The 56,981-nt window shown below is 71.1% G+C and carries 51 protein-coding genes (2 of these 51 cut by a window edge); 12 read left to right on the forward strand and 39 right to left on the reverse strand.

Annotated elements, in window-relative coordinates:
• The 3 genes from AB0J69_RS32440 to AB0J69_RS32450 form a co-directional block, all read right to left on the reverse strand.
• Positions 1–340, reverse strand: partial view of a glycoside hydrolase family 11 protein gene (locus AB0J69_RS32440; RefSeq protein ID WP_364124987.1) — the start only. It extends 653 nt beyond the left edge of the window; 340 of the gene's 993 nt are visible here — the first part of the coding sequence; it begins with the start codon at positions 338–340; its stop codon lies off the left edge, out of view.
• A gap of 183 nt (positions 341–523) precedes the next feature.
• Positions 524–1,345, reverse strand: a complete 822-nt coding sequence (locus AB0J69_RS32445; RefSeq protein WP_364124990.1) for a PIG-L family deacetylase — start codon at positions 1,343–1,345, stop codon at positions 524–526.
• An 11-nt stretch (positions 1,346–1,356) separates the two neighbouring features.
• On the reverse strand, positions 1,357–2,823 hold the full coding sequence (locus AB0J69_RS32450; RefSeq protein ID WP_364124993.1) for a tetratricopeptide repeat protein: 1,467 nt from the start codon (positions 2,821–2,823) through the stop codon (positions 1,357–1,359).
• 105 nt (positions 2,824–2,928) lie between these two features.
• Here AB0J69_RS32450 and AB0J69_RS32455 point away from each other — a divergent pair, with 105 nt between their 5' ends.
• Positions 2,929–3,750 carry a DUF1206 domain-containing protein gene (locus AB0J69_RS32455; RefSeq protein WP_364124996.1) on the forward strand — a complete coding sequence of 274 codons (822 nt, stop codon included), beginning with the start codon at positions 2,929–2,931 and terminating at the stop codon, positions 3,748–3,750.
• A 2-nt stretch (positions 3,751–3,752) separates the two neighbouring features.
• Here the strand turns inward: AB0J69_RS32455 and AB0J69_RS32460 are convergent, their stop codons facing one another.
• The 5 genes from AB0J69_RS32460 to AB0J69_RS32480 all read right to left on the reverse strand — a co-directional run bounded on the left by AB0J69_RS32460 (position 3,753) and on the right by AB0J69_RS32480 (position 9,291).
• The gene (locus tag AB0J69_RS32460) at positions 3,753–4,850 is read right to left on the reverse strand and encodes a glycerophosphodiester phosphodiesterase (RefSeq protein ID WP_364124999.1); all 1,098 of its coding nucleotides are present in this window, start codon (positions 4,848–4,850) and stop codon (positions 3,753–3,755) included.
• A 144-nt stretch (positions 4,851–4,994) separates the two neighbouring features.
• Complete coding sequence (locus AB0J69_RS32465) at positions 4,995–5,969, reverse strand: ABC transporter substrate-binding protein (RefSeq protein ID WP_364125001.1); 975 nt, start codon at positions 5,967–5,969, stop codon at positions 4,995–4,997.
• A gap of 108 nt (positions 5,970–6,077) precedes the next feature.
• A complete protein-coding gene (locus tag AB0J69_RS32470) occupies positions 6,078–7,700 on the reverse strand; it encodes a GMC oxidoreductase (RefSeq protein ID WP_364125004.1) in 1,623 nt (540 codons plus the stop codon).
• Complete coding sequence (locus AB0J69_RS32475) at positions 7,697–8,215, reverse strand: carboxymuconolactone decarboxylase family protein (RefSeq protein WP_364125006.1); 519 nt, start codon at positions 8,213–8,215, stop codon at positions 7,697–7,699. Before AB0J69_RS32475 ends, AB0J69_RS32470 begins: the two co-directional genes overlap by 4 nt.
• Complete coding sequence (locus AB0J69_RS32480; protein ID WP_364125009.1) at positions 8,212–9,291, reverse strand: dihydrodipicolinate reductase; 1,080 nt, start codon at positions 9,289–9,291, stop codon at positions 8,212–8,214. The genes AB0J69_RS32475 and AB0J69_RS32480 overlap by 4 nt, the downstream gene beginning before the upstream one ends.
• A 207-nt stretch (positions 9,292–9,498) precedes the next feature.
• Between AB0J69_RS32480 and AB0J69_RS32485 the strand changes: the two genes are divergently transcribed.
• The gene (locus tag AB0J69_RS32485; RefSeq protein ID WP_364125012.1) at positions 9,499–11,565 is read left to right on the forward strand and encodes an ATPase; all 2,067 of its coding nucleotides are present in this window, start codon (positions 9,499–9,501) and stop codon (positions 11,563–11,565) included.
• A 5-nt stretch (positions 11,566–11,570) separates the two neighbouring features.
• Here the strand turns inward: AB0J69_RS32485 and AB0J69_RS32490 are convergent, their stop codons facing one another.
• From AB0J69_RS32490 to AB0J69_RS32520, 7 genes are all read right to left on the reverse strand, one after another.
• Entirely contained in the window at positions 11,571–12,929 is a 1,359-nt protein-coding gene (locus tag AB0J69_RS32490; RefSeq protein WP_364125015.1) for an amidase, read from the reverse strand.
• Positions 12,930–14,121: 1,192 nt separating this feature from the next.
• Entirely contained in the window at positions 14,122–14,997 is an 876-nt protein-coding gene (locus AB0J69_RS32495; protein WP_364125017.1) for an amino acid ABC transporter permease, read from the reverse strand.
• Positions 14,994–15,662 carry an amino acid ABC transporter permease gene (locus AB0J69_RS32500; protein ID WP_364125020.1) on the reverse strand — a complete coding sequence of 223 codons (669 nt, stop codon included), beginning with the start codon at positions 15,660–15,662 and terminating at the stop codon, positions 14,994–14,996. Before AB0J69_RS32500 ends, AB0J69_RS32495 begins: the two co-directional genes overlap by 4 nt.
• Before the next feature lie 5 nt (positions 15,663–15,667).
• The gene (locus AB0J69_RS32505) at positions 15,668–16,498 is read right to left on the reverse strand and encodes a glutamate ABC transporter substrate-binding protein (protein ID WP_364125022.1); all 831 of its coding nucleotides are present in this window, start codon (positions 16,496–16,498) and stop codon (positions 15,668–15,670) included.
• An 8-nt stretch (positions 16,499–16,506) separates the two neighbouring features.
• The gene (locus AB0J69_RS32510; RefSeq protein ID WP_364125025.1) at positions 16,507–17,250 is read right to left on the reverse strand and encodes an amino acid ABC transporter ATP-binding protein; all 744 of its coding nucleotides are present in this window, start codon (positions 17,248–17,250) and stop codon (positions 16,507–16,509) included.
• A gap of 108 nt (positions 17,251–17,358) precedes the next feature.
• Entirely contained in the window at positions 17,359–18,189 is an 831-nt protein-coding gene (locus tag AB0J69_RS32515) for a glutamate ABC transporter substrate-binding protein (protein WP_364125028.1), read from the reverse strand.
• A gap of 10 nt (positions 18,190–18,199) precedes the next feature.
• Complete coding sequence (locus AB0J69_RS32520; RefSeq protein ID WP_364125031.1) at positions 18,200–18,886, reverse strand: response regulator; 687 nt, start codon at positions 18,884–18,886, stop codon at positions 18,200–18,202.
• Positions 18,887–19,041: 155 nt separating this feature from the next.
• On the opposite strand from AB0J69_RS32520, the gene AB0J69_RS32525 reads away from it, so the two are divergent.
• Positions 19,042–21,888, forward strand: coding sequence for a response regulator (locus AB0J69_RS32525; protein ID WP_364125034.1), 2,847 nt, complete (start codon positions 19,042–19,044; stop codon positions 21,886–21,888).
• Between the two features lie 12 nt (positions 21,889–21,900).
• Here the strand turns inward: AB0J69_RS32525 and AB0J69_RS32530 are convergent, their stop codons facing one another.
• The gene (locus AB0J69_RS32530) at positions 21,901–23,007 is read right to left on the reverse strand and encodes a DUF5685 family protein (RefSeq protein ID WP_364125037.1); all 1,107 of its coding nucleotides are present in this window, start codon (positions 23,005–23,007) and stop codon (positions 21,901–21,903) included.
• A gap of 147 nt (positions 23,008–23,154) precedes the next feature.
• Between AB0J69_RS32530 and AB0J69_RS32535 the strand changes: the two genes are divergently transcribed.
• The 4 genes from AB0J69_RS32535 to AB0J69_RS32550 all read left to right on the forward strand — a co-directional run bounded on the left by AB0J69_RS32535 (position 23,155) and on the right by AB0J69_RS32550 (position 26,705).
• Positions 23,155–24,060 (forward strand): ATP-binding cassette domain-containing protein, encoded by a 906-nt coding sequence (locus tag AB0J69_RS32535; RefSeq protein ID WP_364125040.1) that lies wholly within the window; start codon positions 23,155–23,157, stop codon positions 24,058–24,060.
• Complete coding sequence (locus AB0J69_RS32540; protein ID WP_364125043.1) at positions 24,057–24,848, forward strand: ABC transporter permease; 792 nt, start codon at positions 24,057–24,059, stop codon at positions 24,846–24,848. The genes AB0J69_RS32535 and AB0J69_RS32540 overlap by 4 nt, the downstream gene beginning before the upstream one ends.
• A 73-nt stretch (positions 24,849–24,921) precedes the next feature.
• Positions 24,922–26,070, forward strand: coding sequence for a sensor histidine kinase (locus AB0J69_RS32545; protein ID WP_364125045.1), 1,149 nt, complete (start codon positions 24,922–24,924; stop codon positions 26,068–26,070).
• Positions 26,061–26,705, forward strand: a complete 645-nt coding sequence (locus AB0J69_RS32550; protein WP_364125048.1) for a response regulator transcription factor — start codon at positions 26,061–26,063, stop codon at positions 26,703–26,705. The genes AB0J69_RS32545 and AB0J69_RS32550 overlap by 10 nt, the downstream gene beginning before the upstream one ends.
• 52 nt (positions 26,706–26,757) lie before the next feature.
• Here the strand turns inward: AB0J69_RS32550 and AB0J69_RS32555 are convergent, their stop codons facing one another.
• Positions 26,758–27,459, reverse strand: a complete 702-nt coding sequence (locus AB0J69_RS32555; protein ID WP_364125050.1) for a sulfotransferase family protein — start codon at positions 27,457–27,459, stop codon at positions 26,758–26,760.
• A gap of 153 nt (positions 27,460–27,612) precedes the next feature.
• Here AB0J69_RS32555 and AB0J69_RS32560 point away from each other — a divergent pair, with 153 nt between their 5' ends.
• The gene (locus AB0J69_RS32560) at positions 27,613–28,434 is read left to right on the forward strand and encodes an aldo/keto reductase (protein WP_364125052.1); all 822 of its coding nucleotides are present in this window, start codon (positions 27,613–27,615) and stop codon (positions 28,432–28,434) included.
• 71 nt (positions 28,435–28,505) lie between these two features.
• Here the strand turns inward: AB0J69_RS32560 and AB0J69_RS32565 are convergent, their stop codons facing one another.
• Entirely contained in the window at positions 28,506–29,291 is a 786-nt protein-coding gene (locus tag AB0J69_RS32565; RefSeq protein ID WP_364125054.1) for a maleylpyruvate isomerase family mycothiol-dependent enzyme, read from the reverse strand.
• Between the two features lie 158 nt (positions 29,292–29,449).
• On the opposite strand from AB0J69_RS32565, the gene AB0J69_RS32570 reads away from it, so the two are divergent.
• Together AB0J69_RS32570 and AB0J69_RS32575 are read left to right on the forward strand one after the other, a co-directional pair.
• Positions 29,450–29,602, forward strand: a complete 153-nt coding sequence (locus tag AB0J69_RS32570; protein ID WP_364125057.1) for a hypothetical protein — start codon at positions 29,450–29,452, stop codon at positions 29,600–29,602.
• A gap of 746 nt (positions 29,603–30,348) precedes the next feature.
• Entirely contained in the window at positions 30,349–31,098 is a 750-nt protein-coding gene (locus AB0J69_RS32575) for an SDR family oxidoreductase (protein WP_364125140.1), read from the forward strand.
• 255 nt (positions 31,099–31,353) lie between these two features.
• On the opposite strand, the gene AB0J69_RS32580 is transcribed toward AB0J69_RS32575, so the two are convergent.
• The 5 genes from AB0J69_RS32580 to AB0J69_RS32600 all read right to left on the reverse strand — a co-directional run bounded on the left by AB0J69_RS32580 (position 31,354) and on the right by AB0J69_RS32600 (position 37,553).
• Complete coding sequence (locus AB0J69_RS32580) at positions 31,354–32,181, reverse strand: FadR/GntR family transcriptional regulator (protein ID WP_364125060.1); 828 nt, start codon at positions 32,179–32,181, stop codon at positions 31,354–31,356.
• Positions 32,182–32,259: 78 nt separating this feature from the next.
• Entirely contained in the window at positions 32,260–34,485 is a 2,226-nt protein-coding gene (locus AB0J69_RS32585; protein ID WP_364125062.1) for a hypothetical protein, read from the reverse strand.
• Between the two features lie 30 nt (positions 34,486–34,515).
• Positions 34,516–35,337, reverse strand: a complete 822-nt coding sequence (locus AB0J69_RS32590) for a carbohydrate ABC transporter permease (RefSeq protein WP_364125065.1) — start codon at positions 35,335–35,337, stop codon at positions 34,516–34,518.
• The gene (locus AB0J69_RS32595) at positions 35,334–36,197 is read right to left on the reverse strand and encodes a sugar ABC transporter permease (RefSeq protein WP_364125068.1); all 864 of its coding nucleotides are present in this window, start codon (positions 36,195–36,197) and stop codon (positions 35,334–35,336) included. The genes AB0J69_RS32590 and AB0J69_RS32595 overlap by 4 nt, the downstream gene beginning before the upstream one ends.
• A gap of 6 nt (positions 36,198–36,203) precedes the next feature.
• Entirely contained in the window at positions 36,204–37,553 is a 1,350-nt protein-coding gene (locus AB0J69_RS32600) for an extracellular solute-binding protein (protein ID WP_364125071.1), read from the reverse strand.
• 124 nt (positions 37,554–37,677) lie between these two features.
• Here AB0J69_RS32600 and AB0J69_RS32605 point away from each other — a divergent pair, with 124 nt between their 5' ends.
• Positions 37,678–38,907 carry a mandelate racemase/muconate lactonizing enzyme family protein gene (locus AB0J69_RS32605; protein ID WP_364125073.1) on the forward strand — a complete coding sequence of 410 codons (1,230 nt, stop codon included), beginning with the start codon at positions 37,678–37,680 and terminating at the stop codon, positions 38,905–38,907.
• A 269-nt stretch (positions 38,908–39,176) separates the two neighbouring features.
• The gene (locus AB0J69_RS32610) at positions 39,177–39,602 is read left to right on the forward strand and encodes a nitroreductase/quinone reductase family protein (protein WP_364125076.1); all 426 of its coding nucleotides are present in this window, start codon (positions 39,177–39,179) and stop codon (positions 39,600–39,602) included.
• Between the two features lie 118 nt (positions 39,603–39,720).
• Here the strand turns inward: AB0J69_RS32610 and AB0J69_RS32615 are convergent, their stop codons facing one another.
• The 16 genes from AB0J69_RS32615 to AB0J69_RS32690 all read right to left on the reverse strand — a co-directional run.
• Entirely contained in the window at positions 39,721–39,975 is a 255-nt protein-coding gene (locus AB0J69_RS32615) for a hypothetical protein (protein WP_364125079.1), read from the reverse strand.
• Between the two features lie 72 nt (positions 39,976–40,047).
• Positions 40,048–40,734, reverse strand: a complete 687-nt coding sequence (locus AB0J69_RS32620) for a CGNR zinc finger domain-containing protein (RefSeq protein ID WP_364125082.1) — start codon at positions 40,732–40,734, stop codon at positions 40,048–40,050.
• 63 nt (positions 40,735–40,797) lie between these two features.
• Positions 40,798–42,015 carry an MFS transporter gene (locus AB0J69_RS32625; RefSeq protein WP_364125085.1) on the reverse strand — a complete coding sequence of 406 codons (1,218 nt, stop codon included), beginning with the start codon at positions 42,013–42,015 and terminating at the stop codon, positions 40,798–40,800.
• Positions 42,016–42,257: 242 nt separating this feature from the next.
• Positions 42,258–43,022, reverse strand: a complete 765-nt coding sequence (locus tag AB0J69_RS32630) for an integrase core domain-containing protein (protein WP_364125088.1) — start codon at positions 43,020–43,022, stop codon at positions 42,258–42,260.
• A gap of 564 nt (positions 43,023–43,586) precedes the next feature.
• Positions 43,587–45,299, reverse strand: coding sequence for a VanW family protein (locus AB0J69_RS32635; RefSeq protein ID WP_364125091.1), 1,713 nt, complete (start codon positions 45,297–45,299; stop codon positions 43,587–43,589).
• Positions 45,296–45,505 carry a hypothetical protein gene (locus AB0J69_RS32640; RefSeq protein WP_364125094.1) on the reverse strand — a complete coding sequence of 70 codons (210 nt, stop codon included), beginning with the start codon at positions 45,503–45,505 and terminating at the stop codon, positions 45,296–45,298. Before AB0J69_RS32640 ends, AB0J69_RS32635 begins: the two co-directional genes overlap by 4 nt.
• Before the next feature lie 551 nt (positions 45,506–46,056).
• Positions 46,057–46,986 (reverse strand): NlpC/P60 family protein, encoded by a 930-nt coding sequence (locus AB0J69_RS32645; RefSeq protein ID WP_364125098.1) that lies wholly within the window; start codon positions 46,984–46,986, stop codon positions 46,057–46,059.
• Between the two features lie 336 nt (positions 46,987–47,322).
• Positions 47,323–48,201: a F510_1955 family glycosylhydrolase gene (locus tag AB0J69_RS32650; protein ID WP_364125100.1), complete on the reverse strand. Its 879-nt coding sequence runs from the start codon at positions 48,199–48,201 to the stop codon at positions 47,323–47,325.
• Between the two features lie 15 nt (positions 48,202–48,216).
• Entirely contained in the window at positions 48,217–49,182 is a 966-nt protein-coding gene (locus AB0J69_RS32655) for an FAD-dependent oxidoreductase (protein WP_364125103.1), read from the reverse strand.
• Positions 49,183–49,283: 101 nt separating this feature from the next.
• Complete coding sequence (locus tag AB0J69_RS32660) at positions 49,284–51,578, reverse strand: xanthine dehydrogenase family protein molybdopterin-binding subunit (RefSeq protein ID WP_364125106.1); 2,295 nt, start codon at positions 51,576–51,578, stop codon at positions 49,284–49,286.
• The gene (locus AB0J69_RS32665) at positions 51,575–52,546 is read right to left on the reverse strand and encodes a xanthine dehydrogenase family protein subunit M (RefSeq protein WP_364125109.1); all 972 of its coding nucleotides are present in this window, start codon (positions 52,544–52,546) and stop codon (positions 51,575–51,577) included. The genes AB0J69_RS32660 and AB0J69_RS32665 overlap by 4 nt, the downstream gene beginning before the upstream one ends.
• A complete protein-coding gene (locus tag AB0J69_RS32670) occupies positions 52,543–53,055 on the reverse strand; it encodes a (2Fe-2S)-binding protein (RefSeq protein WP_364125112.1) in 513 nt (170 codons plus the stop codon). Before AB0J69_RS32670 ends, AB0J69_RS32665 begins: the two co-directional genes overlap by 4 nt.
• A 601-nt stretch (positions 53,056–53,656) precedes the next feature.
• The gene (locus AB0J69_RS32675) at positions 53,657–54,412 is read right to left on the reverse strand and encodes a (2Fe-2S)-binding protein (RefSeq protein WP_364125115.1); all 756 of its coding nucleotides are present in this window, start codon (positions 54,410–54,412) and stop codon (positions 53,657–53,659) included.
• A 20-nt stretch (positions 54,413–54,432) separates the two neighbouring features.
• Positions 54,433–56,124 carry an ABC transporter ATP-binding protein gene (locus AB0J69_RS32680; protein WP_364125117.1) on the reverse strand — a complete coding sequence of 564 codons (1,692 nt, stop codon included), beginning with the start codon at positions 56,122–56,124 and terminating at the stop codon, positions 54,433–54,435.
• Entirely contained in the window at positions 56,121–56,972 is an 852-nt protein-coding gene (locus AB0J69_RS32685) for an ABC transporter permease (protein WP_364125120.1), read from the reverse strand. The genes AB0J69_RS32680 and AB0J69_RS32685 overlap by 4 nt, the downstream gene beginning before the upstream one ends.
• Positions 56,969–56,981: the 3' portion of an ABC transporter permease gene (locus tag AB0J69_RS32690; protein ID WP_364125123.1), read on the reverse strand. The gene runs 962 nt beyond the window's last position; only the last 13 of its 975 coding nucleotides appear in the window; the start codon falls outside the window, past its right edge; the stop codon is at positions 56,969–56,971. Before AB0J69_RS32690 ends, AB0J69_RS32685 begins: the two co-directional genes overlap by 4 nt.

Raw genomic sequence — 56,981 nt, forward strand, 5'->3', positions numbered from 1 at the left:
CGTTGCCGGACGGGTTGAAGCTGCCCGAATAGCTCACGGTCCGGCGCCCGCCGGGGTTCCAGCCCTTGCCGGCGACGAAGTTCCCGGTGTTGCGCCATGTGGTGCTGTAGTTGCCGCCGGCCGCCAGGTTCATGGAGACCGTGCCGGAGCTGTCGGTCCAGAACGAATAGAAGTAGCCGTTGTCGGTGCCGGTCTGGTTCGTGGTCACGGTCGTGTCGGCGTTGGCGGTGCCGTGCAGCATCGTCGCGGACAGGACCAGCGCGAGGGCGCAGGCGCCGCCGAAGATCCGTCTGATGCGGCCGCGTCTGCGGCGCCTCGGGTGGTCGGGGGCGTCGTTCATGAGCGGGCTCCCTTCGCCGAAAGTATCGGTATGTTGGCGAAAGTATCGGGCCGCCTCACGGTGCTGTCAACGATCAGTGAAACGCATGCGAGCATGGAAAAGGCATCGGCCCTGCTCGCTGGCGCGAACGGGCCGATGAAAGTTTCGTATGTGTCCCGAAAAAACCCCGGATCGAGGTCGGGTTCAGCGCAGGCCCGCGAACAGGTCCTCCTCGTGGCCGTGCACGGCCACCTTGCTCAGCACCCGCTCGAACGCCTCGTGCGAGAACGCCTGCTGCTGCGCCTCCTCCGGCATGCGCAGCAGGAAGATGTTCTCCCCCTGGCTCTCGTGCGCCTGCAGGGCCTTGAGCTTGCGCTCGACGTAGGGGGTGACGTCGACGATGCTGGTCACCCGCTCGTCGGGGGTGCCGAAGTCGTCGGAGGGCTCGAAGTCGCCGAGCTCGACGCCGTGCTCGCGCATCAACTCGAACATGCGCTTGATGGCGGCCCGGGGGATGGCCGTGTAGTAGAGCTTGTCGGGAATGCCGCTCCGCTCGGTGGCGGCCACCGTGATGCGGTGGGTCTGCACGTGGTCGGGGTGGCCGTATCCGCCGCCGCCCGTCTCGTCGTAGGTCACCACGACCTGCGGGCGGTAGTGCTCCATGAGCGCGGCGAGCCGGGCGGCGGCCGTCTCGACCGGGATGTTGGTGAACGCGTCGGCGTGGGCGTTGGCGTCCCAGCCCTCCATGCCGGAGTCGCGGTAGCCGAGCAGCTCCAGATGGTCGATGCCCAGGTGGGCCACCGACTCGCGCAGCTCCGCCAGCCGCCGCCGGGCCACCGCCGCGTCGTCGTGACCGGGCTCGCCCGGCTTGACGCCGCCCTCGTCGTCGCCCTGCTCGCCGTTGGTGCAGGTGACCAGGACCGTGCGGATGCCCTCCTCGGTGTAGCGGGCGAGGATGCCGCCGGTGCTCAGGCATTCGTCGTCGGGGTGGGCGTGCACGACCATCAAGGTGAGTTGCCGATCCATGGGTGGCAACACTACTCGCCGGCTCCGACAGTCCCGGAGACGTCCTGCCCGGACCGGTGGTCCCGCTCGTATCGGCCGGACCCGCCCGACCCGCCGCGGGCGAGCTCGTCCGCCCGCCGCCGCGCGAGCGCCGCCGCCGCGCCGTCGCCCAGCGCGTCGGCCAGGGACGCCTGCTTGAGCCAGTTGTACGGGCTGCACGGCCGCACGCTGATCCGCTCGCTCACCAGCGTCCTGGCCAGCTCCCGCCGCCCCGCCCGCAGGGCCGCCTCCAGCAGCGTGCGCTGCACGGCGTCGCGCTGCGCGTGGCTGCCGCCGAACTCGTTGACCCGGTGCCGGATAGGATGGAGCAGGTCCACCACGCACCCGTAGTCGCCGCGCCCGAAGGCCACGATCGCCCGGCACACCGGCAGCCCCACCCGGAGCGTCATGTCGTGGTTGGTGACCCCGGGCCGCGGCGCCGCCACGTACGCCTCCCGCCCCGCGATCAGCTTCTCCGCGTCCCCGAACCGCCCGGCCCCCACGTACGACATCACCGCGTGCATGTCGTTGAACGCGTAGAACGGCTCCGCCACGCGCGGCGGCCACGCCTCGGCCAGCGCCCGCCAGCGTCCGGACTGGTCGGAGCCCTCCAGATGGAGCCGCCACAGCAGCGCCGCGGCGTCGAGCAGCTCCATGCTCGACTGCCCGTCCGCCAGCACCGCGTCGTAGATCGCCAGCACCCGCCCCACGTCGCCGCTCTCCAGCGCGTACAGGCAGTAGTGCCACCAGCTGTGGACGTTGAAGAACGTCCCGGTGGACCAGTCGGGCACCCGCGCGTCGAGGTAGCGCAGCCCGTCGCCGAAGCGCCCCTGCATCTCGTACGTGTGCACCACCGCGTGGATGCCCCACACGTCGCGCGGGTTCAGCTCCACCGCCCGCAGCCCGACCTCCTCGGACCGGTCGTAGTGCCCGGCCTCCTCCAGGCCGAAGGCGTACATCCCGAGCATGTGCCCGAAGTGCGGGTCGTCCTCCCGCCAGGAGGTCAGCGCGCCGCCGATCCGGTCGCGCAGCATGCGCGCGTCGCCGGTGAAGAAGTCGATCTGGTGCCCGGCGGCCAGCGCCAGGGCGTCGCGCGGATGCTCCACCGCGATCTCGCCGAGCAGCGCCCCGCAGGCCAGGAAGTCGCCGTCGAGCAGGGCGCCCACGGCGGCCAGGTGCGCGCGCTCGCGGGGGAGCAGCGCGGTCTCGTCGATCCTGCGCCGGAAGGCCCCGAACCGCACCCGCGCCGTGCGCGCGTCCTCGACCTCGGTGGTCAGCAGCCCCAGGTAGGTAGCCAGCACGTTGCCCATCGCGAAGTCGGGCGACTCGGCCAGCGCGGCGTTGGCCTCGGCGTCCACCTCCGCCCGGAAGTGCAGCAACTCGTCGATGGCACGGTCGTAGTGCCGGACGGCCGCGGCGCTCGCCCCCGTCATCGCCAGGCCGTGCTGATCGTGGCTCACCGGTCCAATGTAACCAGCGAACCGGGCCCCGGCACCTGGCCGCCGAGGCGTAGAGAGCCGATTCCAGGGCACTCGGGACTCTTCCGGCAACCTCTTGGAGGAACGGTGAACACTGCGGAACAGGCGGGCCGCGAGGCGAAGGACGCGACGCGGCGGGCGGCCGCCAGCCGGCCGATGACCGTGCTGACCCGGGTGGGCCTGGCCTGCCGCGGGGTGCTGTACGCGCTGATCGGCGTGGTGGCCCTGCAGATCGCCGCCGGCGACGGGTCGAAGGAGGCCGACAAGGCAGGTGCCATCTCCACGCTCGCCGCGCTGCCCTTCGGTGCCGTGCTGTTATGGATCATGACGGCCGGGTTCGCCGCGCTGGCGTTGTGGCAGGCGTCGGAGGCCGTGTTCGGCCACGGCAAGGCTCTCGAAAGGGGCGAGTCGGTCGCCCGGGTGGTGGTCTACGTCCTGGTCTTCTTCACCCTGATCAGCGTGCTGACCACGAGCAAGGCCGCCTCCGACGACCAGAAGTCGCAGGACCTGACGGCCAAGCTGCTCGCCCTGCCGGCCGGGCCGTTCATCGTCGGCGCGATCGGGCTCGGCTTCGTCGTGCTCGGCGCGTACTGGGTGCGCAGGGGCGTCACGAAGGGCTTCAGGGAGGAGCTCGACCGCGGGCGCATGTCCCCCCGGGCCCGCTCCGTGATGGACCGGCTCGGGCTCGGCGGGTACGTCGCCCGGGGAGCGATCGCCGCGCTGGCCGGGATCTTCGTCGTCCAGGCGGCGATCACCTACGATGCGGACAAGGCGGGCGGCATCGACGCGACGCTCAGGCAGTTCGCCGACACGCCCGCCGGGGCCTGGCTGCTGGTGGTGGTGGCGCTGGGGGTGCTGCTGTTCGCCGGTTACTGCTTCGGCGAGTCCCGCTGGCGCCGTACCTTGTAGCCTCAGGCCGAGCGCTCGGCCACCACGGCCCGGCCCATGGCCGGGTCGTCGCAGAACGCGCCGTCGATGCCCAGCTCGACCAGCCTGGACAGCCAGCCCATCACGTTCCCGGTCGCCCGCTGGTAGACGGGGCTGGCCGGGTTGCCCAGCCGGTAGTCGGCGGGGAGCTGGGAGTTCTCGTTGCGTACCGTCCAGACGTGCACGTCGAGCCGCCTGCGGTGGGCGTCCGCGACGAGCGTGGTGGGCTCCAGCGTCCGGCCCGTGGCGGCGTCCACCGGCACGACGCGCCGGGTGTCCACGCCGATCCCGCTCGCGTAGGAGGCGACCTCGCGCAGCCCGTCCGGCTTCACCATGTCGTCGTACGTGCGCGTGCTGCCGGCGGCGATCCAGTCGTAGGGGGCGCCGCCGAACGTGATGAGCTGGATCAGCGGCAGCCGCGTCCTGCCGCGCAGGTCACGCAGGTTCGCCGTCTCGAAGGACTGGATGTACGCCTTGCGCACGCGGTAGCGGTTCAGCACGTCGAGCAGCGGCTCCTCCAGCGACAGGCCGACGGAGTCGAAGTAGGTGGGGTGCTTGGTCTCGGGGTAGACGCCGACGCCGTGCTTGAGTGCGAGCTGCACGACCTCCTCGAACGTCGGGATCTCCGCCAGCCCGTCGAACGCGCTGTTGTCCGGCCGCAGGTCGGGGACGCGCTCCTTGGCGCGCAGCGTCTTCAGCTCGGCCAGCGTGAAGTCCTCGGTGAACCAGCCGGTGACCGGCCGGCCGTCCACGGTCTTGGTGGTGCGCCGGTCGGCGAACTCCGGGTGCGCGGCCACGTCGGTGGTGCCGGAGATCTCGTTCTCGTGCCTGGCCACCAGCACGTGGTCCTTGGTGGAGACGAGGTCGGGCTCGATGTAGTCGGCGCCCATCGCGATGGCGGCCTCGTACGACAGGAGGGTGTGCTCCGGCCGGTGGGCGCTGGCGCCCCGGTGGGCGATCACGATCGGGGCCTGGCCACGGCGCTCGGCCGTGGCGGGAGGGGTCTGGGTCAGCACGACGGCGACCGTACCGCCTGCAAGGGCGGCGGACAGCACGCTCGCGAGTAACCTGCGCATCGTCATGCGCGCACGGTAGACCTCCGACGTGGACCGCGAGTTACGGGTGGGCACACAGTGATGGACGTGCGCGTACGTCCTTTTGCGGCGTCCTTTTGCGGCGTCCTATTCCGGCGTCCTTTTCCGGCCCGGAGGCCGCCCGGCACGGGCTTACCTGGCCGGTCCCGCGATCATGGGGGCGACGTCCACCTTGGTCCTCAAGAACCCCAGGCGCAGCATGAGGTCGGGCACGCGCTGCAGGCGGGTGGCGTCCATGGAGGTCGGGTACGTCCCGAGCGAGATCTCCGCCGCCGTCCTGGCGTCGATCCTCGTGTACATCGGGATGACCTTCCGCACCTCCTCCCGGTCGGCCGCCGCCTCGGCCTGCGCCCTGCCGAGGGCCCGCTGGAAGGCGGCCACCGCGTTCGGGCTGTCCTGGGTGAAGGCCCGGGTGGTGGTCCACCCGGCCACCGGGAAGTCCTTCATGTCGCCGGCCATCGTGTCGAGAACCGTCCTGGCGCCGTCCTGCCGCTGGGCGTAGGTGAGGTACGGCTCGGTCATCCAGGCGGCGTCCACCCGCCCGGCCGCGATCGCCGCGGCCATTTCGGGAAACGGGACCTCCACGAACTCCACCGCCTCCCGCGGCAGGCCGTGATCCGTCAGGGTGTGGACGAGCGCTAGGCCACCGATGTTGTCGACCGCGTTGAGCGCCACGGTCGTGCCCTTGAGGTCGGCGGGCGTGTCTATCGGAGAATCGCCTTTGACCACGATGTTGAAACCGTTCGCACCGGCCTGGTAGCAGTCGGCGATGAACACGTAGTCGCCGGCGCCCTTCTCGGCGGCGGTGAAGACGGTCATGTAGTTGCCCAGGATGACGTCGAGCCCTCCGCCGGCCAGCTCGGTCAGCCCGCCCGCCGTGCCGTGCGCCATGACCTCCGGAGTGACGGTCAGGCCCTCGGCCTTGAAGTAGCCCTTCTCTATGGCGATGTACAGGGGCGCGACGTCGTGGACCGGCAGCACGCCGACGCGCAGCTCGGCCTGCTCCGGCGCGCCCGCCCGGCGCCCCTCCGAGCCCCCGCCGCCGCAGCCCGCCAGGGTCAGGGCGGCGGCGGTGACGATGCCGATGATCCGGCCGGCGTGCCCCATGGCAACTCCTCGGGTCGTCCATGAACGGTGGCCGGGGCAAGGCTAGCGGTGGAGATCGGCGGTGCGGAACGCAAGAGCCGGTACGGGATTCGAAAGACGGTGCGGGATTCAGAAGTCGGTGGCGATGATGCGCTCGATGTTGCGCTCGGCGAGGGCCGTGATGGTGACGAACGGGTTGACCGTCGTGTTGCCGGGGATCAGCGCGCCGTCGATCACGTACAGGCCCGGGTAGGCGGTCAGGCGGCCGTAGTTGTCGGTGGCCCGGTTCAGCACGGCGCCGCCCAGCGGGTGGTAGGTCAGGTGGTCGCCCCAGATCTTGTAGATGCCGAAGAGGTCCGTCCGGTAGATCGTCCCCTCCTTCGCGTTGATCTTGTCGAAGATCGTCTTGGCCATGTCGATCGACGGCTGCTTCCAGGCGGTCTGCCAGTTCAGCTCCACCCGGCCCGCGGCCGCGTTCCAGGAGAACTGCGCGCGGTGCGGGTTGTTCGTGATGGACAGGTAGAACGAGGCGAAGGTCTCGATGCCGGTGGGCAGCGGCGCGACCTCGGCGAACGCGCCACCGGCGGCCCAGTTGTCGATTCCGCAGCACGGGATGGCCGACTGCAGGCTGCCGGTCGGGTCCCACAGGTGGTTGGCGCGGCCGCACATGACGTTGCCGTTGTCACCCCAGCCCTTGCCGACCTCGCCGTTCAGGGCGGGCAGCGCGCCGGTGGCCTTCAGCTTGACCAGGAGCTTGCTGGTGCCGACGCTGCCCGCGGCGAAGAACACCCGGTCGGCGGTGACGGTCTTGGTCGCGGTGACGTCGCCGTTGGTGGCGAGCTGCTCGATGGTCACCGTGTAGCCGCCGCCCGACGCGGGGGTGACCGAGGTGACCCGGTGCAGGGGCGAGACCGTGACCCGGCCGGTGGCCTTCGCCTGCGCCAGGTACGTCTTCTGCAGCGACTTCTTGCCGTGGTTGTTGCCGTAGAGGATCTCGCCGGCCAGCGCCGACCTGGTGACGGTGCCGGCCGCCTCGGCCTTCATGTAGTCCCAGTCGTACACGTCGGGGACGAACACGAACGGGAAGCCGGAGCGCTGGGCGTGCTTGCGGCCGACCCGGGCGTACTGGTAGCAGGCCGTCGTGTCGAACCAGGCCGGGTCGATCGTGCCGACCCCGAGGGCGGCGTTGGCGCGCGGGTAGTAGACGGAGTACATCTCGTCGGCGTTCACCGACGGCAGGACGGCGGCGAAGTTCTCGCGCCTCGGGGTGACCGCCATGCCGCCGTTGACCAGGGAGCCGCCGCCGACGCCGCGGCCCTGGTAGACGGTGATGCCGCCGAATTCCTCCGCGTCCAGGACGCCGGTGTGGCGGGGGATGTCCCGGTCGATCGGGAAGCCGAGGAAGTAGTTGAGCGGTGCCTTGGTCCGCGTACGCAGCCAGTAGGAGCGGTAGTCGGGCTCGCGCGTGTTGCAGAAGATCTTGCCGTCCGAGCCGGGGGTGTCCCAGGCCATGCCCATCTCCACCAGGTGGACGTCCACGCCCGCCTGGGCCAGGCGCAGGGCGGCGACCGAGCCTCCGTACCCGGTGCCGATCACCAGGACGGGGACGCGCGCCCCGGAGGGGATCGCGCGGGCCGCCGGGGCGTGCACGCCGAGGGCGGCGGTCCCGAGGAGGGTGCCGGTTCCGGCGATGAAGCCGCGGCGGGTGAGGCTGCTCATGGGGCGGGCGGCTGGGCGGGGGAGGTCGTTCATCGGGCGGGCCTCGCTTCCGGCTTGCGGGCGGGGGAGGAGCCACTGGGCAGCCGGCACACGGTGTCCAGGCCCAGGACGTGATTGAGCCGGCCGAAGGCCAGCCACGAGCCGATGCACATGCTCAGCTCCACGATCTCGAGCTGGCTGTAGCGGGCGGTCATCCGGCCCCAGAACTCCTCGTCGAGGCCGTGGTGGTCGAGGGCGTACCGCTCGGCGTACTCGGCGGCCAGCCGGGTGCGCTCGTCGAAGGCATCGGTCGTCCGCCACTGGGACACCGACTCGGCGAAGTCGTCCTCGACCTTCTGCCCGTCCCGTTCCGTCCGCCAGTCCAGGCAGAAGGCGCAGCCGTTGATCTGCGCGGTCCGCAGCCGGGCGGCCTCGAACTCGCGCAGCCCGAGCGTCGTGTGGGCGTACACCGACAGGGAGAAGTGGGCGGCGGCGGGGCCGATGCCGGGGACCATCTCGCCCCACACGTACTCGATCGCGTCCTTGCCCTCCGGGATGTCGATCCTCAAGGCCGTCTCCTTCCGAGCCTGCCGGCGATGGGGCGCAGCGGTACGTCGAGCGCGTCGTAGAGTCCCGGTTCGGCGGCCACGAGCCAGTCGATGGCGCCCACCAGGCGGCCCACGGCGGTCGCGTTGCCGCCGGCGGACCGGTTGCCGTCCTCGTCGGCGGCCTCGACCGTGACCTCGATCCGCGGCCGGCCCTCGATGATGACCCGGTGGGCCCCCACGCCGTCCGGGGCGAGCGGCCAGTCGGGGGCGCAAGACGCGTGGATGCGAGTGACGTGCTCGATCACGATGCGCGGCTCGCCCCCGACGATGCCCTGCACCTCGAACCGCACCGCGCCCTGCGTGCCGGCCAGGAACTCGCCCATGGACGCGGTGGTGACCGTGGCGTCGAGCGGGCGCCGCTCCACCGCCTCGCGGACCTCGTCGAGCTCGGCGCCGAGGGCCCGGGCCATCAGGCGCACCTGGCCGCCCCACACCATGGACGGCACCGTCGGCGCGATCATCGGCGGCTCGTAGTCCATCGGCTGGCCCATGCCGACCAGGTAGCGGACCGAGTCGGGCTGGTCATAGGTGGAGTAGTCGAAGATCTCCTGGCAGCGTACGGCGTCCACGGTGGTGGCCAGCCCGCTGACCAGCAGTGGCAGCACGTCGTTGGCCCAGCCGGGATCGACGCCGGAGACGAACAGCGAGCCGCGGCCCTCCGCGATCGCGGCCAGCACCGGCTGACGCAGCTCGGGCGGGGCGCCGCGCTGGTCGTAGAGGGCGTACAGGGAGGGCGTGACGACCACGGCGCCCGCCCGCACGGCCCGGACGATGTCGGCCAGGGCCTCGTCGGGGCGGATGTCGCCGGAGGCCGCGTACACGACGGCGCCGGGGGCGGTGGCCAGCACCGCCTCGACGTCCGTGCTCGCCGCGACCCCGAGGCGGTGGCCGAGCCCGCCGAGCTCTCCCGCGTCGCGGCCGACCTTGGCGGGGTCGTGGACGAGCACGGCGGTCAGTTTCAGTGCCGGATGGGCTTCGACGGCGCGGATGGCGGCGCGGCCGATGTTGCCGGTACCCCAGACGATCGTGGACACCATGGGCGGAGCGTAGCAAGCGCTTGGTTTGGTGTATAGGCCCGCATTTCGGACTCCCCGACCAGGCCGATCGCGTAGTCACTTTCTCACTTTTCGTGGCGGAACCTGGCCACGTCCGGCAAGCTGCTGTCACCGAATGCGGCGGAGCGAGCCGGACGGGTGGGGATCATGACGATGGGTGGGCGGCATGCCGGAAATCTGCCGCCGGAGATGACCAGTCTGGTAGGCCGCCGCGGCGAACTGGCCCGAATCCGGCGGTTGTGCCGCGAGTTCCGGATGGTGACGCTGACCGGGGTGGGCGGCGTCGGCAAGACCCGGCTCGCGTTGCGGGCCGCGGCTCTCATGCGGCCCGGCTTCACCGACGGCACCTGGCTCGTGACGCTCTCGGCGCTGGACCAGGGGGCGCTGGTGCCGTACAGCATCGCCGAGGCGCTGCCGCTGGCCGACCGCACGACCAGGCCCATGATGGAGGTGCTGACCGAATACCTCGCCGACCGGCACCTGCTGCTGGTCCTCGACACCTGCGAGCACCTCGTCGAGGAGTGCGCCCGCACGGCCCGCGAGCTGCTGGTCGCCGCGCCGGGGCTGTCGATCCTGGCCACCAGCCGCCGCCCGCTGGGCGTGCCGGACGAGCAGGTGCTGATCATCGACCCGCTGCCGGTCCCCGACGCCCGCGGCGAGGGCCGGCAGGAGGCGGTGACGCTGCTCGCCGACCGCACCGCCGCCGCCGTCCCCGGCTTCGCCGTCAGCGAGGACAACCGGGCCGAGCTGGTACGCCTGTGCCGCCGCCTGGAGGGCCTGCCGCTGGCGATCGAGCTGGCCGCGGCCCGGCTGCGCGAGCTGCCCGCCGCCGAGCTGTGCGAGCGGCTGGACGACCGCTTCGCGATGCTCGGCGACACCGAGAACGAGGTCCCCGGCGCCGACCCGCCCTGGCACCGGGCCCTGCGCACCGCGATCGGCTGGAGCCACGAGCTCTGCACGCCCGGCGAGCGGCTGCTGTGGGCGCGGGCCTCGGTGTTCGCCGGCAGCTTCGACGACCAGGCCGTCGCCGAGGTCTGCGCCGACGCGCTGCTGCCCGCCGCCACCATCCCCGGGCTCCTGGCCGAGCTGGTCGACAAGTCCATCCTGACCTGGACGCCGACCGGCGGCGGCGAGCGCTACCGGATGCTCGACACCATCCGCGAGTACGGCGCCGTCTGGCTGCGCGCCCTGGGTGAGCAGCAGACGCTGCGGCGCCGGCACCGCGACTTCTACCTGGCGCTGGCCCGCCGCGGCGACGCCGCCTGGCTGGGCCCCGACCAGGTCTCCTGGAACGACCGCACCACCGCCGAGCACGACAACCTGCGCAACGCCCTCGACTTCAGCCTGACCGCCCCCGGCGACCACACCGCGCTCGAGCTGGCCGCCGCGCTGTGGTTCTTCTGGTATCCGTGCGGGTTCCTCAGGGAGGGCCAGCACTACCTGGAGCGCGCCCTCTACCTCGACACCGAGCCGAGCACGGTGCGCAACCGCGCCCTGTGGGTGTGCAGCCTGACCCTCATGGTGCAGGGCGACGCGACCGCCGGCATGGCCTGGGCCGCCGAGTGCGCCGGGGTCGCCGAGCAGCTCGGCGACACCTCGGCGGCGCTCGCCGCGCAGGCCATGGTCATGGCGGCGGCCACCATCAGGGGCGACCTGGCGCTGGCCCAGGCGCTGGCCGACAGCCTGCTGGCCGTGCACCGGCCGGAGCACGGGCTCACCCTGCCCACCCTCCTCGCCCGGCTGGGGCAGAGCCACGTGCACACCGCCGAAGGGCGTATCGAGGACGCGGTCAAGGCGCTGGAGGAGATGTGCGCCGAGTGCGACAAGCACGGCGAGCGCTGGATGCGCGCGTACGCCGACCTCTTCCGCGCCCAGGCGGAGCTGGTGCTGGGCCGCTTCGAGGCGGCGCAGGCCTACGCCAGGGCGGCGCTGGAGATCAAGCACCGGCTGCACGACAGCATCGGGATCGCGCTGGCCCTCGACGTGCTGGCCTGCGCCGCGTCCGCGTCGGGGCAGGGTGAGCCCGCCGCCCGCCGGCTCGGGCTGGCCCAGCAGGTCTGGGACACCATCGGCCGGGCCCAGGTCGGCATCCGCGAGTGGGTCGAGGCCAGGGAGAGGTGCGAGCGGCAGGCCCGCCGGGCGATCGGCGACCACGCCTACCAGACCGCCTTCCAGGCCGGCTACGACACCGGCCTGGACACCGGGATCCTGCACGCGCTCGACCCGCCCGGCGCCGGCCCCGCCCAGGACCGCTGAGACCGTCAGCCCCCGCCGGCCCCCGTCATCCGGGCGGCGGCCTCGAACAGCAGCGGCTCGTGGCCGGGGCGGCAGACGAGCTGCAGGCCGACCGGCAGGCCGTCCACCGTGCCGGCCGGCACCGTCAGGGCCGGCAAGCCCAGCACGTTCCACGGGCTGGTCAGCGCGAGCAACGCCGGCCGCACGGCCACCGTCCGGCCCTCCACCTCGGTCTCCCGCGAGTCGATCGGCGGCGCGGTGATCGGCACGGTCGGCAGCGCGAGCACGTCGTGACCTTCGAACAGCGCGCCGGCCGCGCCGGCCAGCCGGGCCCGGGCCTCCATGGCGCGGACGTAGCGCCAGCCGGGCACGTCCGAGGCGACGCGCAGGCGTTCGAGCACCTCGGGGTCGAACAGCTCGGGCGCGCCGGCCAGCCGCTCGGCGTGCACGGCGGCCGTCTCGCAGCTCTGGATGGCCGCGTACGTCTCCCGGAGCTCCTCGGCGGCGCCCTCCGGCAGCCGCACCTCCTCCGCCGCGCCCGCCACCGCCCGGACGGCGGCCGTCACCCGGGGGTCCCCGTCGAACAGCTCGGCCGGGTCGAGCCACGCCACCCGCACGGCCCCGGCGCTCTCGCGCGGGTGCCCGGCGTCCCCGGACAGGCAGCGGTGGGCGATCAGGCAGCTCTCGCGGTCGCCGGCCAGCACGCCGACGTGGTCGAGGCTCTGGGACAGGGGGAACACGCCGTCGGTCGGGATCGCGCCGTACGCGGGCTTGAACCCGGCCACCCCGCACAGGGCGGCCGGGATGCGGACGGAGCCGCCCGTGTCCGTGCCGACCGCGAGCGGGACGATGCCCGCCGCCACGGCGGCCGCGCTGCCGCCGCTGGAGCCCCCGGACATGCGCGCCGGGTCCCAGGGGTTGCGCGACGGGCCGGTGGCCGAGCGGTCGCCGGTGGGCCCGTACGCGAACTCGTGGGTCGTGGTCTTGCCGACGATGATCGCGCCGGCCGCGCGCAGCCGGGCCACGCACTCGGCGTCGGCGTCCGGCACGTACCCGGCGAAGTGCCGTGACCCCATGGTCGCGGGCAGCCCGGCCACCATGATCAGGTCCTTCACCGCGACCGGCACCCCGTGCAGCGGCCCGCGGTCGGTGCCGCCGGCCAGCTCCGCGTCCGCCCGGCGGGCCGCCTGGAGCGCCCCGGCGGCGTCCACGGTGACGAACGCGTTGAGCGCCGGGTCGAGCGCGGCGACGGCGCCGAGCGCCTGCTCGACCAGGTCGACGGAGGTGGCGCGCCCGTCGCGCAGGTCCCGGGCGAGCTCGGTGACGGTGCGGCCGGTGAACGGGCCGGGGAAAGGGCCGGCGAAGGGGCCAGGGGGGATCGACATGGACCCCTTTCTACTAGCATCGGCGAGATGTCCGAGGCGCCGTCCCCCGCCCGCCGCGTCCTGCGCTGGTCGCGCAGGCTCGCCGCCGTCGCCATCAGCCTCTGCGCGCTCGCGGGCGCGGTCCGCCTGGTCGTCCCCGCCACCGCCGGGCCGGACGGCGAGCCGCCCGGGGTGCGCCGCCAGCTCGCGTTCCTGCGCTCGGCCCTGGACGCCGGCGCGGGGGAGCAGGCGCAGGCGCTGTTCCCCGAGGGCTACTTCTTCCTGCACGTCCTCTACGGCCTGAGCTGGGTGGACCTCGGCCTGCGCGAACCCGGGGACACCCGGGCGCGGGCGCTGCGGGAGGCGCGGTGGGCGCTGGACCGGCTGGACTCGCCGGCCGGCCGCGCGCCGTTCAGCCCGGACCTCGTCCCGCCCCACGGCGTCTTCTACCAGGGCTGGACCAACTGGCTGCGCGGCGGGGCGCTGAGCCTGCAGCCGGCCGCGGCGCGCGATCCCGCCGAGCTGCGCCGCTTCACCGCGGACTCGGCGGCGCTCGGGCGGGCGTTCGACGGCTCGGACTCGCCGTACCTGGAGGCGTACCCGGGCCAGGCGTGGCCGGTCGACTCGACGGTGGCGGTGGCCTCGCTGCGCCTGCACGACGCGCTGCTGAGCCCGGCCCGGTACGCCGGCACGGTCGGACGCTGGCTCGACCGGACGCGCGAGAGGCTGGACCCGCGCACCGGGCTGCTCCCGCACCGCGCCGAGCCCGGCACCGGCGACCCGGCGGAGGTGGCCAGGGGCAGCTCGCAGAGCCTGATCCAGCGCTTCCTCGTCGACATCGACCCGGCCTTCGCCGCCGGGCAGTACGCCCGCTTCCGCGACCGCTACGTCGTCACCCCGCTCGGCCTCGGCCCGGCCGTGCGGGAGTACCCCGAGGGGATGGACGGCCCCGGCGACGTCGACTCCGGCCCGCTCCCGCTGGGGGTGAGCCTGTCGGCCACCGCGGTCACCCTGGGCGCCGCCCAGGTCCACGGCGACGCCCCGCTCGCCGGGGCGCTGGCCAACTACGGTGAGCTGGCCGGCCTGCCCCTGGGCACCCCGTGGACCAAGCGGTACGCCTTCGGCCTGCTCCCGGTCGGCGACGCGTTCCTGGCCTGGTCGAAGACCGCCCGCCCCTGGGTGAGCGCCGGGCCCGCCCCGCCGCCCGCGACCGTCACGGGGTGGTGGCGGGCACCCCTGCTGGCCGCGCTGGCCGTGCTCGGCGCCGCGCCGTGGCTGCCGGTCCTCCGCCGCCGCTCGCGGCGCCGAGGCGGTGGGCCAGCCGGTCCAGCGCCGTGTTGATCACGATGAAGATGGCCGCGATGAGGATCGCCGCGGGGATGACGTTGGAGAAGTTGGCCGCGATCCCGTTCAGCCCGCGGTCCACCAGCTCGTCGTAACCCACGATGAGCCCGAGCGCCGAGTCCTTGAGCAGCACCACGAACTGGCTGACCAGCGCGGGCAGCATGGCCTTGAGCGCCTGCGGGAGCAGGACGAGCCGCATCACCTGCCCCTTGCGCATGCCCATCGCGTACGCCGCCTCCCGCTGCCCCTTGGGCAGGCTCAGCACCCCGGCCCGGACGATCTCCGCAATCACGGAGCCGTTGTAGAGGGTGAGCCCGAACACCACCGCCGCGAAGGCCGAGATGTTCACGCCGACGAGCACGAACGCCCCGAAGAAGGCGAAGAAGATCAGCAGCAGCAGCGGCACGGACCGGAAGAACTCCACCACCACGGCCGCCGGGACCCGGACCCACCGGTGCTCCGAGAGCCGGGCGGTGGCGAACACGAGCCCGAACAGCCCGGCCAGCACCACGCCCACGACGGCCGCGGCCAGCGTCCCGGCCAGGCCGGGCAGGATGAACGTGGTCCACACGTCGCCCCGCAGCAGCGGCGTCCACTTCTCCGCCGCCCACTGGTCCTTCTCCTCGAAGCGGACGAAGACGAACCACCCCACCGCCAGCAGGCCGAGCGCGACGAAGGCGGTCAGCAGCCGGTTGCGCCGGATCCCGCGCGGCCCGGGGGCCTCGTACAGGTTCGCGTAGCTCATCGGGCCACCGCCAGCCGCTTCGACAGCCAGCCGAACAGCAGCCCCATCGGCAGGCAGAGCAGCACGAACCCGGCGGCGAAGCCGAGGAAGATCTCGATCACCTGGTCCCCGTACGTCTCGATCATCTCGCGCATCCGCACCGACGCCTCGGCCACGCCCACGACCAGCGCGATCGTGGTGTTCTTGGTGAGCGCGATGAGGATGCTGCCCAGCGGCGCCACCACGGCGCGGAACGCCTGCGGCAGCGTGATCAGCCCCAGCGTCTTGACGAAGCCCAGCCCCAGCGAGCGGGCGGCCTCGGCCTGCCCCACGGGCACCGTGTTGAGCCCGGAGCGCAGTGCCTCGCAGACGAACGCCGAGGTGTAGGCGGTCAGCCCGATGACGGCGAGCCAGAAGTTGTTGGTCGCGATGTCGTCGGACAGCTCAAGGCCCAGGTTCGCCCCGATGCCCAGGCCGGTGAACAGCAGCACCAGGGTGAGGGGCGTGTTGCGGGCCACGGTCACGTACACGGTCGCGGTGGCGCGCAGGGAGGCCAGCGGGGCCACCCGCATGGCGGTCAGCAACGTGCCCAGCACCAGGGAGCCGAGTGCGCTGACCGCCGTCAGCCGCACCGTCATCCAGAAGGCGGCCAGGATGGTGCCGCCTTCGGTCAGCAACGCTTCCATCGGCCTCAGTACCGCTCGAGCTGCGGCGCCTGCGGCAGGGCGAAGCCGGAGGCGCCCACGCTGGACTGCAGCGCCTGGGTCCAGCTCCCGTCGGAGAACATCTTCTCCAGGGCGTCGTTGACCGCCTTGCGCCCGGCCGTGTCGTCCTTCTTCAGGCCGATGCCGTACTTCTCGGTGCTGAACGGCTTGCCGACCACCTTGAGCTTGCCGGAGTGCTGCGCGGCGTAGCCGGCCAGGATGACGTTGTCGGTGGTGATGGCGTCGAGCTGGCCGCCGAGCACGCGGTCCACGCACGCCGAGTAGGTCCGCTCCTCCTGGAGCTGCACCTCCTTGGCGTACTCGGTCTTGACCTTCTGCGCCGGGGTCGAGCCGGCGACCGAGCACAGCTTCTTGCCGTTGAGCGTCTCGGGCCCGGTCAGCGCCGCCTCGTCGGCGCGGACCAGCAGGTCCTGCCCGGCCACGAAGTACGGCCCGGCGAAGGACACCTTCTGCTTGCGCGCGTCCGTGATCGAGTACGTGGCCACCACCATGTCCACCTGGCCCTGCTCGATGAACGCCTCCCGGTTGGCCGACACGGTCTCCTTGAACGTGATGCCCGACGGGTCGACGCCGAGCTGCTTGGCCACGTACTTGGCCACCTCGACGTCGAAACCGGTGAAGCTCCCGTCCGGGGTGCGCAGCCCGAGGCCGGGCTGGTCGGCCTTCACGCCGATGACCAGCTTCTTGTCGTTCTCGGCCTTGTCCACGATGGAGGCGTAGCTCTCCTCGCCGCCCCCGCACCCGGTGGCGGCAATGGCGAGCACGGCGAAAACGGCGTAAAGGGATTTGCCGAACATGACACTCCTTAGTGGGTGAGGATCTTGGCGAGGAAGGACTGGGCGCGGTCGCTGCTCGGCGCGCCGAAGAAGGTGCCGGGGGTGTTCTGCTCGACGATCTCGCCGTCGGCCATGAAGACGACCCGGTCGGCCGCCCGCCGGGCGAAGCCCATCTCGTGGGTGACGACGACCATGGTCATGCCCTCGCGGGCCAGCGCCGTCATGACCTCGAGCACCTCGTTGACCATCTCCGGGTCCAGCGCCGAGGTGGGCTCGTCGAACAGGATCACCTTCGGGTCCATGGCCAGGGCCCGCGCGATGGCCACCCGCTGCTGCTGCCCGCCGGAGAGCTGGGCGGGGAACTTGACCGCCTGGCCGCCGATGCCGACCCGGTCGAGCAGCTCGCGGGCCTTGCGCACGGCCTCGTCCCTGGACCGCTTCAGCACGTGGACCTGCCCGAGGACGACGTTGTCCAGGACGGTCTTATGGGCGAAGAGGTTGAAGGACTGGAACACCATGCCGACCTCGGCGCGCAGCCGGGCCAGCTCCCGGCCCTCGGCGGGCAGCGGCGTACCGTCGAGGGTGATCGTGCCGGAGTCGATGGTCTCCAGCCGGTTGATCGCCCGGCACAGGGTGGACTTGCCCGCCCCGGACGGGCCGATGATCACGACGACCTCGCCCTGCCGGACCGTCAGGTCCACGTCCCTGAGCACGTGGTGATCGCCGAACCGCTTGTTGACCTGGTCCAGGACGATCAGGTCCGACTGCGTCATGCGTCACGCTCCTTGTCTCGGTCAGCGTTGGCGTAACCGTAGGAGCCGTGTGCGTCGCGGAAAGGCTTGTGATCGTTCTGCTCAGCGATTGGCCGGTCCGCAGAGGGATCAGCGGGTGGCCGGCCTGGAGGACTCCGAGGTCGCTCCGCCCACCCCGATGGTGGCCATGAAGGCGCGGTCCCACTGCCCGTCACGCAGCCAGCGCGCGATCAGCCCGTTGAGGTAGTCGCGGAAGGCCGCGTCCTGCTTGCGGATGCCGATCCCGTACGGCTCGCGCCCGAACGGCTTGCCGACCAGCCGCAGCGTGTCGGGGTGCTGGGCCAGCAGCCCGAGCAGGATGGTGTTGTCGGTGCTGATCGCGTCCACCCGCCCGGCCACCAGCGCGGGCACGCAGATGCTGTAGGCGTCGACGATCTCCAGCTCGGCGGTGGGCACGGTGGTGCGCAGGCGGTCGACGGAGGTGGAGCCGGTCGCCGTGCAGACGGTCTTGCCGTCCAGGTCGGACACCTGGTTGATGGTGGAGTCGCCGGCCCTGACCAGCATGTCCTGCCCGGCGTAGTAGTACGGGTCGGTGAAGGACACCCGCTCGGCGCGGGCCGGGGTGATCGAGTAGGTGGCGACGACGAGGTCCACCACGCCCTGGGAGATGAAGTTCTCGCGCTCGCGCGAGACGGTCTCGACGAACCGGATGTTGCGCTCGCTGCCGGTGAGGTCCTTGGCCACGAGCCTGGCCATCTCGGCGTCGAAACCGGTGATCCGCCCGCTGGCCGGGTCCTTGTAGCCGAACATCGGCTGGTCGAACTTGATCCCCACGGTGAGGACGCCGCGCTCCCTGATGCGGGCCATCGTGGAGTCCTCGGGGAAGGCGTCGGACTCGCCGCAGCCCGTGGGCAGGAGACAGACCAGCACCACCGCGAGTAACGCCCGCAGCCCGCTCACTGGGCCCCCCTCACCGGACGCGATATCGGTTCTGCGGCCGGCCGGTGGGCCCGTATTTCGGGCGCCCCTCGACGAGCCCGCGCTCGGCGAGGTGCTCCAGGTAGCGGCGGGCGGTGGCCCGGCTGACGCCGATCATCGCGGCCAGCTCCTGGGCCGAGGCGTCCTCCTCGACCTCGGCCAGCGCGTCCAGCACGGCCTGCTCGGTCGCCGCCGAGATGCTCTTCGGCCGGGCGGCCTGGTCGAGGTGGAGCGAGCGGAAGAGCCGGTCGATCTCCTGCTGCTCGGCGAAGCGGCCGCCCGACTCCAGCTGCTCGGTGGTGGCCGCGTAGCGGAGCAGCGCCTGCTCCAGGGTGCCCGTCCTGGTCGGCTTGACCAGGTAGTAGAGGGCGCCGCGCTGCATGGCCGCGCGTACCGTGGCCGACTCCTTGCGGCCCGAGATGACGATGACGTCGGCGGGCGGCTGCTCGGGGCGGCGCAGCCGGTGCGCCACCTCCAGGCCGGGCATATCCGGAAGGTGCAGATCCAGCAGGACAAGCCGGGGCGCGAAACGGCCGGCGGCGGCCAGCGCCGCGTGCCCGGTATGTGCGATCCCCACCACCCGGAAGCCGAGCACCCGGTTCACCTGCGCCTGCAGCGCGGCGGTGACGACGGGGTCGTCATCCACGATGAGTACGGTGATGTCCCTGGGCTCAGGCATCGCCACGCTCCTCGTCCATCTGGTCGATCTTTGCAGCTTAGGCGGGTTTTATTACAAAAGATCGACTTTTGCTCGTTCTGCTCACCGGGATCCGGCGCGCGCGCCGGATCCCTCCTACTCTGTACCCGAACGAGTGGGGGGAGGGACGGACGCCCGTGCGATGGTTGCTCGCGGTGACGGCCCTGTGGACGCTGCTCGGCCTGCTGCCCCTCGCGCTGCTCACCTCCTCCAGCATCTCGCTGTCGGAGCAGGCGGTGCAGGACGAGGTCACCGACCGGGTCAGGACCACCGCGTCGGTCGGCCGGGTCGTGGTGGAGCAGCAGATGGCCTCGCTCAAGCAGCTCGTCACCGCGTACGCGCAGCGGCCGCAGGTGCGCGAGGCGGTCGAGGACCCGCCCACCGGTACCCTGCGCGACTGGCTCGACGAGCTGCGCCGCATGCGCGACGGCGTCAGCGGGCTGATGCTGGTCTCCCCGGAAGGCGGCATGCTCGGCGCCGAGCCACCGAGCGTGCTGCCGCAGGACATCTCCAGCACCGACTGGTACCGCGCGGTGCGCGACCAGCGCCAGGCCCACGTCTCCCAGGCGTACACGCCGACGATGCGAGACGTGTCCAGGGCCGTCGCGGTGACCGCGCCGGTCCCGAGCGCCGACGGCACCCGCATGCTCGGCATGCTCACGGTCGTCTACAGCCTCGACGCCATCCAGGTCTTCGCCGAGGAGGCCGCCGACGCGCAGGACATCCGGCTGCTCATCACCGACAAGGCCGGCGTGCTCGTCGCCGACCCCGGCAGGAAGCTGTACGCCCTGACCTCCCTGCGCGAGGACCCCCGGGTGGACGCCGCGCTGGCCGGGCAGGCGTGGAGCGGCACCTACAGCGGCATCGACGGCATGGTGCTGTCGGCCTCGGAGCCCATCCCCAGCATCGGCTGGACGGTCACCGCCGAGGTCTCCGCCAGCGAGGCGCTGGCCTCGGCCGAACAGCTGCGCACGAACGTGCTCACCGTCGCCGCTCTGCTCGCCCTGCTCATCCTCATCGGCCTTGGCCTGCAGATCCACTCCACCCGCGGCCGCCGCCGGGCGCAGGCCACCCTGGCCAGGTACGCCGCCGAACTGGCCGCCGCCAGGGACGACGCGATCAGCGCCTCCAGCGCCAAGTCGGAATTCGTGGCCAAGATCAGCCACGAGATCCGCACCCCGATCAACGGCGTGCTCGGCATGAACTCCCTGCTCATGGGCACCCGCCTGGACGAGGAGCAGCGCTACTACGCCAGCACCGCCCAGGAGTCCGCCCACAACGTGCTGCGCCTGCTCGACGACTTCCTCGACCTGTCCAGGATCGAGGCCGGCCACCTCCAGGTCGAGGCCGCGCCGTTCGACCTGCCCCGCCTGTGCGACGAGGTGGTGGCGCCGTTCGCGCCGCACGCCTACGAGCAGGGGCTCTGGCTCACGCTCCGCCTCGACGAGGGCGTGCCGCGGCAGGTGTGCGGCGACCCGGCCCGGCTGCGCCAGGTGCTGACGAACCTGGTCGGCAACGCGCTGAAGTTCACCGTCCAGGGCGGCGTCGACCTGCACGTCACGCTCGACCAGGGCAAGCCCGGCGAGGACCGGGTGGTGCTCAGGTTCGCCGTGGCCGACACCGGGATCGGGGTCGGCCCCGCCGACCGGGAGCGGGTGTTCGGCGTCTTCCGCCAGGTCGACTCGCCGATCACGCGCAGGACCGGCGGCAGCGGGCTGGGCCTGGCCATCAGCCGGCAGCTCGTCGAGCTCATGGGCGGGCGGATCGGGCTGGACAGCGTGGAGGGCGTGGGCAGCCGGTTCTGGGCGACGCTGCCGGTGGACGTGCTGACCTGGTCCGAGCCGGGGGCCGGGGCGCTGGAGGGGCGGCGGGCGCTCGTCGCCGACCAGCGCCCCGAGGACCGCACGCTGGCCGCGCGGTTCCTGGCGCAGGCCGGGGCCGAGGTGGAGCAGACCAGGGACGATGAGTCCGCCCTGACGCTCCTGCGGACCGCCGCCGTGGACGGGCGGCCGTACGAGCTGGCGGTGGTCGCCCTCGAACTGGGCGCTTCCGGCGGTCCCGGCACCCCGGGCTCCCTGGCCGCCGCCATCCTCGCCGACCCGCTGCTCCAGGCCACCAGCGTCATCGTGGTCGTCACCCCGGGCCGCTCGGGGTTCGCCTGGCCGGCCGCGGCGGGGGAGCGGGCCGTGCAGTCGATCACCCGGCCGCTCAGCCGGCGCCGCCTGCTCGCCGCCGTGGAGAACGCCCTGGGCACCGCCGAGTGTCCCGGCGAGCACCTGGCCGTCGCCGGCGGCGGCCCGGACGGGGGCGCCCGGATCCTGGTGGCCGAGGACGACGAGGTCAGCCGCCAGGTGGCGATGCTCGTCCTCGAACAGGCCGGGCACGAGGTCGACGTGGTGGACAACGGCGAGCAGGCCGTGCGGGCGGTGCTGGCCGGGGGGTACGACCTGGTGTTCATGGACTGCCAGCTCCCCGTGCTCGACGGCCTGGCCGCCACCGAGGAGATCAGGAGCCGCGAGGACGTCCACACCCCGATCATCGCGATGACCGCCGCGGCCATGCCGGACGACCGCATCCGGTGCCTGGAGGCGGGCATGGACGACCACCTGGCCAAGCCGGTGGACTGGGCGCGCCTGCTGGCCAGGATCCCGGAGTGGACGGCCTCCGCCGGGCTGCCGCCCGAACTGGCCGGGCTTTCGCCGGAGGCGCTGGCGGACGTGGCGCGGGCCTACCTGGCGACGGCCTCGCGGACGTTCGAGGAGCTGAGGCAGGCCGTACACGACGGGGACCTGCCGACGGCGGCCGCGCTCGCGCACCGGCTCAAGGGGGCCTGCGCGACCGTCGGCGCGGTCCGCGAGGCCGAGCTGTGCGAGCGGATGGAGAGCCTGGCCCGGTCCGGGGAGAGCGTCGGGGAGGAACTGCTGGAGGAGCTGGAGGGGCTGCTCAGCGACGTTCCGGAGTGGATGAACGCCTCCTGTTCCTGATGCGAGGCGGCCTCACGCGCTGCACGAGCAGTCGCAACCGCCGCCGTCGCAGCAGTCGCAACGCTTGCAGCAGCGGCAGCAGTCGCAACACTCACCGCAGTTGCCGCAGCCGCAGTCGGAGATCCGGCCCGCGTAGCAGCGGTCGTCCCAGTCACGGCCCTTCCACCTGCTCCACCGGGGCCGCCACACCCCGCACGTCAGGAACGTCGTCACCCCGGCCGCCGACTTGCGGATCCAGCCCGGGTGGTCGTAGGAGGCGCCGGGCGAGTGGGTGTGAGGGTCGAACGTGCGGGTGACCGCGCGCCGTACCTCCGTGCCGAGCAGCGTGTCGACCAGGTGGCGCTCCTCGAGGTCGACCTCGCGCAGCGCGAGGGCCAGGCCGTGGGCGGCGTCGTCGCACAGGCGGCGGGCCTGCGCGGGCGTGGTCCCCGTGGCGGTCAGCGGGTTGAACGCGCCCCGGGCCGCGTCCTCGGCCCGGTCCTCCGCCGCGTCCAGCAGGTGCGCGATCCGGCCGAAGAACCGGCCCGCCTCGGCCAGCGCGGCGGCGTTGCCCGGCCGCCCGGCGAGCACCGCCGTGTGCGCGAACGCCGCCGCCACCGCGTCCTCGGTGGGCGCCGTCAGCTCGAGCACGGGCGGCCGGTCGGAGGGGAGGCGGCGTTCCAAGGTCAGCTGGCGGTCCACAGCCGAGACCAGGGGTGCCGGGTCGAAGCCGACCCCGGCCGCCAGGCGCGCTCCGCCCGCCTCCCAGCGGGACGCCAGCACCGTCCTCGCCCGGCCGAAGGCGGCCTCTCCGTCCGCCACGTGGTCGCGCAGCCGGCCCGCCGCCAGCAGGAGCGAGACCGCCGCCGCCAGCCGGGCCCCGCTCGCCCGCGCGTCCACCACCTCGGCGGACCGGAAGCCGCGTAACGCGCACGGCCCGGCCAGGCGGCGCGGCGCCGACGACGGGAGCTGGGCCTCCGTGAGGACCGACACGATCAGCGTGTCGTAGTTGGTGGTCAGCCGCGCCCCGTGCCCCTGCCCGTCCCGCAACGTCAGGCAGAGGCCGCACAGATGCGCCTGCCACGCCGCACGCAGCGACGGGCATCCGTGCTCGACACAGGGGCGAATGATCCCGAACACACGACCTCACAGGCTTCCGGAACGACAGAGCAGAACGACAGAGCAGATCGTACGGCTCTCCGACAGGCCCATTACGGACTTCCGCCATCAAGGTCGGCGGCTCGCCCCCATGGTCCCCGCCGCGCACGGCTCCTAGCGTGGGGCGGCGTGATCAGTCTCAAGGGTTTGACCAAACGCTACGGCGACCGGCTCGCCGTCGACGACCTGTCGCTGGAGCTGAAACCGGGCACGGTGACCGGCTTCCTGGGCCCGAACGGGTCAGGCAAGTCGACGACGATGCGCCTGATCCTCGGCCTCGACCGGCCCACCGCCGGCACCGCGCTCGTCGGAGGCGTCCCGTACCAGCGCATCAGGAACCCGCTGCGCACCGTCGGCGCGCTGCTCGACGCGCGGGCCGTGCACCCCGGCCGCAGCGGTCACGCCCACCTGGTGGCGCTGGCCCGCAGCAACGGCATCGCGCGGCGGCGGGTGGGCGAGGTGCTGGAGACGGTGGGCATGGCGGGCGCGGCGCGCAAGCGGGCCGGCACGCTGTCCCTGGGGATGAGCCAGCGGCTCGGGATCGCGGCGGCGCTGCTGGGAGACCCCGAGGTGCTCATGTTCGACGAGCCCGTCAACGGGCTGGACCCGGACGGCGTGCGGTGGGTACGCGGGCTCATGCGATCGCTGGCCGCCGAGGGCCGTACGGTCTTCGTCTCCAGCCACCTGATGAGCGAGATGCAGCTCACCGCCGACCACCTCGTGGTGATCGGCAAGGGGAGGCTCATCATGGACGCGCCGCTCGCGGACGTCCTGGCCGGCAGCTCGCTGACGGCCGTGCTGGTCCGCACCCCGCACGCCGGCGACCTCGCCGCCCGCCTGCGCGCCGACGGGATCAAGGTGGACCGCCTCGGCGAGAACGAGCTCGAGGCCACCGGCGCCGCCATCGAGCGGATCGGCGACCTGGCCCACGAGGCGGGGATCCGGCTGCACGGGCTGCGCACCAGGGAGGCGTCCCTGGAGCAGGCCTATCAGGAGCTGACCTCGGACAGCGTGGAGTACGGAGCGGGCGTATGAGGACGTTGTGGCAGGCGATCGGGGCCGAGTGGGGGAAGCTGTGGTCGGTCCGGTCCACGTGGTGGTCCCTGGCCTGCGCGTTCGCGCTGACCGTGCCGACCGCGGTCACCCTGGGCGCCGCGACGGCCACCGACGCCGTGCGCGAGGGCGTGGCGGGCGTGCGGATCACGGCCAGCGAGCCCGTGGTCTCGGCCACGTCGTTCGTCCAGTTCGCGCTGGTGGCCCTGGCCATGCTGACGATCACCTCGGAGTACGCCTCCGGGGGCATCCGGATCACGCTGCAGGCCACGCCCGCGCGCGGGGTGATGCTGGCGGCCAAGGCGCTGGTGGTGGCGCCGGTGATGTTCGTGGCGGGCGTGCTGTCGGGGGCGGTGGCCACGGTGGCCGTGCACCTGGTGCTGTCGATCGACGTGTTCGGCGGGCTCGTCGTGCTGCCGGTCGGGGAGGTCGTGCTCGACCTGCTGGGCGTGGGGGTGTTCTTCGCGCTGGTGTCGGTGATGACGATCGGCGTCGGCGCCGCGATGCGCAGCGCGGCGGGCACGCTGACCGTGGTGTTCATGCTGCTGATGGGGTTGCCGCTGATGTTGCTGATGACCGGGAGCCAGGCGGCGGTGGACGCCTCGATGCGCATGCCGATGTTCGCCGGGCTGGCGTTCATGGGCAGCACGGACAACATGACCGGCGGGCCGATCCCGTACTCGGCGGGGGAGGGGCTGGTGTGGCTGCTGGCCTGGGCGGCGGTGGCGGTGGCGGCGGGCCACGCCGTCCTGCGCCGCCGCGACGCCTGAGCGTGGGCGGGGTGGAGGCGTGGTGAAGGTGCGGTTGCCCGGCAGCGCGCCGCGACGCCTAGAATTCTCGCCCGTGTCAGGCAGCCGGATCGTCCGCGTGCCGGCCGGAGTCCTCCTGGGGATGGCTCTCGGCCTGGCCGAGCTGGCCTTCCTGTGCGTGGCGGGGCCGGCGTCCCTGGTCCCGGCGCTGCGGCCGGTCGTGGCGCGCGGGCTGGCCGGGCTGACGGCCCTCGAACGGGCCCGCCTGTCCACATGGCTCGGGCACGACACGACGCGGCGGGACGGCGGGTACGCCTTCCTGGCCGCCCGCGCCGTACTCGGCCTCGTGGGCGGGTACGCCTGCGCGGCGGCCCTGTTCCTCACCGGCCTGCTGCTGTTCGGCGGCACCTGGGACCTCCTGTGGGGCGAGCCGGAGCCGGTCCCCGTGGAACTGCCGGGCGTCAAGATCGTCACCGACAGCGGTGTGCTCGGCCTGACCGGCGGGATCGGCCTGCTGGCCGTGACCGTCTTCATGATCCTGGCGTTCGCCGCCCTCGAACGCCGGCTGGCGGAGCACTTCCTCGGCCCCGGCAGCCAGGAGCTCATGCGCCGGCGCATCGCCGAGCTGACCGCGACCCGCTCCGGCATCGTCCGGGCCGTGGACGACGAGCGGCGCAGGATCGAGCGCGACCTGCACGACGGCGTGCAGCAGCGCGGCGTCGCCCTGGCCATGCTGCTCGGCCGCGCCCAGCACAGCCGCGAGCACGACCGGACCGCCGAGCTGGTCGTCCAGGCCTACACCGAGTCGCGCCAGCTCCTCGACGAGCTGCGCAGCGTGGCCTGGCGGATCTACCCGACCGCGCTCGACGAGCTGGGGCTGCGCGCCGCGCTCGCGGGCGTGGCCGAGCGGTCGAGCGTGCCGGTCACCGTGCACCACGGGCTGACGGGCCGGCCCGCCTCCGAGGTCGAGACCGCCCTGTACTTCGTCGCCCGCGAGGCCATCACCAACGCCGTCAAGCATGCCGGCGCGCATGACATCCTGGTGGTCCTGAGCGAGGACGAGCGGACGGTGAGCGTGGCGATCTCGGACGACGGCGTGGGCGGCGCCGACCCCTCGGGCGGCGGCCTGTCCGGGCTGGCCCGGCGGGTCCAGGCGCTCGACGGGACGTTCACCGTCGACAGTGCCCCCGGCGGGCCCACCCGCGTCACCGCGACCCTGCCCAAGGCGCCGCCGTGCGGGTGATCCTGGCCGACGACTCCGTGCTGCTGCGCGAGGGTCTGACCCGGTTGCTCGACGACGCCGGGCACGAGGTCGTCGCCGCCGTCGGCGACGCGCCCGCGCTGCTCGACGCCGTCGAGCGCCACCGGCCCGACGTGGCCGTGATCGACGTGCGCATGCCGCCCTCGCACAAGGACGACGGCCTGCGCGCCGCGCTGGAGATCCGCGAGCGCCTGCCGGAGGTCGCGGTGCTCGTCCTGTCGCAGTACGTCGAGCCGCACTACGCCGCCAGGCTCCTGGCCGGCTCCACCGAGGGGCTCGGCTACCTGCTGAAGGACCGGGTCTCGGAGGTGGCCGAGTTCCTCGACTCGCTGGAGCGGGTGCGCGCGGGCGGCACGGCGTTCGACCCGGAGGTGGTGCGCCGGCTCCTGGCCCGCACCACCCGCGCCGACCCGCTGAGCAGGCTCAGCCCGCGCGAGGCCGAGGTGCTGCGGCACCTCGCCCAGGGCTTCGTGAACGCCGCCATCGCCGAACGCCTGCACGTCTCGCTCAGCACGGTCGAGAAGCACGTCAACGCCATCATGGACAAGCTCGACCTGCCCCGCGACCCGGTCTACAGCCGCCGCGTGCTGGCGATCCTGCGCTATCTCGAGAGCTGAGCGGCGACCTGGACCCGCTGAACGGCGAGCTTCACCCGCCGAACAGCGAGCTTCACCCGCTGAACGGCGAGGCGATGCTGCCCTCGCTGATCAGCCGCTCCAGGGTCCGCTGCATGGACTTGGCGTCGTTCAGGTGCGGGAACGGTTCCCCTTCGGGAACGTCCACGTCCAGGAACCGGCAGAGCGGCTCCCACCCCTCGCGCACGTCGAACACCAGCAGCCGCTCCTCGGGCAGGCTCTCCTTGACCGTGGCCACGTGCCGCTCGAACGCCGCCACGGCGCTCTCCTCGTCGGGCAGCCCGTCCCGGAACGACCGGCCGTCTCCGAAGACGGAGCCGGTGATGTGGTCGAGCACCGGCTGGAGCCGCATCATGCCCCGGAAGAAGCCCGCCGCCGCCTCCGGGATGTCGTCGGGCAACTGCCGCCCGGGGCCGTTGGCGATCAGCATCTGCATGCTCACGTACCAGGCGTGCGGGTCGCGTACGGTGAGCACGACCTTCGCCTCCGGGTACGCCCGCGCCTGCTCCCGCCAGAAGTGGGCGGCCGGCCAGTCCTGCGTGGAGTTGAACCCGTCGAACACGTGCTCCCAGTCCACCTCGGCGCCCTCGGCGAGGGGCAGCCACCGGTCGACGCGATCCTGTTGGGTCATGATGTCGAACATGTGATGACAGGGCCCGAACCCGAGCCGTTCCAGAGCCGCCTTCATCGAGCTGGTTCCGGTGCGCGGGAAGCCCGCGCCTATGACGGTAAGCACATCGCACCTCCATGAGTGATCTACCGCCTATGAGGCGCGCGGGGGCGCGACTGTGACACGGCGCGGCGGATTGGCCTCGGTAGCGCGCGGGTAAGGAGCACACTTGGCCGCCGCACCCCCGCGCCGGCCGGAAACAGGGGGAAGGACCACGTCATGACCGTCATGCTCGCCGACGGCCGCCCGATGCCGCGCCTGGGGCTGGGCACCTGGCCCATGGACGACGAGGAGGCCCGCCAGGCCGTCACCCACGCCGTCTCGCTCGGCTACCGGCTGATCGACACCGCCGCCAGCTACGGCAACGAGCGGGGCGTCGGTGCCGCCGTGGCCGACGCGCCGGTCGCCAGGGAGGAGCTGTTCGTCACCACGAAGCTGCGCGGCTCCCAGCACGGCTACGACGCGGCCCTGCGCGGCTTCGAGGAGAGCCGGGCCCGGCTCGGCCTCGACTACGTCGACCTCTACCTCATCCACTGGCCGCTGCCCGGCCGCGACCTCTACGCCGACACCTGGCGAGCCTTCGTACACTTGCGCGAGCAGGGCCTGGCCCGCTCGATCGGCGTCTCCAACTTCACGCCCGCGCAGATCGAGCGGGTGGCCGACGAGACCGGCGTCTGGCCGGCCGTCAACCAGGTCGAGCTGCATCCCGGCTTCCCCCAGCGCGACGTGCGCGCCTGGCACGCCGAGCACGACATCGTGACCGAGTCGTGGAGCCCGCTCGGCGCCGGCCGCAAGCTGCTGGACGAGCCGGTGGTCTGCGACCTGGCCGCCGCCCACGGTCGCACGCCCGCCCAGGTGGTGCTCCGCTGGCACGCGCAGCTCGGCGCCGTGCCCATCCCCAAGTCGGCCAACCCGGAGCGCATGCGGCAGAACTTCGAGGTGTTCGACTTCAGCCTGTCGCCGGAGGACATGGCCCGCCTCGACGCCCTCGACGGCGCCGGCCGCCTCGGCGGCGACCCCGACACGCACGTGGAGTTCTGAAGGGGGGCCTTGAAGGGGGCTTTGAAGGGGAGCACCGGAACAAGTGGCAGCAGCACAGGGCCAGAACAGCGCTAGAACGCCGTGTTGGCCAGCCAGTGATCCAGCAGCGCCCGCTTCCCGCTGACGTCGCCGGGCGGCACGCGCCGCGCGAACACCAGCATGATCTCGGTCATCGAGCCCGACACCACCACGTCGCCGTCGCTGCGCCCGCGCTCCCACCGGATCCCCTCGGGCAGCCTGGTGACCAGCCAGCCGTCCATCCCGTGCGGCCGGACCCCGAGCCGCTCGCCCGCGCCGCGCAACCTGGCCAGCTCGGGGACGAACGCCTCCACCACCGCCGTCCGCGCCATCATCTCCAGACCCTCGGTCAGCACGTCCGCCGCCAGGTCGTCGGCGATCCGGTACGCGGCCCCCGTCGTGAGTGCCGCGTCGTAGTGGTGGATGGCGGTCTCGCAGAACATCCTGCGCAGCCACAACGTCGCCGGCGCCGGGCCCACGATCGACCACATCCGGGCCCCGGGATCGGCCTCCCCGACGGCCGTGATCAGCTCCTCGGCGCCGGCGCGCAGCCACCCCTCCCATTCACCCGGCGGGCCGGGGTCGGCCTCGCGCGGGTAGGGGATCGGCTGGGGCGCCCCCGTCCGTACGATTTCCGCCGCCCACCGGTCGGCCTGGCCGATGTGCCCCACCAAGGTGGCCAGCCGCCACTCCGGGCAGGTCGGCACCGTGGCGTCCGGCTCGCCGCCGGCCGCCGCGCGGGCGAACCCGGCGGTGTGCTCCCGCAGGGCCTGCACGAGCCGCGTGGTGTCGGGCGCTGTGTCGGGCGCTGGGTCGGGCGCTGGGTCCACTGGCGCCATGACGGAACTCCTCTCGAACGGGTACGCCAGTACGGTAGGAACTCCAGTCCAGTGGAGGTTCAAGCCCAAGCTGCTCCAAACTCGCCGACGATCGGCAAATCGCGCTCGCGTCCCCTTCCGGCATCCGTGACCCCGCACCCGAGGAACATCGGTTCATCTTGCGGATCGAGGCCGCCCAGGCGTGCCAGGCGCCGGCGGACACCTCGCGCCGGGTCAAGCGTGGCGCGGCCGCCGCCGCCATGGCCGCCGTCGTCAACAAGATGCCGATGGACCAGCAGGCCGAGATGTTCGTCCGCCACCCGAAGCTGTGACAGCACGCCTGCGCGGTGGCCGCCTGGTCCGAGATCCAGCGGAACCACCGATGAGGTGCCCACCCGCCGAGGCCGTATCAACTGGAACGGCTACCCCGACGGTGCCAAGCGCGGCCGCGTGTGCGTCCGCTCCACCGAGAAACGGGACGTCACCTGGACGGGACAGCAGCCCGGCCGGGAGATCACCTCGCCGGCTGCACGGTCCCACTGGTCGTCCGTGGCCGCGCCGCACTTCACCGCGAAACCTGACGGATGGCCGGCGTCCGTCATCCCCTCCATGCCATCCCTCATGGGCTGACGTGGAGGGGTCATGATCCAGCAGAAGGACATCGGTCGCCGGGTGCTCGACGTGGCAATGGAGCCGAACGCTTCGCGGGCGACCACGATCCGGGGTTACCTGTACGCGCTCGCCGCCGCCGTTCGAGCAAGAACGACCCCGCGCTTCTCGCCGAACAACCGCAACGCTGACCACCTCGGGCAGGCGGGTGGGACGGCTGGCTTCCGCACGGCCGCTCACCCGCCCGCGCGATGCCGCGAGCCGCCAAGGGTTGCAGCCAGCTGGGCGTGTCGTGCTTCATCGTCTCGCGTCAGCAAGAACGCCGGCCTCCTCGCCGGCCGCCTGGCCGGCTTCTCGGCCAAGCCCGCGGAGTCTGCGCCTCTCACCGGCTGGACTCGAGGGAGAACACCTCCTCTCCGGCGTAGGATTCTGGTTTGACCGGTCAAACCAGAGAGAATGGATCATGCCCATGCTAGAGGGACGCTCCGCGTTGATCACCGGTGGCGCAGGAGACATCGGTGCCGCGATGGCCGCCGAGCTGACGCGCAGGGGAGCTCGGGTTACGCTCCTGGACGTGAAGTCGCCGGCCGAGGCCCGCGCGTGGATCGCCACCGCATCCGCCCACGGCAAGGTGGGCTACGTGCAGGCCGACGTGCGCGATCGGCAGTCCCTGGACGCCGCCGTCGACGAGGTCGGACATCTCGATATCGCAATCGCCAACGCCGGCGTCGTCAAATCCGCTCCGTTCCTGGAGATCTCTGTCGAGGATTGGGAGCAACAGCTGGCGATCAATCTCACCGGCTGCTTCCACACGGCCCAGGCGTCCGCACGGCGCATGGTGGCCCAAGGATCTGGCGGGCGTATCGTGCTGACGGGATCCTGGGTCGGCACGGTGCCGTGGCCGGAGATCGCGGCCTACAGCGCGTCGAAGGCCGGCGTGGCGATGCTCGCCCGGTCGATGGCCAAGGAGCTGGCACCGCACGGCATCCTCGTCAACGCCCTCGCGCCGGGAATTGTGGCCGCGGGCTTGGCCAAGTGGCAGTTCGACAACGAGCCCGCCTACGCCGCGCGGGCCGCCCAGGCCATTCCGCTGGGAGTTCCGCAATCCCCCGAGCAGGTGGCCCGGGTGGCCGCGTTCCTGTGCTCGCCCGACGCCGACTACATCACCGGCACGACCCTGCTGGCCGACGGCGGCTGCTCACTGTTCAACCAGGACTGACAGGAACGTCCTGAAGATCTTGGTGGGTGGGTCGGCATGAGTTGGCCCGTCCACTGGTCAGGTGCCTCGGGCCACCAGCCAGGTCACGGCGCGTTCGACCATGGGCCGCCGGCGTCGGTAGTCGTTCTGCAAGTCGGGGTCGGTGGCGGCTTGGAGATCGTGGTGAGGGCGGATGGTGGGGATTGGGCCGGTCTTGGCGGTGGTGCACCGATCGTGGAGGGACGGATCCCATGAAGATCAATCTGAGAACAGACTCTATCGCTGACGGGAGTTGGGCTCCAGTCGCAGCAGGTCGTCATCAGGGCCGTCGAGCGCGGTCAGCACCGATTCGATGATGCCGTCGAGTGACACACCCGGCCCCATCACCCGGGTGAGCTCACGGCGGGCGAGCGTGTCGAGCCCCTGGTCAAGGTCCTCGCCGTAGTGGTAGTGCGCCACTGACAGGTGGCCCTCCATGGCGCGGCGAGCCCGTTCGGTGTCGCGGTCGGCGATCGCCGCGAGGATGTCGTCGTGGTACGGGGCGCCCTCGCGGACGATCGTGGGGTCGGCGAGGCTGCGCAGCATGTATTCGAAGGTGAGCCCAGCGATCGACAGGAACATCACCTCCAGCACGGAGTTACGGGCGGCCCGCGCGATGAGGATGTGGAAGGCGATGTCGGCGCGGGCCTTCTCTACGACGTTGCCGGCCTTCTCGAAGGCGTTCAGCATCTTGCGCAGCGCGGTCAGGTCGTCCTCGGTCGCGTTTCGCGCGGCCAGCACGGCGGCGTGGGTCTCCAGCATGATCCGCGCGTCGGTCACCTCGCGCGGGGTGGCGTTGCGCCGGCGGTAATAGGCCTCCAGCGGGCGGATGCTGTCGACACTGCTCGGCTCGCGGACGAACGTGCCGCGCCCGGGAATCACCCGGACCAGCCCACGCTCCTGTAGTTCCTTGATGACTTCTCGGACGGAGGGGCGGCTGAGCCCGAAACGCTGGGCAAGCAGCCGCTCGGAGGGGAGCCGGCTGCCCGGGCTGATCTTCCCGGTGAGCAGGGCGTCCTCGAGATAGCTGGACAGCGTGTCACGCGGAACGGCGTCAATCGTCACCGGTGATCCTCCCGACAGCACCCTGCGCGGTCAGACCGGATGCTAGTTCCCGCCCCCGCAGGGGGCAAACGTCCCTGATCATGATAGCCGACGGTATGTCATGCGGACGGTGACGTCGTCGACCGTGGCCAGCGGGATCCGCCCGTCGGCGGGCGGCACCGCGCGGCCGTCGACGGTGATCTCGGTGGGCCGCTCGGCGGCTCCCTCGGGAAGGGGCAGGCTCAGGGAGAGCCGGTCCGGTGCCGGGTGGGCGCCGCCGTGGCGGGTGTAGCGGACGGTGACCGTGACCACGTCCGTGTGCTCGGTCGTGACGTGCAGGCTGATCGGCCCGAAGCGGGTGGTGCTGCGCTCCAGCTCGATGGTCTGACCGGCCCCGAACCACTCAGCCGGTACGGCAGGCAGCAGTTCGAGTGTGTCGTCCCGCTCGAACAGCAGCAGATGCCTGACCAGTCGCACGAATTCGGCCGAGGCCCAGTTGTGCGGCATGTCCCCCCACAGCTGCCCGTGGCCGGTGGCGGTCAGCGACTGCTCCTCTCGCCATACGCGGGTGGGCGCGGCATGGTTGGCGAAGGCGTAGAGGTAGTCGACCGCCTTGTCGGCGCGGCCGGCGTAGAGCCACGCGTGCGCGGCGAACGAGGCGGCGTAGGGCCAGACGGCGCGGTAGGGCAGCCAGCCGGTCTCGGCAGGAATCCCCTGCTCGTCATCGAGCGCGTCGAACAGTGCCAGCAGGTCGGTGACCACGTGGTCGCCGGGCTCGAACACCTCGCCCGGCCAGATGGCCTGGCACAGCGCCCACGTGGCGCTGCCGGGCCGGATCCGATGCCATGCGGCCACGTCGGTCTCGACGGGACCCGCGTGGTAGTGATGCGAGCCGCTCTCCGGGTGGATCATGGGCAGGTACGCGAGTCCTTCCTCCCGGTGCCGGCGGGCCGCCTTGTCGAAGTTGGCGCGCAGCTGGAGGTATTGCGCGTGAATCGCGTCGCGATCGGATGCGCGGCCGAGCATCGTCGCTCCCCTGACCGCGGCGCGCAGCCCCGCGAGGGTCCACAGCGTGGTGGTGTACTCCGCCCGTACGCCTGCCACTCCTCCGTCGGCGAACGCCGGCGGCATCAGGCCGTGCAGCGGGTGGCCGATGGGCAACGCGTCGGCTTGGCGGCGCAGGTCGGCGATGTGGTTGATGGCGCGCAGCACTACCGGCCAGTGCGAGCTGAGGGCGCCGCGCGGGTCGGTGCTGAGCTCCGACTGCCGCACCAGCGTGGCGATCGCGATCGCGGTCTCCTTGATGTGCGGTGCCATCTCCAACCCGGTGATGGAGCCGTCGGGTCTGGCCCGGCGCAGGAGTACCCGCACCCCGGCGTCGGCGTCGGCGGCAAAGCCGAGGTAGCGGGCCGTCTCCAGGATGAAATGGCCGTCGACGATCCACAAGCCGCGGTAGACCGTGGCGCCGACCTGCGGCACCGGCAGCCCGTCGTGGATCTCCCGCGCCTGCAGCAGGTTGCGCACGCAGGCCACCAGCAGGTCCTGCACGGCGGGGTCGGGCACGGTGATCGGCAGCCGTAGCGCTGGAAGCTCGTCCCAGAAGGCGCGGGCACGGGTCAGGGCGGCCTCGGCCCAGGCCAGGTCCACGATGGCGGGCGTCTCGGCCACGGCCGGCTGCGGCAGGACCAGTGCCCCGCCGATACGCCCGCCTGGTCGCAGGATCTCGGGGGTGACGTCGAGGCCGGTGGCGGGGCGGAATCCGGTCGGGTGGGCGAGATGGAGCCGTTGCGGCCGGTGGACCAGGGCGACAGGGCCGAGCGGCGTGCCGTCTTGTTCGGCGGTGTCGTCCATCCAGATCGGCTGGGCAGGAGCCTGCTCGGGCGCCACCGAGTAGGCGACGTGGAACGGTGTCGTGCCACCCGTCAGCACCGCGTCGCGGTCGTGGTGGTCGATGTGCAATCCGGTGAGCACCTCGCCGTCGTCGCCGATGTGCGTCAGCTCCCACATCACGACATCGGCGCGGAAGCCGTCGTGCCCGTGGGCGAAGGCGGTCAGCGTGAGCTCAAGCCGGGGGTAGCGCATGGTGGTGACCACGATGGGGCGTGCGGCGGACTCGGTGCGCTGGGTCACCGACACGGGCCGGTCGGCGGTCTGGGCGGAGAACTCCACGACGGTGGCGAAGTGCCAGGCCGCGAGATGCGTCTGCGTGAAGCCGTAGAGCAGGGCGCCGTCCTCGCGGACCAGGGTCTTGTGCGGGTCGTCGGGCAGGCAGATCGCTGTCCAGCGCGAGGGGGGCGCGAACCGGAAATCGATGGCGTGGGACACGTACGGAGCCTTCCTTCTCCTCGAAAGGGGTCAGCCCTTGACGGCGCCCTGCAGCATGCCGCGGATCACATGGCGTTGCAGGAAAAGGTAGACGATGACGACGGGGACGGTGACGATGAGGGCCCCGGCCGACAGGCCGGCGACGTCGGTGGTGCGCTGGCCGACGAACAGGCCCAGGCCGGCGGGCGCGGTGCGGACGGCCGGATCCTGCAGCAGCACCAGCGACAGCAGGAACTCGTTCCAGCTCCAGACGAAGAACAGGACCATGAGCGTGGTGACGGCGGGCCGGGCGACAGGCAGCAAGATACGGAACAGGACGGTGAAGGAGTTGGCGCCGTCCATGCGGGCCGCCTCGATCAGCGCGCGGGGCGTGGAAAGGAAGAAGGCCCGCATCCAGAACGTGCCGAACGACACCGACAACCCGATCTCGGGCAGCATCAGGCCCAGGTAGTTGTCGGTGAGACCGAACTGGCGCAGGTCGTAGTAGAGCGGCACCACGGTGGCCTCGTACGGCATGACGATGCCGATCAGCATCACGTAGAACAGCGGGGTGCTGCCACGGAACCGCATGGTGCCGAAGGCATACCCGGTCATCACAGACAGCACCGTCGCGACCGGAACCACCACCACCGCGACGATAACGCTCGAGGTGATGAGGTCGCCGAAGGAGCCGGTGCTCCACGCCCGCGCGAAGTTGCCCCACTGCGGATCGTCTGGCCAGCTCAGGCCGGTGACCGGCGCCCCCTGAGGCTGCAGGGCAACCGAGAGGATGCTGAACAGGGGGAGCAGTACGGCAAGGGCGAACAGGCACAGGAAGGTGTAGGCGCCGAGCCGTTCGAAACGGGCGTTCACAGCTTCTCCCGCAGCAACCGGGTGATCAACAGGACCACAGTGAAGATGAGCACGGTGAGCATCACGGCGACCGCACAGGCCTCGCCCACGGCCCCCTGGCGGAAGGCCAGCTTGTAGATCTCGAAACCGGGGACGTTGGTGGCGTTGCCCGGGCCGCCACCGGTGGTGACGTAGACCAGGTCGAAGGAGCGCAGCGCGGCGATCGTGGTGAGCGTGAGCCCCACGGCCATCTCCTGCTTGAGTCCTGGCAAGGTCACCGCGAAGAACTCCCTGACCGGACCGGCTCCGTCCACGCGGGCCGCCTCGTACAGACTGGCGTCAATCTTGCTGATGCCGGCCAGGAACAACACCATGCACAGCCCGGACATCACCCAGGTGCCGACCAGCCCGAGCGCGGGCAGCGCCCAGGTGAAGTCACCCAGCCAGGCGCGGGCCAGCCCGTCCAGGCCGACCGCGGACAGCAGCTGGTTGATGGTCCCCTCGTCGGCGTACATCCACCGCCACGCGATGCCGACCACCACCGCGGTCACCACCTGGGGCAGGAAGATCACGGTGCGGAAGAAGCCCAGCCCGCGCAGCCGGAACCGCGACAGTACGGAGGCCAGCACCAGTCCCAGGCCGACGGGCAGCGCGGCGAAGAAGAACAGGAACACCATCGAGTGGCTGAAAGCGGTGCGGACGTCGGGATCGGCCAGCTGCTCGGTGTAGTTGTCCAGCCCGGTCCAGGTGCCGAGGGTGATGCCGTCCCAGTCGTACAGCGACAGCCAGGCGGTGTGCCCCAGCGGCATCAGAACGAACAGCGCGAAGACCAGGAAACCGGGCAGGATGTACAGGTAGGCGACTCTGGAGTTGGCCCTCATAGCGCCCTAGCCGTTGCCGCGTTCGTCGGCCCAGTTCTCCTGGACCGTGGAGATGAGCTCGTCCGGCGTCGTCTTACCGGCGATCAGCTGCTGGACCGCCGGGAAGAGGGTGTCGCCCATCGACGGGGTCGCCCAGTCGAGGTAGAGCGCCAGCCCGTCGTCGGCGAGAACCTGCTGCCAGGTCTCCACCAAACCCTCCTGGGCACTGCCCGCCTTGGATATGCCCGCGTCACGCTCGGCGACGGGCAGGTAACCGCCCTGGAAGAGCGTGGCCGCGTTCTCCGGCCGGGTCATGAAGTCGATGAAGTTGGCGGCGACGTCGGGGTACCTGGTCTTGGCCGAGATGCTGAACGGCGAGGTGGTCGCGCCCGTCGCGCGGATCGGGTCACCGGCCTTGACCGGCGGCATCGCGGTGAATCCTGCCTTGCCGTCCATGTTCTCGTCGATACGCGACCGGTTCCAGCTGCCGGAGACCATGAAGACGCCCTTGCCCTTGACGAACTTGCCGACGCCGTCGCTGTCGGAAGTGCCGTTGGCGGAGGAGTCGATGTAGCCGGCCTTGGCCCATTCCGCGAGGGTCTTGGTGGCCTGCTGCACACCGGGACTGTCGAAGGTGGCGCCCTTGCGGCCGTAGACCCAGTTGAGCCCGTTCTCGTGCGGCTCGTACTGAGCGATCAGATCGGACAGCACGTGATTGCCCGGCCAGGCCTCCAGGTTGCCGAGCTGGATCGGCGTCTCGCCCGCCGCCTTGGCCTTGGCCAGCGCGTCCTGGAAGGCGGCCAGATCCTTGAAGGGGGTGGTGATGCCGAGCTTGGCGAGCTTGTCCCGGTTGTAGTAGACGCCGACCAGGTTGCCGCCCAAGGCTATGCCGTACAGCTCGCCGGTGCCGAAGGTCTTGCCGTCCTTGGAGAACCGGGCCTGGTCGAGCAGGCCCGGCTTGAACCGCTCGCTCCAGCCGTACAGCTTGGCGTACTCATCCAGCGGCCGAAGCAGGCCCGCCTGGACCAGCGGGCCCTGCATCGTCTGCGCCTGGCCGGCCTGAGCGATGTCGGGCGCCGATTCCGAGGACATCTGCAGCTTGATGTTCTTGCCGTAGTCGGCGAAGGCCGTGTACGTCGGTTTGATCGTGATGTTGGGGTGAAGCTGCTGATACTTGGCGGCCAGCAGCTCGATCGCCTTCCCCTGGCCGCCTTCCTCAAAGTGGCTCAGTGTCAACGTGACCGGCTCGGTCGGCAGCGCACTGGACACAGCCTTGACCGCGTCGGGGGCTTCGGCGGGTGCGGCACCAGGGGCGCAGGCCGTCACGGAGGCGGTTATGAGGGCCAGGCCGGCGATCGTACGTATCGTCAACGGCATCGCAGACTCCTTTGCGGGCTTACCGGTCAGACCACCATCTAGGTAAACAGGAGGTTTCGTCAACCATGACCGGACATCAGCCCGGAGTTGCGGTCAGACCAGTCTGGCCGATAAGAAGACATGTATGAGCATCGAAGGCATCGAGACACTCGTCGTCGAGGAACTGCCCAACCTGCTGCTGGTTCAGGTGCACCTCGATTCGGGAATCGTCGGGCTGGGCGAGACCTACTACGGCGCCGCCGCGGCCGAGGCGCACCTCCACGAGGCTCTGGCGCCCGCCCTGGTCGGGCGCGCCATGCCGCGGGACGCGGACGAGCTGCGGGCGCTGCTGACGGAGCTGGAGGGCTATGTCGGCTACCTGGGCAGCGGCGCCGAGGTCCGCGCGCTGTCGGCCGTTGACCTGGCACTGTGGGACGCGATGGGTCAGGAGGCCGGCCTGCCGCTGACCGAACTGCTCGGCGGCCGGGTCAGGAGCGACGTGCAGATCTACAACACCTGCGCGGGCCCGCACTACATGCGCCACCCCAGCGGTCAGAAGTCGGCCAACTGGGGGGTGTCCGGCGAAGGACGCCACGAGGACCTCTACGGCTTCCTCCACCACGCCGACCGACTGGCCGAGGATCTTCTGTCCGAGGGGGTGTCGGCCATGAAGATCTGGCCCTTCGACGTCTACGCCGAACGTTCGGCGGGACGCGAGATCAGCCGGGCCGACCTCGATGCCGGACTCGGCCCCTTGCGCAAGGTGCGCGACGCCGTCGGTGATCGCATGCGCCTCCTCGTGGAACTGCACGGCTTGTGGGAGCCGTCCGCGGCGCAGGTCATTCTGGCGGCGCTCGCGGAGTTCGACCCCCTGTGGGTCGAGGACCCGATACGGCCGGATCGCTACGTCGAGCTCGGCGAACTGCGAGCGACCAGCCCGGTTCCGATCGCCGCCGGTGAGACGCTGGGTGGCCGCACGGCCGTGGCCCCTCTGCTCGATCGGCGCGGGGTGGACGTCCTCATCGCCGACCTCGGCTGGTGTGGCGGGATCAGCGAGGTCCTGGCTCTGGCCGAGCGCACGCTCGCGGCCGAAGTGCCCCTCGCGCTGCACGACTGCAGCGGGCCCGTGGTGCTGGCCGCCTCGGCGCACCTGGCCGTCCATCTGCCGCACGTGTTCATCCAGGAGACCACCAGGGCCTACTACTCAAGCTGGTACCCGCAGCTTGTCACCGGCCTGCCGGACATCTCCTCCGGCCGGCTGAGCCCGGGAACCGCCCCTGGCCACGGAGTCCGGCTCCGCCCCGATCTCAACCAGAGCGCCACTGTACGCCGCCGCGTAACCGGCGCCACCCATCCCGTCCCACTGGCCCGATAACCAGCGCTCACGTGGCCCCTCGGAAGGCTGTCCAGGCGGTGATGATCGCTACCGTCCAGAAGGGTGCCGAGCCTGGTCCCGGTCAGGTCGGAGCGATTCACCGCACCCTGGCAACGTGATGCTCGGGACGCTCGGGCATGTGGTCACAAGGGTGCCGTCGTCATCGCTGAACGGGTCTGCCGGGGGTGATCTCGGTGCCGAACCAGCCGCCGTGGCCGCCGGCCATGTGAGCGATGGCGTTGGCCGTTAACTCGACGGCGACCAGGAGGATGGGCACTTTCAATGACGAGATCGTGGCCGAGTTCCGGGCCGACGGCGCAGTGGTCGGCGGCATGTTCGAGGGCAGGAATCTGCTCCTCCTTCACACCGTGGGCCGCCACAGCGGCATAGCCCGCGTGAGCCTGCTGGCGTACACCGCTGACGGAGACACCTTCCTCCTCTGCGGCAGCAACGGCGGCGCGCCGAAGGACCCGGAATGGGTCGCCAACGCCGCAGCGATGTCCGAGGTGACGCTGGAGGTCGGCAGGCGGACCCTCAAGGCGATCCCTCGGCTTGTCACTTCTGAACTGCCCGACTGGGGGCGGGTCTACAACTTGTGGATGGACAACCTGCCCGGCCTGAGGGACTACGAGAACAAGGCCACCCGTAAGTTCTCGATCCTGGCACTCGACCCGGTCGACCATTGGTCGAAGTAACGAGTGCGCCTCTTCCGGCACTCGGCGTGCCCGTCTGGACGCACCTGGGTATGGGTGCCGAAGAATGCGACGCCGTCGGGGGCGCCAACCGCCCGGGGTCTTGGGGAAGAGGGTCAGATCACGAGCTGACGCGGTCGTCCAGGTCCTGCAGTTGGCACGGGTACGTGATTGCGAGGCGGGTCAGAGCGACGAGGAGCCCGACGGTGATCCCGACCGTCGCCCGGAGCAGGCGCCGGCGTGCGGGGGCGGTGGTGTAGCGGGCGATGGTCCACCAGGCCAGGTCCCGGGTGTGGTTGCGAGTCAGGACTTGGGCCAGGTGGCTGAGCCAGAGGCCGCTGGTAACAGGCCTGGCCCTTCCCGGGACGTGGCTCATGGGCTGGGGGAGATGTGGCTCATGGTGACCCGCTGCCTGGGAGCGGCGTCGACCGTTGATCGCGTACGAGTCCTACGGGGTGCCGCCCCGGGCGGCGCGGCGGCGCTCGGTGAGCCGCCGGGCCTTGGCCGTGTTGCCGCAGTCGGCCATGCGGCACCAGCGGCGGGAGCCGTTGCGGCTCTGATCGAGGAACAGCCACCCGCAGCCGCCGTCGCGTAGGGGGCAGCGGCGTACCCGGGTCAGGTCGGCCGTCCGCAGGACGTCGAGTGCGGCCTCGGCGACCCGGTCGGGTATCAGCATGGCGGGTATCGTGCCGTAGGTGAGCCGCACCTGCGGTGGGTCGCCTCTGTCGAGCACCAGCGCGGCTCTGGCGGCTGCTCCGGCCCATCGCTCGTGCAGCGCGACCAGCGCGGCCCCGGCCGCGATCGGATCCCCCTCGCCCGCGTCGCCATCCGGCCCGCCGTCGGCGGGCCGGATCGTTGCGAGCACCACGAGGTGCACCCCTTCCCGGATGTCCCGTACGGTGGCCAGCCCCGCCTGCGCCGACGCGGGATCGTCATGCCACGCCTGGCCGGCCCGATCGCGCTCCGCGTCGCTGATCAGGCCTGCCCTGGCCGCCCAGCGCAGCAACGCGGGGGCGTCGGACAGATAGTCGTGGGGCGGCCCGCCGTCGAGCGGTACCCCTCGTTCGAGCGTGTTGACCAGATCGAGCGCGGGGTGCCCGCCGACCAGGGGAAGGTGTTCCACGTCGAGCGACATGCCCTTGAGGCTACCACTCAAGGCAGGCAAGGAGGTTGCACGGTTGGTGCGTTGAGCATGGGATCACGTGACTCGCGCGCCCTCGGGCAGAGGGTCGGCGGCCGTGGCCGGCGCGATCTTCCGCCGGCTGGACAGGACCGGCTCGGCCAGCACGATGGCGAACGCCGCCAGGCTGAGCAGCGCCCCGGCCAGTGCCGTGCTGCGCACGCCCGGACCGGGCAGCAGCACGCTGCCGAGGAACGCGCCCGCGGTGATGCCCACATTGAACGCCGTGGAGGTAGCGGCGCTCGCCATGACCGACTCGCCCGGCGCGTACACGAGCACCCGCGATCCCAGTACGGCGGTCAGGCCCGCGAGTGTGAAGCCGGACAGGGAGATCGCGATGACGGTCCCGACCGGGGAGGCGCCGAATGCGTACTGCCCGGCGAGCGCCAACGCCTGCAGGCCTATGAGCCCCGTCATGGTGATCCAGCCGTGGCGGTCGACGAGGTAGCCCACCACGAACACGCCGGCCAGGCCCGCGATCCCGCGTGCCAGCAGAAGCGGGCCGATCGATGACTCGGTGAAGCCGCTGACGTCGCTCAGGAACGGGCTGATGTAGGTGAACGCCGTGAACGCGCCGGTGACCGCGACCGCCGTGGTGACCACGATCGACAGGTACCGGCCGCGGTCGGGCGCGCTGCCCCGGTCCGCCGCGCCCTGCCCGGCGGGCGTGTCGGGCAGGACGGCCGCGATCGTGGCGAGGACGAGCAGGGCCAGGCCGCTGAGCGCGAGGAACGCCACCCGCCAGTTGGTCTGCTGGCCGAGCCACGTGCCGGCCGGGATGCCGGTCAGCGCGGCGCTGGAGGCACCGGCGTACAGGATGGACAGGGCCCGGCCGCGCACCTCGGCCCGGAAGAGGCCGGCGGCGGCCGGCGTCACGATGGCCCAGAACAGCGCCTGGCTCAGCGCGGTCACCATCCGGGCGCCCATGAGCAGCCAGTAGTTCCCCGCCATGGCTGACAGGCAGGTCGCCACGACGAAGATGCCTAACAGGACGCACAGCAGCCGCCGCCGGGGCAGCCGGCGAGTCAGTCGCGTGAGCGGCAGGGACACCAGCACGATGATCAGGCCGTATCCGGTGACCAGGAGCCCGACCGCTGACGGGCTGGTGCCGAGATCCTGGGCGATCAGGGGGAGCAGGCCGATGGGCAGCGACTCGGTGGTCACGTAGACGAACACGGCCAGGGTGAGGGCGGTCAGTGCGACGATGGCCGACTTGCTTCCGAAGCGTTCTTGCACGCGTTCTCCTCGGCTGATTCACCATCGTTCTGGATGATGAAGGTAGCTTCTTGGGGGGTGTCTCGCGGAAATGTCCTGTTGACATGAATGTAGACGTGCTTCTGCTACCGGTCAACGCCATTTAAGCGGTACGCTGGCGGCTGTGTGGGAGCCCGGGCGCGGGGCGGGTTCCTGTGGGGCTCATGAATAGGATGCTGGGGTCTGACCTGCCGGTTTCTCGGGTGGTGTCAGCCAGCCCACTATCAGCTGGCGATCCGGTACTCGTTGATGAGGCCGCCGAGGATGGTTTTGCGGTGGACACCGTGGTCGGCCAGGTCAATGGGGCTTGGCGGTCCTGTTTCGGCTGGCGATGGGGGCAGCTGTCCGATGCCGCGGTGAGGTCGGGCCGTGTTGTAGTGCGCCAGGTGGCGGATGAGCGTTCGACGTAGATGGTGCTCGTCGAGGATGAGCATGCTGTCCAGGAGGTCGCGGCGTAGGGTGCCGATGAGCCGTTCGCAGTGCGCGTTCGTCTTCGGAGCTTGCTGTGGGCTCTTGATGACGCACAGGCCGGCGGCGGCGAAGACCACGTTGAAGGCATCGGTGAACTGGCCGCCGCGGTCGCGGATCAGGAATTTCAGCCCCGTCAGGTCGGCGCCGGTGTCACCGTTCATCAGGAAGTTGCGGGCGGCCTGGTTGGTCCACGGGCCGGTGGGGTTGGTGGTGACGCCGAGCAGGTGGGCGCGGTGGCTGCCGTGTTCGAGCATGATCAGGGCATACAGGCGTGTGAGGTTGACGGTGTCCACATGGAGGAAGCCGACGGCGGCGATGTGCTCGGCCCGGGCGGTCGGGAACTGCTTCCATGTCGGCCCGCTGCGGCGCGGGGCGGGGCCGTGTCGATGGGCGCGCTGCACCGCCGGCAGCCCTCGGGCTAGCGCGGACAGCACCGCTCGATCCGCCCACGACAGTCTCGGACGGCCAACCTGACGGCGCAGCACGGCGACCTCGTGCCGCAGGACGAGGATCTCCATGTTCTTGGACGCGTCGCTACGGGGCAGCAGTCTCAGCCAGCCCACAAGGCGGCAGAAGATCAATATAGAAGAGACGGAGCGTCACGAGCCTCGAGCATCCCCGACCCAGGCCACTGCTCAGACCAGGAAGCCGAGAGAAACCCGCAGCTTGCGACCATGAACGGAGTATTGACATCTTTCAGGTAGGCCAGGCGAAGGAGCATGACTGATCATCCTGCCGCACGCGTTTCCGTCTCCTGGGTGGCCGGAGTGCGCGCCGCCACGCGAAGCCCTCACATGGACATGACCTGGGCGGATGTGATTTTCGGCAGGCGCAACATTGACGTCCGATCTGCGCTCGTGATCGTGGAACGGAGCCCGTTGGGCTGGCAGCCCCCTTCGCAGGCGGTCGCGCCAAGGGGTATTCCCCTGTGACGAGACAGCCCGGCAAAAAGCGAGATGTCCAGTTGCGACGTACGTCTCCCCCATCGCACCGCGGTGCAGACCACGACGTTCCACCGCACAGTGCGAACCCGCAGAGCAGAAGATGGAACGATCGTCGATGAGGCCATCTCACTTCGGTGCCTAGGACTTCGTGCAGGTAAGGCGGGGCTCGACGTCGTACACGGTGTGGAAGCGCTGCTTGCGGAGGACTTTCCCGTCCTTCTTGAAGATGCGCCACACGTCGATGGCGAACCCCTCCGCGCCCTCCATGGGGATGCACTCAGGATCGGAATCGGTGAGCTCCGTGATGGGCTTGACGTTGTAGCGCCCGAAACTCTGCGATTCGATCTCGTAGCGCTTGGTGCTCCAGAAATCCACGGTGATGGAGGTGCCGGTGTACGACGTCTTGATGAGCACCCCGTACTTCGAGTCGTTGCGCCAGCGGAAGTCCGGTTGCGGATACGAGACCGTGGACTCGCGGCCGGCCGGGTAGCGGGAGATGTAGAACTGGTGAGCACGATGCTGGACGTCTTCGAAGCCGCCGAAGAAGACGGCGTTGGACATGGTGGTGGCGAACTGTGAGACACCGCCACCGACGTCGTTGACGAACCGGTTGTTGAGGATCATCGGCGCCTCGACGAACCCACGCGCCCTGTCCCGGCGGCCGACCACGCCGTTGAGCGAGAACGTCTCCCCGGGCTGTACCACGTAGCCGTCCACGATATCGGCGATGCGGTGGATGTTGGTCACGCGCGGGGCGCAGCAGGGGTGCTGGGTGGTGTACGAGCTGACCTTCTGCTTGACGCCCAGCTTCTTCGCCTCGGCCGTGGTCACCCGCGGTTGCCGCGCCACCGCGGGCAGTTCGACGCGCCGGTCGTCTGCCGTCACGGCCTCGTTGATCGCCGGGCCAAGCGCCTCGACCTCGGCGCCACGGCCCGCTCGCGAGGGGATGACCAGTGGCCTGCCATTGACGATCTTGAAGGAGGCGTCCTTCGGCGGAGTGCTCACCAGGGCCTTGGCCAGGGCCGCGGTGACGTCGGAGGCGTTGAAGAAGGGCCGCAGGCCGCCCTTGCCGTCGGAGACGAAGCGGAGGCCGGCGGCCAGCTGCTCTCTCGACACGGTGGCCTCCTTGCCGCCGCTGGCGACCGTGACAGGAGCCGCGACCGCCGTGCGCGCGGTGGTCGCGGCGACGCGACGGACCTCGGCGGCGGTAAGGGCGGGTGGCGCCACCTGAACGTCCAGTTCGGCGGAGGTGAGGCCGGCCACGAAGGCGGCCCGTACCGCTTGCGCCGCCGACCCGCCGCGATCCAGCGTCCGGCCAGGCTTGGGCAGTGTGGCTCGCGGTTCCAGCCCCTGGTATCGGATGCCGCCCTCCACCGGCTTTCTGTCCACGGACTTGGCCAGGCCGGCGAGTCCGGTGGCGAGCCGCTGGTCGTCCACGGTGACCACGGGACGGATCTGCCGGGTGCCGAAGAGGGAGCGGGCGATGCCCGCCGGCGTGGTGGCACCCTCCATCGCGGCCGCGACCGTCGCCTGCGTGTCGAAGCCCAGGCCCAGCTCTGCGGGCGTGAGCTGTTTCCGCTTGTTCCCCGCGATCAGCGTCAACGGCTGCGTCAACCGCCCGCTCAGGCCCTCTCCGAGGCGGGCGCGAGCGGATTCGGGTGGCAGCCCGCCGATATCGATGCCGTTCACCCGGGTGCCGGGAGGGACCTTCCCGGCGAGCGCGATGGCGGGCACGACGTAGGCGAGCGCCGCGATGATGACGACGGTGGCCAGGATGAGCACGAGCGGCGAGCGCAGGGCGCTCATGAAGCCGCCGGACCTACGACGGCGGTTGGGCCGGGGAGCGCTCATGGGGCCGCCGGGTAGAAGACGTCCGTGCTCACCCGCAGCCCGCCCAGGATGGCCGCGTCGATGCGGTCCGGCTCGGCGGCGCTCGCGGCCAGGGCGGGGGTGTCCTCCTCAGTACCGCGTATCCAGGTCTTCCTCCCGGCGGAGCTCGCCCCTACCCGCGCTGTCCGGCTGTCGTAGGCGTACAGCCTGCTTCCCGCAGCTTGCACCGTATGAAAGTCGGCGACGCCGCTCGCGGATACGGCCGCCCGCGTGCGACCGGCGTCGCCGCTGTGGGCGAGGCCCTGATACGGGCTGATGGCCTGCGGGTCATCGGGGTGGCCACCTGCCAGAGACGTTCCTGAGCCGGTCACGGTGAAGCCCATGTGGTCCTGGAGGCGTCCGGCCACTCGTGGGCGACCTCCACCGACGTGGCCTTGAACAGGCCGCAATGGCCCGCCAGGTACAAGGCCCCGTGGCCCGGATCGACACCCCGCCCGTGAACGTGGCCGGTTCCCGGATCGACGGGGTCGGGTGCTTGTCCGCATGCCGACGTGGTACAGGCCCGGATCGCCGGCGCCGTGGCTGCGGCACGAAGCCGTGGATGGCGCATAGCCGCACATTTTACTAGTTGTTGTAGTAGCTAAGGCGGGTTCCTGGGTCCCGATCAGATGCACCTGCCGCGGGGCCATTGGGTGGCGCGTGACGGGGGACAGCGACTGTGTAACCCTCGGTGCGGACTTCGTCGACCTTCTTGAGCAGCCCTCAGCTCCGCACGGTGTCAGGGACGAACAGCGCCGAGCAGGCGGTTGCGCCAGTAGTCGTCGAGGTCGACCACCTTGATGATGTCTCCGGTCTGAGGAGCGTGCACCATCTTCCCGTTGCCGGCGTACATGCCCATGTGGCCCAGTCCCTTGCTGAAGAGCAGGTCTCCAGGTTGCAGCGCGTCCAGGGGGACGCGCCGGCTGGCACCCCAGGCCCATTGGGTCCAGGTCGTCCGGGGCAACGCGACCCCGCCGGTGCGCCAGGCGGCCTGGGTGAGGCCGGAGCAGTCGTAGGAGCCGGGCCCGGTGCCGCCGTATCGGTACGGTTTGCCGACCTGCGCGAAGGCGAACTGGAGCGCGAGGCGGGCGTTGCCGGAGGCCGGACCGGTGTATTCGATGCCAGGGCTGTTGGGGTCGCCCGTCTGGAAGGTGCCCAGCCGTCGCAGGAGCTTGGTCTGTTCGTCGACCAGCTTGTCCACCTTTGCCTTCTCGCCGCGCACCTTGTCGCGTGCGTCGTCGGTCTCCGACAGGACTTGTTCGGCCTCGGCACGTCGATCCCGCAACTCTTTCGTGGTCGCCTCGTAGGCATGGATCTTGGCCGCTCTGTCTTGCGCCAGCTGCTCAAGAGCGGCCATGCTGCTCAAGGCCGTTTCGGGGTCGCCCTGGAAGGCGAACCCCTGCCAGCCGGTGAGCGGACCGTTCTGGTAGCCATTGATCGCTATCGCGGTGAGTTCTTCGCGGAGAACGTTGGCTTGGGCGTCCTTGCGGCTGAGCTCGGTGTTGAGAGCCTCGTACTTCTTCTTGGCCGTCTTGTATGCCTCGTTCGCCTGGTTGTACCGCTCAACGAGCTGATCGGCCTGTTCGTTCAGCTTCACCAGTTTGGCTCGGACCTTGGCCGGTGACGGATCGGCGAGAGCGCCGCTGGGAGCCGCGGCCAGTGCGATCAAGGCTAACGCTGTGGCTACTGCTACTCGCCCGAGCCTCGTCCACACGGCCACTACGATGCCTCCTCGTAAGTATCCAAACCTGGGGCGAAATAGTACAGAATGCGAGGAGGTAGCCGCCCAGTTCCGGGCAACTTGTGCCATCTAGGCGATGTACTACGGTTGATAGCGGATGAACGCCTGCCTCACGTGTGGATACGCGGGCTACTGCCATGGCGTTCACATCAGTGAGCGGCATCTCGTCTGCCGTCGCGGCGGGCGATGACGAGTGGGTTTGGACGGGATGATCAACGTGGGCCTGTTGGTGGGGCGTGCGACTCGGACTGACCGTCGACGTTCTCAGCCGGCGGGTGAGAAAGCTGTGGCGAATGTCTTTCCGCCGTCCTTGGATTCCAGCACCGTGCCGTCCTCCATGGCGGCCAGCAGGCGCTGGCGGTCCACGGCGGTGAACGCGGCGGCCTGCCCGGGGAGCTTTCCAGCGATCGACCAGGTCTCGCCGGAATCCGGGCTGATGTGGACTTGGCCATCGGCTGCCGCGCCCACAAGGATTTCGCCGGGCAGGACGTCAATGTGACTGAGTAGGGGGGCCTTAGTGAGGTCGTTGTAGTTCAGCCCGCCGTCGTCGCTGACCTTCAGCCCGTCGGGTGTTGTGGCGTAGACGCGGGACGACTGTTCGGCGCTCGCTCCGAGGTCGATCACCTTCTCTTCGGTGCCCTGCGTCCAGGTGCCGCCGCCGTCGATGCTCCGCCAGACCTTCGAGGTCTGGCTGTCGTAGGCGTACAGGTTGTCACCGGCGGGCTGGATGGAGTGGAAGTCGGCCGAGCCGTCCTCTGAGATCGTCTTCCAGGTGAGCCCGGAGTCCGTCGACTTGATGAGGCCGAGATGCGGCGGTCGTTCCGGGGAGGCGTCCTCCGCTGAGGGGTGCCCGCTGGCCAGGAAGGTCTTCGGGCCCGTGATGGTGAAGCCCATGTGGTCCTGGTCGCGGTCGGCGACCCGGGTGACCGTTGTGGGGGAGGCGACCTTGAACAGGCCATGGTGGCCCGCGATGTAGAGGGCTCCATCGGCCGGGTCGATGCCGAGCCCGTGCACGTGTCCCATGCCCGCATCCGCGCCGGTCGTTCCGACCGGCTCCTGTGCTGCCTGGCCGCAGCCGGTCAGCGCGATGCTCAGCGCCACGCCGACGGCACCCATGCGCAGCCGCTGTCCCGCGAACTTCATGCCGCGAGTCTACAACTAACTACTATCGGCAATCGTAGCAACTAGAAGGTCAGGAAGGAGTGGCAGTGATGGGCGAGGAACGCGGCCACGCCCGGCGCCGCCGCCAGCGTGGCGGGACCCACGAGCAGCGCGGTGACCGCGACCAGCCCGGCGAGCCGCTCCCGGCGGCCGGGCGGCGCCTGCGGGTGCAACATCCGGCGGACGCGTCAGTGCCGTCTCGCCGCCCGCGCCCAGTGCGAAGGCCGGCACCTTTCCCGTCGCGAGGCCGACCAGGGCGGCCGCGATGTGGATGCGCTGGTGGCGGCGTGCGGCGACGTCATCGGCCGGCAACTCGACCAGGCGCGCGACCTCCACGCGGGCCTGCTCGAACAGCGGCACGCGAGGGAACGCCCGGGCCAGAGCATCGGCGGCGGCGAGCACCAGGTCCTTGGGCGCGTTCACTGCGACCGCGCCGACGAGCGCGCCGTCCTTGGCGAAGGCGACGGCGAAACGTCCCTCGCCAGGATCTCCGGTCACGACGCGGCTCTCGTCCGCCAGGTGTGGCAGGCCGGCCGGCTGGATGCGGGCGCCGTGTGCGTGAGCGGCGAACGAGGGCAGGTCGGTGAAGGGCTTGGCGTTCTCCGGACCGGCCAGCAGGTTGAGCGCCGCGACGGTGCCCTGATCATTGGCGTTCGACCAGTGCTCGACGCGGACCAGCGTGCCTCCGTACAGGCTGTGCGGCCAGCGTGCGACGTCGCCGGCGGCGACCACATCCTCCGCGCCCAAGGCGAACAGGCGCTCGTCGCAGACCACCCCGTCGCTCACCGTCAGCCCGCTGCCCTCCAGCCAGTCGGTGTTCGGCACCACGCCCATGCCCGCGATGACCAGGTCGGCGGGCGGCGTCCGGCCGTCGCTCAGTCGCACTCCCGCCACCCTGCCGTTCCCGTCGAATCCGGTCACGCGGGGCCGGGCGACGTCTACCCCACTAACAGCTCTGGGCAATCGTGCCTAGCGGTGCTCATTACGCACCCTTCTTAAGGGCGATGACCATCGGTGGGCGGACTGCGCGTGTCGAGGGGCAGGAGGTCCGCACGGTCAAGTGCTCACGAGAGCAACTTGTCCGGGCTGATGGGCAAGGACCTGACGCGCTTGCCTGTGGCGTGGTAGATCGCGTTGGCGATCGCCGCCGCGACCCCGACGATGCCCAGCTCGCCGATGCCCTTGGCGCCAAGGGGCGTCTGGGGGTCGGGCCGGTCCACGAAGCACACGTCGATGTCGGGCACGTCGGCCTGGGTGGGGATGTGCTGTTCGGCCAGGCTGGCGTTGACGACGCGGCCGGAGCGTTCGTCGAGCAGGGTCGCTTCCATGAGGGCCATGCCGATGCCCTGGATGATGCCGCCGCGCATCTGGCTGGCGGCCTGTCTGGGGGAGACGACGCGGCCGCCGTCGAAGGCGCCGGCCCAGCGGGTGACACGTACCTCGCCGGTGTCGTCGTCCACCCGTACCTCTGCGAAGTGCGCGCCGTAGGTGCTGGTGGTCCGCTTGAGGGTCTGGTACGGCACCGCCGACTTGCCTGTCACCTCGACGTGGTCCCGCCCTGCCAGCTCCAGGATCCGCCGGTACGTCACTCCGCGGCCGTCCCTGGCGAAGAGTCCCTCATCGCGCGTTTCGACCTCGCCCGCCCGGAGTCCCGTGAGCGGGGTTCCTTGGGCGAGCTTGAGGAGCTCGCGTACGAGCAGGTCGCGCGCGTTCCAGATGGCTGAGGCGAGGGTGGTGGTGGCGGCGGAGGCGCCGGGGATGCGGGTCTTGGCCACGTCGGAGTCGCCCTGCAGGAAGCGGATCTTGTCCATGGGGACGCCGAGGCGCTGGGCGGCGGCCTGGGTCTGGGCGGTGGAGGTGCCCGCGCCGAGTTCGTTCGTGCTGCTGTGGATGGTGAACGTGCCGTCTGCCGAGAGCCGCAGGCGTACGGCGGCGATGAGCACGGCATCCGGGTTGATCGCGGCGGCCATGCCCTGGCCGACGAGCCAGTGCCCGTCGCGGGTGGCCCGGGGGAGGGTGGCGCGGTCGTGCCAGCCGAAGGTCTCCGCGCCGAGCAGGTACGCCTCGCGCAGGTGGCGGCTGGTGAAGCGGTTGCCGGAGACCGGATCGCGGTCGGGTTCGTTGCGCAGCCGTAGTTCGAGCGGGTCCATGCCCAGTTCCCAGGCCAACTCGTCGATGGCCGACTCCATGGCGAACGATCCCGGGGCGACGCCGGGCCCGCGGAAGAACGCGTTCTGGATGCGGTCCACCTGGACCACGCGCTGGTGGGCGGAGATGTTGGGGCAGGCGTACAGGTGCCGGGAGGCGGCGATGGCGGCCTCGGCGAACTCGTCTGTGGTGCACGTGGCGAGCGCGTCGTGCACGATGGCCGTCAGCCGGCCCTGCGCGTCGGCGCCGAGCTGGATCCGGCTGCGCGTCGGCGCCCGGCCGCCGGTCATCAGGTAGGTCTGCGTACGGGACAAGGCGAGCTTGACCGGCCGCCCCGCCAGCTTGGCGGCGGCCACGGTGAGCGCCACGTGCGGCCAGGCGCAGGTCTTGCCGCCGAATCCGCCACCGATGTACGGCGCCAGCACATGCACCCGATCGAGAGGCAGACCGAACTTCTTCGCGAGCATCTCCTTGACCCCGTAGGGGTACTGCGAAGCGTCGTGCACAGTGAGGTCGTCGCCGTCCCACCGGGCCACGGTGGCATGCGGTTCCAGCGCGTTGTGGTATTCGGCCGGAGTGCTGTAGACGCCTCGTACGGTGGCCGCGGCGCGGGCCAGCCCGGCACGCACGTCCCCGACGACCGTCCTCGATTCCTCCAGCACCGAATGGGCAGGCGTGTACGCGGCCTCCTCCGACATGCTCAGGACCGCGGGCTCCGGCGCGTAGCGGACCTCGACGAGCCGCGCGGCATGCTCGGCCTGCTCCTGCGTCTCGGCCACCGCGACGGCGACCGGCTGTCCGTGCCAGAAGACCCGGTCGGTGTTCAGGATCGGCAGCGTCATCGCGGCGGCACCGACCGGTGCCCTGAGCGTGGCGTACGCGCCGGTGGGTTTCATCGGCGGCGCGTTCTCGTGCGTCATCACCAGCAGCACACCGGGCGCCGCGAGCGCTCGGGAGGTCTCGACGGCGGTGACGCGACCCTTGGCGATCGTGCTGGGCACCGCGACGGCATAGGCCAGACCGGCAGGAACGTGGTCGGCGGTGTACCTGATCCCGCCGGACACCTTGGCCGGACCGTCGAGCCGGTGGAGGTCGCGGCCGATCTCGCCGGGCCGGGTGGACAACGGGTCGTGGCGGCCGTCGGGCAGGAGCCGGGCCACCTTGCCGAGGACTCTGGTGCCGAGGCCGTAACTTCTCGAGATGAACGTCATGACAGCTCCACCAGGGTGCGGCGGATCAGCCGCCGTGCCAGTTCGATCTTGAACGCGTTGTGGCGCAGTGGCCGCGCCCCCGCGACCGCCTCCTGCGCCGCCTCATCGAACGCCTGCTCATTCGTCGCCGCTCCGGTGAGCAGCTCTTCGGCCGCGTACGCGCGCCATGGCTTGGCCGCCACTCCGCCGAGCGCGATGCGGGCCACGGTGATGGTGCCCTCCTGGGCCTCCAGCAGCACAGCGGCGCTCACCAGGGCGAACGCGTAGCTGGCCCGGTCGCGCACCTTCACGTACGTACCACGGACCGGCGGCCACGGCGGCAGATCCACGCTCGTGACCAGCTCACCGTCCCGCAGCACGGTCTCCACCTGCGGCGTTGCGCCCGGCAGGAGGTGGAAGTCCGTGATCGGCACGCTCCGGTCACCCTCGGGGCCGGTGAGGTTGACGGTCGCGTCCAGCGCCGCCAGGGCGACGCACATGTCGGAGGGATGGACGGCCACGCAGCTCTCGCTCGCCCCGAGGATGGCGTGTCCCCGGTTGAGCCCGCCCAGCGCGTCGCAGCCCGCGCCCGGTGACCGCTTGTTGCAGGCCGCGCCCAGGTCGTAGAAGTAGCGGCAACGCGTGCGCTGCAGCAGGTTGCCGCCCACCGTGGCCCGGTTGCGCAGCTGCGGGGAAGCACCGTTCAGCAGAGCTCGCGCGAGCACGGGGTAACGCCGGCGGATCCGGTCGTCGGCGGCGACCTGCGCGTTCCGGGCAAGTGCCCCCAGACGCAGTCCGCCGTCCGGCAGGTCGTCGATGGCCGACAGCGGGAGCCGGGAGATGTCGACGACCCGCTCGGGACGCTCGACCTCCTCCCGCATCAGATCGAACAGATTCGTACCCCCGGCCAGGTGCGCCACCGGCCCCTCGGCCGCCAGTCCGACCGCCTCGGCCACACCCGACGCCCGCACGTAGGCGAATTCCCTCATACCGCGGCCACCTCCCGGATGGCGGCCACGATGCCGTTGTAGGCGCCGCACCGGCACAGGTTGCCCGCCATGCGCTCTCTGATCTCGGCGTCGTTGAGCGGTGCGGGCCGGGCCAGGTCCTCGGTGACAGCGCTCGGCCGGCCTTCGCGGTGTTCGGCGAGCATGCCGATGATCGAGCAGATCTGCCCGGACGTGCAGTAGCCGCACTGGAACCCGTCGTGCGTGAGAAACGCCTGCTGCACCTGGGCGCCCAGCTCATCGTCCGCCATGGCCTCAATGGTGACGACCTCCATGCCGTCGCACTGCACGGCGGGCGTCAGGCAGGAGTTGACCCGCTCACCGTCGAGGAGGACCGTGCACGCTCCACAGGCACCCTGATCGCAGCCCTTCTTCGTGCCGGTCAGGCCCAGGCGCTCACGCAGGCAGTCGAGCAGCGTGGTGCGGGGGTCCAGGGACAGGTCATGCGCCTGCCCGTTCACGTTCAGGTGGATCGGGATATGGCCGTTCATCAACGCCTCCGACTATCTCGTACATGCATGTACGGCTTATCGCACAATACCCCATGGGCGTATAGGGCGGTCGGGGTCAAGCAATTGAGATCGTCTACCGCCAGCAGGCGAAGGCCGCCATGATCCCCATAGCGCTGTCATGCCGGGCGCCCCGGCTGGCTCTGCCGGCTGTTGAGCTGCCTGCGTCGTGACGCCGCGCTGGGCCTGGTGCTGTCCAGTTGGGCCGTCGTCGAATTCGGCGTCTTCCTTCGCCGGCATCCGGACGGCGCCGCTGGCGGCATGCGTGCGCTGGCGACGGGTGCAAGGCAGCTATGCGGTCACGGTCGCGCAGGTCCGCCGGGATGCTCCAGGCGTGCCCCGCCGCAGAACAAGCGGGCCGACCTCGCGCCCTTCGGCGGGAACAGACGCGCGGCTGACATGCCCGACGGCCGGTATCGCCGAAGGTCACCGGCCGCGCATACGTGTCACGTTGCCATCCGGGCAGGGATTTCCTTGATGAAGCTCGCTGGTGAAGGGTGGCGGACGGCAACGACGGCACCCCGCGGTTGCACCTGCGCTTCCAGCATCGAGCGCGGCAAAACGGGAAGCCTCTCCTTCAGGCCTAATGCGGGACTACGCCCTCGGCCAGCACCCGCCGGTAGTTCGTCACCCGGTCCTCGACGGTGTCCAGGCAGCAGCTGGAGCACTTCACCTTTTCGGCCGAGGTGTAGTAGAGGCAGCAGGTGTTACGCAGATAGAACAGCCCCTCCCGCGTGCCTTCCTTGAGCCGAATCACCGTGCCGAGGCGGTCGAGGCCGCCGGTGGCGGTGCTCAGGAAGGTCTCGTAGGCCCGTTCCAGCTGATCGACGTCGCCGCCGCGCCGGCTGGCGATGCAGAAGGCCGCCGCGCAGCCGTGGGCCACGCCGCCGTAGAGCTGGCGGAGACCAGCTCGGGTGCGTACGCGCATGGCCTGCGCGAGAGGCAGCAAATGCTCGTCCAGTACCCATGCGACCAGGGTCTCCACCGGTGCCTTGGTGACGCTGGGCTCGCGGAGCCCGACGGCCTCGAAACCGTGATGCGGAGAGAGCCGGATGGCGACGTTGTGCGGACGCATGTCGATCACCGCGCCGTCGACGGCCCACGCGAGCATGGCGGACGCGGTCACGGTGCCCGCGTAGACCGCCATCACTGTCAATGCGGTTGCGTGATCGGAGACCTGGCCACTTGCCTGCTGCTCGGCGTCGAGCACCCGGCCGAGCTCGTCGGACCGCGGATCCAGCAGCCGATCACAGCCGATCCAGTCCTCATCCGGGGAGAGCCCGCGCTCGAGCCGGAAGCGGTCGCCGAAGGATTCCAGGCGTGCGAAGACGTCTGTCACTCTGATTTCCGTCCTTGTTTTCATGTGGTCCGAGCTGCATCGAGCAACTGTGCCGTATAGGAGTGAGCAGGGGCGCTGGCGAGGTCGGCGGACAGACCGTGCTCGACGATTGTGCCGTTACGCAGCACCACGATCCGGTCGCATGACTGCACGGCCTCGCCGAGGTCGTGAGTGACGAACAGGACGGCCAGGGCTCGGTCGACGGCCAGCGTGCGCAGGGTGGTGGCGATGCCGGCGCGGGTGGAGACGTCCAGCATCGAGGTGGCCTCGTCGGCGACCAGGAGGAGGGGATCAGCCGCGAGGGCCCGGGCGATGGACACACGCTGCCGCTGCCCACCCGACAACTGGCCGGGGAAACGTTGCAGGAACTCCTCCGTCGTGGGCAGCCCGGCGGCGCTCAGAGCGTCGCGGACCCGGTTGTCCCGCGGCGTACCGGTCGTGACCAGGGGTTCGGCCACCAGGCTCGCGACGCGCATTCCAGGGTGAAGCGCGTCGTAAGGGTCCTGGTGGACGAACCCGATCCGCTGTTGGAGGCGGCGGAGCGCCCGGCCGCGCCGCGCGGTTAGCTCCTCGCCCGCGATCTCCACCCGGCCTTTCGTCGGGCGGAGCAGCCCCAGAATGATCCTGGCCAAGGTGCTCTTCCCCGAACCGCTTTCGCCCACGAGCCCGACGATCTCGCCGGCGCGGATGTCCAGCTCCACGCCGCGCAGCGCCTCCACGGTCCGGGAACGCGTCCGGTAGCGGTGATGAACTCCGGCTACCCGGACGACCGGTCCTCCGGGCGCATGGACGCCCCGAGGCACCACCGGGAACGTCGGTTTGTCGTGATGGTGACAGGCCACCTGTGCCGCGCCGTGCGAGCGCAGAAGCGGATCTTCCTCGGCACACAGGCCGGTTGCCAGCGGACAGCGCGGGGCGAAGCGGCATCCGCTCGGCAGCAGGTCGAGTGCAGGGGCGGAGCCCGGGATGCTGCCCCACGAAACCTGCCGGTCAGCGACCGGGGTGGCGGTGAGCAGGCCCGCCGTATAGGGATGGGCGTGCTCGGCGGCGAGCGTACGTGCCGGACGGACCTCGGCCAGCCGGCCTGCGTACATGACGGCGACCCGGTCCGCGTACGGCATCAGCCCGGCGAGGTCGTGGGAGACGACGAGCATCGTGGTGCCGAGTTCGGCGAGCAGCCCGAGGACCTGCCGTTGAGCGATCACGTCCAGCCCGGTGGTCGGTTCGTCCGCGATCAGCAGCCGCGGCTCGCCCGCCAGGGCAAGGGCGATCGCCACCCGCTGACGTTGTCCTCCGGAGAGCTCGTGCGGGAAACAGCGCAGCATGGTCGCCTGGAGCCCGACGCGTTCGAGCAGTTCGACGGGTTCGGCGCGGCCGCCGTGCAGGGTGAGCATCTCGGTGAGTTGCCCGCCGATCCGGTGCACGGGGCTGAGGCCCGTCATCGCGCCCTGCGGCACGATGGCGACCTGGCGCCCGCGGATGTTCTTCCAGTCGGTGCGGCCGGCCAACTCGTCCTCACCGAGCCGCGCGGAGCCGGTCACGGTCGCCGTACGAGGAAGCAGGCCGAGCAGGGCACGAGCGAGCGAGGTCTTGCCGCAGCCGCTCTCGCCCACGAGCGCCACGACCTCACCTTCCGCGACGTCCAGGGTGATCCGGTCCACCGCCGTCAATTCTCCGTAGCCGACGGTGAGGTCGCGCAATGACAGCGTCATCGGGTGGCCTCCCTGAGCGCGGGGTTGAGGCGTTCCTCGACGGCGATGCCGATGAGGGCGAGGGCGAGCACGGTGAGCGTGATGGCAGCACCGGGCGGCAGCGCCCACCACACCCATGCGTCGGAGAGGAACACGCCGTTGGTCTGGACCCAGAACAGCGTGGTGCCCCAGCTGGGAGCGGTGGGGTCACCGAGGCCGAGGAACGACAGAGTCGCGTCGTAGATGATGGCGCGCATCGCCGTACGGACGAACACCGGGATGAGCAGCGGGCCGATCAAGTAAGAGCCGTGCCGCAGCAGCAGCCACCAGCGCGGCGCCCCCATAGCCCGGGCCACCTCCAGATGACCACGCGACCACGCGGTCAGGACGGCGGCACGGAGCACCCGGGCCGGGACGGGCCAGAGGATCAGCGCCAGGATCGCCACCCTCGTGCCGAAGGATTGGCCGAGGAAGGCCGCTGCCAGGATGTAGAGGATCAGCTCAGGCAGCACCAGCATGACGTCGGTTCCGCGCATCAACGTGGCCGACAGCCAGCGCGGCCCGATCCCGGCCGCACCGCCCACCAGCGCGGCGAGGACGGTGGTGGCCGCCGCCACGATGAAGGCGAGGCTCAGCGAGGTTCCGGCGCCGACGATGAGCTGGTCGAGCAGGTTCCTGCCGAGGTCGTCGGCACCGAGGGGGAGTTCTCCCCCGGGAGGGGCGTAGGGCTCCGCCACCCGGGCGCGACCGGCGTCGTCAGGCAGCACGGTGCCGTACACGGCGATCCCGACGACCACGGCCAGGATCCCCAGGCCTATCAGGCCCTGGGGACCGAGGAGGTTGCGGTTGGGCGCACGCAGGAACATCATCGGCCGCCT

The sequence above is a fragment of the Nonomuraea sp. NPDC049709 genome (genome assembly GCF_040674815.1).
Taxonomy (GTDB): Bacteria; Actinomycetota; Actinomycetes; order Streptosporangiales; family Streptosporangiaceae; genus Nonomuraea.

What these genes read in the sequence shown, in the direction of transcription:
- AB0J69_RS32560 (WP_364125052.1), top strand. Translation starts at nt 27,613, where the DNA reads ATGACCGTCATGCTCGCCGACGGCCGCCCGATGCCGCGCCTGGGGCTG.
- AB0J69_RS32495 (WP_364125017.1), bottom strand. Translation starts at nt 14,997, where the DNA reads ATGAGCTACGCGAACCTGTACGAGGCCCCCGGGCCGCGCGGGATCCGG.
- AB0J69_RS32575 (WP_364125140.1), top strand. Translation starts at nt 30,349, where the DNA reads ATGCTAGAGGGACGCTCCGCGTTGATCACCGGTGGCGCAGGAGACATC.
- AB0J69_RS32520 (WP_364125031.1), bottom strand. Translation starts at nt 18,886, where the DNA reads ATGCCTGAGCCCAGGGACATCACCGTACTCATCGTGGATGACGACCCC.
- AB0J69_RS32630 (WP_364125088.1), bottom strand. Translation starts at nt 43,022, where the DNA reads ATGGAGATCCTCGTCCTGCGGCACGAGGTCGCCGTGCTGCGCCGTCAG.
- AB0J69_RS32635 (WP_364125091.1), bottom strand. Translation starts at nt 45,299, where the DNA reads ATGAGCGCTCCCCGGCCCAACCGCCGTCGTAGGTCCGGCGGCTTCATG.
- AB0J69_RS32465 (WP_364125001.1), bottom strand. Translation starts at nt 5,969, where the DNA reads ATGGGGCACGCCGGCCGGATCATCGGCATCGTCACCGCCGCCGCCCTG.
- AB0J69_RS32565 (WP_364125054.1), bottom strand. Translation starts at nt 29,291, where the DNA reads ATGGCGCCAGTGGACCCAGCGCCCGACCCAGCGCCCGACACAGCGCCC.
- AB0J69_RS32540 (WP_364125043.1), top strand. Translation starts at nt 24,057, where the DNA reads ATGAGGACGTTGTGGCAGGCGATCGGGGCCGAGTGGGGGAAGCTGTGG.
- AB0J69_RS32485 (WP_364125012.1), top strand. Translation starts at nt 9,499, where the DNA reads ATGACCAGTCTGGTAGGCCGCCGCGGCGAACTGGCCCGAATCCGGCGG.
- AB0J69_RS32610 (WP_364125076.1), top strand. Translation starts at nt 39,177, where the DNA reads ATGGGCACTTTCAATGACGAGATCGTGGCCGAGTTCCGGGCCGACGGC.
- AB0J69_RS32605 (WP_364125073.1), top strand. Translation starts at nt 37,678, where the DNA reads ATGAGCATCGAAGGCATCGAGACACTCGTCGTCGAGGAACTGCCCAAC.
- AB0J69_RS32510 (WP_364125025.1), bottom strand. Translation starts at nt 17,250, where the DNA reads ATGACGCAGTCGGACCTGATCGTCCTGGACCAGGTCAACAAGCGGTTC.
- AB0J69_RS32615 (WP_364125079.1), bottom strand. Translation starts at nt 39,975, where the DNA reads ATGAGCCACGTCCCGGGAAGGGCCAGGCCTGTTACCAGCGGCCTCTGG.
- AB0J69_RS32685 (WP_364125120.1), bottom strand. Translation starts at nt 56,972, where the DNA reads ATGATGTTCCTGCGTGCGCCCAACCGCAACCTCCTCGGTCCCCAGGGC.
- AB0J69_RS32620 (WP_364125082.1), bottom strand. Translation starts at nt 40,734, where the DNA reads ATGTCGCTCGACGTGGAACACCTTCCCCTGGTCGGCGGGCACCCCGCG.
- AB0J69_RS32600 (WP_364125071.1), bottom strand. Translation starts at nt 37,553, where the DNA reads ATGCCGTTGACGATACGTACGATCGCCGGCCTGGCCCTCATAACCGCC.
- AB0J69_RS32595 (WP_364125068.1), bottom strand. Translation starts at nt 36,197, where the DNA reads ATGAGGGCCAACTCCAGAGTCGCCTACCTGTACATCCTGCCCGGTTTC.
- AB0J69_RS32470 (WP_364125004.1), bottom strand. Translation starts at nt 7,700, where the DNA reads ATGAACGACCTCCCCCGCCCAGCCGCCCGCCCCATGAGCAGCCTCACC.
- AB0J69_RS32445 (WP_364124990.1), bottom strand. Translation starts at nt 1,345, where the DNA reads ATGGATCGGCAACTCACCTTGATGGTCGTGCACGCCCACCCCGACGAC.
- AB0J69_RS32500 (WP_364125020.1), bottom strand. Translation starts at nt 15,662, where the DNA reads ATGGAAGCGTTGCTGACCGAAGGCGGCACCATCCTGGCCGCCTTCTGG.
- AB0J69_RS32660 (WP_364125106.1), bottom strand. Translation starts at nt 51,578, where the DNA reads ATGACGTTCATCTCGAGAAGTTACGGCCTCGGCACCAGAGTCCTCGGC.
- AB0J69_RS32480 (WP_364125009.1), bottom strand. Translation starts at nt 9,291, where the DNA reads ATGGTGTCCACGATCGTCTGGGGTACCGGCAACATCGGCCGCGCCGCC.
- AB0J69_RS32460 (WP_364124999.1), bottom strand. Translation starts at nt 4,850, where the DNA reads ATGACGATGCGCAGGTTACTCGCGAGCGTGCTGTCCGCCGCCCTTGCA.
- AB0J69_RS32670 (WP_364125112.1), bottom strand. Translation starts at nt 53,055, where the DNA reads ATGAACGGCCATATCCCGATCCACCTGAACGTGAACGGGCAGGCGCAT.
- AB0J69_RS32680 (WP_364125117.1), bottom strand. Translation starts at nt 56,124, where the DNA reads ATGACGCTGTCATTGCGCGACCTCACCGTCGGCTACGGAGAATTGACG.
- AB0J69_RS32650 (WP_364125100.1), bottom strand. Translation starts at nt 48,201, where the DNA reads ATGAAGTTCGCGGGACAGCGGCTGCGCATGGGTGCCGTCGGCGTGGCG.
- AB0J69_RS32665 (WP_364125109.1), bottom strand. Translation starts at nt 52,546, where the DNA reads ATGAGGGAATTCGCCTACGTGCGGGCGTCGGGTGTGGCCGAGGCGGTC.
- AB0J69_RS32490 (WP_364125015.1), bottom strand. Translation starts at nt 12,929, where the DNA reads ATGTCGATCCCCCCTGGCCCCTTCGCCGGCCCTTTCCCCGGCCCGTTC.
- AB0J69_RS32505 (WP_364125022.1), bottom strand. Translation starts at nt 16,498, where the DNA reads ATGTTCGGCAAATCCCTTTACGCCGTTTTCGCCGTGCTCGCCATTGCC.